45 protein-coding genes and 1 riboswitch (1 of these 46 running past the window's edge) are annotated in these 57,671 nt (G+C 41.3%); of the genes, 21 read left to right on the forward strand and 24 right to left on the reverse strand.

Annotated elements, in window-relative coordinates:
• Window positions 1–97 precede the first annotated feature (97 nt).
• From ACILP5_RS03140 to yidD, 4 genes are all read right to left on the reverse strand, one after another.
• The gene (locus ACILP5_RS03140) at window positions 98–3,397 is read right to left on the reverse strand and encodes a VCBS repeat-containing protein (RefSeq protein ID WP_395617203.1); all 3,300 of its coding nucleotides are present in this window, start codon (window positions 3,395–3,397) and stop codon (window positions 98–100) included.
• A gap of 105 nt (window positions 3,398–3,502) precedes the next feature.
• On the reverse strand, window positions 3,503–4,972 hold the full coding sequence (locus tag ACILP5_RS03145) for a RagB/SusD family nutrient uptake outer membrane protein (RefSeq protein ID WP_395617204.1): 1,470 nt from the start codon (window positions 4,970–4,972) through the stop codon (window positions 3,503–3,505).
• 53 nt (window positions 4,973–5,025) lie between these two features.
• Entirely contained in the window at window positions 5,026–8,022 is a 2,997-nt protein-coding gene (locus ACILP5_RS03150) for a SusC/RagA family TonB-linked outer membrane protein (protein ID WP_395617205.1), read from the reverse strand.
• A gap of 493 nt (window positions 8,023–8,515) precedes the next feature.
• Window positions 8,516–8,740, reverse strand: a complete 225-nt coding sequence (gene yidD, locus ACILP5_RS03155) for a membrane protein insertion efficiency factor YidD (RefSeq protein WP_395617206.1) — start codon at window positions 8,738–8,740, stop codon at window positions 8,516–8,518.
• Between the two features lie 71 nt (window positions 8,741–8,811).
• Between yidD and ACILP5_RS03160 the strand changes: the two genes are divergently transcribed.
• Window positions 8,812–10,038, forward strand: a complete 1,227-nt coding sequence (locus ACILP5_RS03160) for a serine hydrolase domain-containing protein (protein WP_395617207.1) — start codon at window positions 8,812–8,814, stop codon at window positions 10,036–10,038.
• A gap of 11 nt (window positions 10,039–10,049) precedes the next feature.
• Window positions 10,050–10,574, forward strand: coding sequence for a nuclear transport factor 2 family protein (locus ACILP5_RS03165; protein ID WP_395617208.1), 525 nt, complete (start codon window positions 10,050–10,052; stop codon window positions 10,572–10,574).
• Window positions 10,575–10,898: 324 nt separating this feature from the next.
• Here ACILP5_RS03165 and ACILP5_RS03170 read toward each other — a convergent pair whose 3' ends face one another.
• Window positions 10,899–11,726 carry an inositol oxygenase family protein gene (locus tag ACILP5_RS03170; RefSeq protein ID WP_395617209.1) on the reverse strand — a complete coding sequence of 276 codons (828 nt, stop codon included), beginning with the start codon at window positions 11,724–11,726 and terminating at the stop codon, window positions 10,899–10,901.
• 48 nt (window positions 11,727–11,774) lie between these two features.
• Entirely contained in the window at window positions 11,775–12,239 is a 465-nt protein-coding gene (locus ACILP5_RS03175) for a DUF3592 domain-containing protein (RefSeq protein WP_395617210.1), read from the reverse strand.
• A 293-nt stretch (window positions 12,240–12,532) separates the two neighbouring features.
• On the opposite strand from ACILP5_RS03175, the gene ACILP5_RS03180 reads away from it, so the two are divergent.
• Entirely contained in the window at window positions 12,533–13,723 is a 1,191-nt protein-coding gene (locus tag ACILP5_RS03180; RefSeq protein WP_395617211.1) for a nucleoside permease, read from the forward strand.
• On the opposite strand, the gene ACILP5_RS03185 is transcribed toward ACILP5_RS03180, so the two are convergent.
• Both ACILP5_RS03185 and metX read right to left on the reverse strand, forming a co-directional pair.
• Window positions 13,710–14,495, reverse strand: coding sequence for an SDR family oxidoreductase (locus ACILP5_RS03185; RefSeq protein ID WP_395617212.1), 786 nt, complete (start codon window positions 14,493–14,495; stop codon window positions 13,710–13,712). The genes ACILP5_RS03180 and ACILP5_RS03185 overlap by 14 nt on opposite strands.
• The gene (metX, locus tag ACILP5_RS03190) at window positions 14,482–15,579 is read right to left on the reverse strand and encodes a homoserine O-acetyltransferase (protein ID WP_395617213.1); all 1,098 of its coding nucleotides are present in this window, start codon (window positions 15,577–15,579) and stop codon (window positions 14,482–14,484) included. The genes ACILP5_RS03185 and metX overlap by 14 nt, the downstream gene beginning before the upstream one ends.
• A 9-nt stretch (window positions 15,580–15,588) precedes the next feature.
• Window positions 15,589–15,706: riboswitch (SAM riboswitch) on the reverse strand.
• Between the two features lie 108 nt (window positions 15,707–15,814).
• On the opposite strand from metX, the gene ACILP5_RS03195 reads away from it, so the two are divergent.
• The 6 genes from ACILP5_RS03195 to ACILP5_RS03220 all read left to right on the forward strand — a co-directional run bounded on the left by ACILP5_RS03195 (window position 15,815) and on the right by ACILP5_RS03220 (window position 19,135).
• A complete protein-coding gene (locus ACILP5_RS03195) occupies window positions 15,815–16,165 on the forward strand; it encodes a hypothetical protein (protein WP_395617214.1) in 351 nt (116 codons plus the stop codon).
• 51 nt (window positions 16,166–16,216) lie between these two features.
• Entirely contained in the window at window positions 16,217–17,269 is a 1,053-nt protein-coding gene (gene atpB / locus ACILP5_RS03200; protein WP_395617215.1) for a F0F1 ATP synthase subunit A, read from the forward strand.
• A gap of 37 nt (window positions 17,270–17,306) precedes the next feature.
• Window positions 17,307–17,552 (forward strand): ATP synthase F0 subunit C, encoded by a 246-nt coding sequence (gene atpE, locus ACILP5_RS03205; protein WP_395617216.1) that lies wholly within the window; start codon window positions 17,307–17,309, stop codon window positions 17,550–17,552.
• A gap of 126 nt (window positions 17,553–17,678) precedes the next feature.
• Entirely contained in the window at window positions 17,679–18,173 is a 495-nt protein-coding gene (gene atpF / locus ACILP5_RS03210; protein ID WP_395617217.1) for a F0F1 ATP synthase subunit B, read from the forward strand.
• An 11-nt stretch (window positions 18,174–18,184) separates the two neighbouring features.
• Window positions 18,185–18,721 carry an ATP synthase F1 subunit delta gene (gene atpH, locus ACILP5_RS03215; RefSeq protein ID WP_395617218.1) on the forward strand — a complete coding sequence of 179 codons (537 nt, stop codon included), beginning with the start codon at window positions 18,185–18,187 and terminating at the stop codon, window positions 18,719–18,721.
• A gap of 42 nt (window positions 18,722–18,763) precedes the next feature.
• The gene (locus tag ACILP5_RS03220) at window positions 18,764–19,135 is read left to right on the forward strand and encodes a DUF423 domain-containing protein (RefSeq protein ID WP_395617219.1); all 372 of its coding nucleotides are present in this window, start codon (window positions 18,764–18,766) and stop codon (window positions 19,133–19,135) included.
• Here the strand turns inward: ACILP5_RS03220 and ACILP5_RS03225 are convergent, their stop codons facing one another.
• Genes ACILP5_RS03225 through ACILP5_RS03245 form a run of 5 tightly spaced genes read right to left on the reverse strand, consistent with a single transcriptional unit; the run spans window position 19,136 to window position 24,773 of the window.
• A complete protein-coding gene (locus tag ACILP5_RS03225; RefSeq protein WP_395617220.1) occupies window positions 19,136–20,158 on the reverse strand; it encodes a hypothetical protein in 1,023 nt (340 codons plus the stop codon).
• Window positions 20,158–21,390 carry an MFS transporter gene (locus tag ACILP5_RS03230; RefSeq protein WP_395617221.1) on the reverse strand — a complete coding sequence of 411 codons (1,233 nt, stop codon included), beginning with the start codon at window positions 21,388–21,390 and terminating at the stop codon, window positions 20,158–20,160. The genes ACILP5_RS03225 and ACILP5_RS03230 overlap by 1 nt, the downstream gene beginning before the upstream one ends.
• Window position 21,391: 1 nt before the next feature.
• Complete coding sequence (gene rodA / locus ACILP5_RS03235; protein ID WP_395617222.1) at window positions 21,392–22,681, reverse strand: rod shape-determining protein RodA; 1,290 nt, start codon at window positions 22,679–22,681, stop codon at window positions 21,392–21,394.
• Window positions 22,678–24,534 carry a penicillin-binding transpeptidase domain-containing protein gene (locus ACILP5_RS03240; protein WP_395617223.1) on the reverse strand — a complete coding sequence of 619 codons (1,857 nt, stop codon included), beginning with the start codon at window positions 24,532–24,534 and terminating at the stop codon, window positions 22,678–22,680. Before ACILP5_RS03240 ends, rodA begins: the two co-directional genes overlap by 4 nt.
• Before the next feature lie 53 nt (window positions 24,535–24,587).
• Complete coding sequence (locus ACILP5_RS03245) at window positions 24,588–24,773, reverse strand: AtpZ/AtpI family protein (protein WP_395617224.1); 186 nt, start codon at window positions 24,771–24,773, stop codon at window positions 24,588–24,590.
• Window positions 24,774–24,841: 68 nt separating this feature from the next.
• Here ACILP5_RS03245 and ACILP5_RS03250 point away from each other — a divergent pair, with 68 nt between their 5' ends.
• From ACILP5_RS03250 to ACILP5_RS03260, 3 genes are read left to right on the forward strand one after another with little or no spacing between them, the layout of a single operon-like run.
• On the forward strand, window positions 24,842–26,896 hold the full coding sequence (locus ACILP5_RS03250) for a hypothetical protein (protein ID WP_395617225.1): 2,055 nt from the start codon (window positions 24,842–24,844) through the stop codon (window positions 26,894–26,896).
• Window positions 26,893–29,214: a penicillin-binding protein 1A gene (locus tag ACILP5_RS03255; protein WP_395617226.1), complete on the forward strand. Its 2,322-nt coding sequence runs from the start codon at window positions 26,893–26,895 to the stop codon at window positions 29,212–29,214. Before ACILP5_RS03250 ends, ACILP5_RS03255 begins: the two co-directional genes overlap by 4 nt.
• Window positions 29,211–30,683 carry an FG-GAP-like repeat-containing protein gene (locus ACILP5_RS03260; RefSeq protein ID WP_395617227.1) on the forward strand — a complete coding sequence of 491 codons (1,473 nt, stop codon included), beginning with the start codon at window positions 29,211–29,213 and terminating at the stop codon, window positions 30,681–30,683. Before ACILP5_RS03255 ends, ACILP5_RS03260 begins: the two co-directional genes overlap by 4 nt.
• On the opposite strand, the gene ACILP5_RS03265 is transcribed toward ACILP5_RS03260, so the two are convergent.
• From ACILP5_RS03265 to ACILP5_RS03275, 3 genes are all read right to left on the reverse strand, one after another.
• Window positions 30,669–34,154, reverse strand: coding sequence for a VCBS repeat-containing protein (locus ACILP5_RS03265; protein WP_395617228.1), 3,486 nt, complete (start codon window positions 34,152–34,154; stop codon window positions 30,669–30,671). The two genes, ACILP5_RS03260 and ACILP5_RS03265, sit on opposite strands and share 15 nt — an antisense overlap.
• 77 nt (window positions 34,155–34,231) lie before the next feature.
• Entirely contained in the window at window positions 34,232–35,980 is a 1,749-nt protein-coding gene (locus ACILP5_RS03270; protein ID WP_395617229.1) for a RagB/SusD family nutrient uptake outer membrane protein, read from the reverse strand.
• Window positions 35,981–36,012: 32 nt separating this feature from the next.
• Window positions 36,013–39,246 carry a SusC/RagA family TonB-linked outer membrane protein gene (locus ACILP5_RS03275; RefSeq protein WP_395617230.1) on the reverse strand — a complete coding sequence of 1,078 codons (3,234 nt, stop codon included), beginning with the start codon at window positions 39,244–39,246 and terminating at the stop codon, window positions 36,013–36,015.
• A gap of 489 nt (window positions 39,247–39,735) precedes the next feature.
• Here ACILP5_RS03275 and uvrC point away from each other — a divergent pair, with 489 nt between their 5' ends.
• On the forward strand, window positions 39,736–41,538 hold the full coding sequence (gene uvrC, locus ACILP5_RS03280; protein WP_395617231.1) for an excinuclease ABC subunit UvrC: 1,803 nt from the start codon (window positions 39,736–39,738) through the stop codon (window positions 41,536–41,538).
• On the opposite strand, the gene nuoK is transcribed toward uvrC, so the two are convergent.
• The 4 genes from nuoK to ACILP5_RS03300 are packed head-to-tail and all read right to left on the reverse strand — an operon-like array spanning window position 41,535 to window position 45,432.
• Entirely contained in the window at window positions 41,535–41,840 is a 306-nt protein-coding gene (gene nuoK, locus ACILP5_RS03285; RefSeq protein ID WP_395617232.1) for an NADH-quinone oxidoreductase subunit NuoK, read from the reverse strand. The two genes, uvrC and nuoK, sit on opposite strands and share 4 nt — an antisense overlap.
• Complete coding sequence (locus tag ACILP5_RS03290) at window positions 41,833–42,339, reverse strand: NADH-quinone oxidoreductase subunit J (protein ID WP_395617233.1); 507 nt, start codon at window positions 42,337–42,339, stop codon at window positions 41,833–41,835. Before ACILP5_RS03290 ends, nuoK begins: the two co-directional genes overlap by 8 nt.
• Entirely contained in the window at window positions 42,336–43,019 is a 684-nt protein-coding gene (locus ACILP5_RS03295; RefSeq protein ID WP_395617234.1) for a 4Fe-4S binding protein, read from the reverse strand. Before ACILP5_RS03295 ends, ACILP5_RS03290 begins: the two co-directional genes overlap by 4 nt.
• 1 nt (window position 43,020) lies before the next feature.
• Complete coding sequence (locus tag ACILP5_RS03300; RefSeq protein ID WP_395617235.1) at window positions 43,021–45,432, reverse strand: thiamine pyrophosphate-dependent enzyme; 2,412 nt, start codon at window positions 45,430–45,432, stop codon at window positions 43,021–43,023.
• Between the two features lie 133 nt (window positions 45,433–45,565).
• On the opposite strand from ACILP5_RS03300, the gene ACILP5_RS03305 reads away from it, so the two are divergent.
• Window positions 45,566–45,940, forward strand: a complete 375-nt coding sequence (locus ACILP5_RS03305) for a DUF1573 domain-containing protein (RefSeq protein WP_395617236.1) — start codon at window positions 45,566–45,568, stop codon at window positions 45,938–45,940.
• Window positions 45,941–45,997: 57 nt separating this feature from the next.
• Here ACILP5_RS03305 and ACILP5_RS03310 read toward each other — a convergent pair whose 3' ends face one another.
• Together ACILP5_RS03310 and ACILP5_RS03315 are read right to left on the reverse strand one after the other, a co-directional pair.
• Window positions 45,998–47,839, reverse strand: coding sequence for a hypothetical protein (locus ACILP5_RS03310; RefSeq protein ID WP_395617237.1), 1,842 nt, complete (start codon window positions 47,837–47,839; stop codon window positions 45,998–46,000).
• A 2-nt stretch (window positions 47,840–47,841) separates the two neighbouring features.
• Window positions 47,842–49,632 carry a family 16 glycoside hydrolase gene (locus tag ACILP5_RS03315; protein WP_395617238.1) on the reverse strand — a complete coding sequence of 597 codons (1,791 nt, stop codon included), beginning with the start codon at window positions 49,630–49,632 and terminating at the stop codon, window positions 47,842–47,844.
• Window positions 49,633–49,779: 147 nt separating this feature from the next.
• Here ACILP5_RS03315 and ACILP5_RS03320 point away from each other — a divergent pair, with 147 nt between their 5' ends.
• From ACILP5_RS03320 to ACILP5_RS03350, 7 genes are all read left to right on the forward strand, one after another.
• A complete protein-coding gene (locus ACILP5_RS03320; protein ID WP_395617239.1) occupies window positions 49,780–50,844 on the forward strand; it encodes a sensor histidine kinase in 1,065 nt (354 codons plus the stop codon).
• Window position 50,845: 1 nt separating this feature from the next.
• Window positions 50,846–51,598 carry a LytR/AlgR family response regulator transcription factor gene (locus ACILP5_RS03325; protein WP_395617240.1) on the forward strand — a complete coding sequence of 251 codons (753 nt, stop codon included), beginning with the start codon at window positions 50,846–50,848 and terminating at the stop codon, window positions 51,596–51,598.
• Between the two features lie 34 nt (window positions 51,599–51,632).
• Window positions 51,633–53,126 carry a lipopolysaccharide biosynthesis protein gene (locus ACILP5_RS03330; RefSeq protein WP_395617241.1) on the forward strand — a complete coding sequence of 498 codons (1,494 nt, stop codon included), beginning with the start codon at window positions 51,633–51,635 and terminating at the stop codon, window positions 53,124–53,126.
• Window positions 53,123–53,452, forward strand: coding sequence for a hypothetical protein (locus ACILP5_RS03335; RefSeq protein WP_395617242.1), 330 nt, complete (start codon window positions 53,123–53,125; stop codon window positions 53,450–53,452). Before ACILP5_RS03330 ends, ACILP5_RS03335 begins: the two co-directional genes overlap by 4 nt.
• Window positions 53,449–53,739, forward strand: a complete 291-nt coding sequence (locus ACILP5_RS03340; RefSeq protein ID WP_395617243.1) for a cell division protein ZapA — start codon at window positions 53,449–53,451, stop codon at window positions 53,737–53,739. Before ACILP5_RS03335 ends, ACILP5_RS03340 begins: the two co-directional genes overlap by 4 nt.
• Before the next feature lie 57 nt (window positions 53,740–53,796).
• Window positions 53,797–55,380 (forward strand): ribonuclease Y, encoded by a 1,584-nt coding sequence (gene rny / locus ACILP5_RS03345; RefSeq protein WP_395617244.1) that lies wholly within the window; start codon window positions 53,797–53,799, stop codon window positions 55,378–55,380.
• 66 nt (window positions 55,381–55,446) lie between these two features.
• Window positions 55,447–55,887, forward strand: coding sequence for a GNAT family N-acetyltransferase (locus ACILP5_RS03350; protein ID WP_395617245.1), 441 nt, complete (start codon window positions 55,447–55,449; stop codon window positions 55,885–55,887).
• A 24-nt stretch (window positions 55,888–55,911) separates the two neighbouring features.
• On the opposite strand, the gene bioB is transcribed toward ACILP5_RS03350, so the two are convergent.
• Complete coding sequence (bioB, locus tag ACILP5_RS03355) at window positions 55,912–56,931, reverse strand: biotin synthase BioB (protein ID WP_395617246.1); 1,020 nt, start codon at window positions 56,929–56,931, stop codon at window positions 55,912–55,914.
• Between the two features lie 14 nt (window positions 56,932–56,945).
• Window positions 56,946–57,671 carry the end of a signal peptide peptidase SppA gene (gene sppA / locus ACILP5_RS03360; RefSeq protein WP_395617247.1) on the reverse strand. The gene runs 1,044 nt beyond the window's last position, so only the last 726 of its 1,770 coding nucleotides appear in the window; its start codon lies beyond the right edge, outside the window; the stop codon is at window positions 56,946–56,948.

Here is a 57,671-nt window from a genome sequence, read left to right on the forward strand (position 1 = left end):
TAATTTTTCGAAAAGCACAACGTCATCACCTGGGTTGCAGGCAAAAAGAGCTACAGAAATTAAGAGTGTGAATAGATAATTTTGGGTACGCATTGTTTTAAAATTTAAATACTTGGGCTTTTTCATCATTTTTGGCCAAAACCACGTAAGTCGACTTTCCTCCTTTTACGAGTGCCATATTACGTACTTGACCGAGGGTTTTAAATCCAGTTTGCTTTGATAATTTCACGGCGAATTTACCTTTTCCTTGTCCTTCTAATAAAAGGCCATAATTCGCATCGAAACGCCCCCACTCCGGAAGAGAATCGAAGAAATTACCCGTTAATAAAATATCTAGTTTGCCATCCTTATTGAAATCCCCTGTTTGGATCGCGTGAATAGGCGAAAACTGGGCCTGATATGGCAGCGCTTGGAAAGTAAAATTACCTTTCCCATCATTGATCATAAATGAAGAGGACGTGGTTTGAATTTGTCTGATGGTCGCACCTTCTCGCTGCTCATCCGTGAATAATTCCTCTACCGTCTTATTCGCATAATCTTTGTATTTGATAAACTTCTTCTTGATCATCGGAAGCGCACGCTGCATCTCGCCTTTCAACACCATGGGATAGATGTTCCCATCCTCCGTCACACAAGAAATAATTTGCTCTATCGCACCATTCTTATCGAAATCACCCACGTGTAAATACGCTGGAGCCTCTGAAGAGGCTTTAATTTTAGAATTTAGGCCAAAATTCCCCAACACAAAATCCACATCTCCATCGCCATCAATATCTGCAGGCTTCGTACAAGACCAAAGACCTTCCGACCCAGCCACCGGCTCCTGCTTCGTTAATTTTCTTCCTCTCTCGTTTTTAAACACGACTACTGGACCCCAATCTTGTGTCACCACTAAATCCAAGTAGCCATCCCCGTTTACGTCAGACCATTCTGAATCTGTCACCATGCCTAAATCTGTTACCTGAGGCATATAACGTTTCGATTGATTCTTAAATCCTCCGGTTCCGTCGTTAATGAATAAATTACTTTGTGCACTTTGGCCATATTTCGCATTCACCATTCGTGTCCCCACGAATAAATCAATGTCTCCATCTTTATCGTAATCCGCTGCCGAAACACTCGATCCATTTTCATAAATCATGGGGAATCTCACATCGCGTTTCAGATTTCCTTTGCCATCATTCAAGTACAATAAATCATGTAATTCGGCCGCATTCTCTTCAAACTCATTACTACCCGTCACTACGAATAAATCAAGGTCACCATCTTTATCCGCATCGAAGAAAATAGCATCTGTGTTCTCAGTCGTTTGATCTAAACTGAAGTCAGCTTGAGGAGAATCGACGAATTTGCCTCCGGCTTTTTGGATAAACAATTTCTTTATCTGACCCGCTGCACCCCCTAAATAAATATCCTCTAGGCCATCTCCATTCACATCACCCACAGCCAGCGCTGGACCTTGCGTCGAGAACTTTTGCTTTAATAATACATCGCGATCGTAGTCATTAAACTTACTTTCTACGTGTAAATAATCCAAAAGACCCGATGTTACATCTGCAAAAAGAGGTGTCTGCTTTGCCTCAAAGAAGTGGAAGATCTCCTTCGCATTCTCTTGCTTCAAGGTAATTGTCTGATCTGACTTTACTGCTTTGATGGTTTCGATCTTATCATTTGGCCATAAAACCTGTACCGAATCAATCGCGCCATTCGCACCTAGTCCAAACACCATCTGATGATCACTCGAAGACTGGAAACCACGGTTAGGCATCTGCTGCAACACTTTGAATCCGCCCTTCTGGTAAACGGTCACACGAGCTCCGATACCATTTAAGTTACGATCGCTACCTTTTAAATGAACCGTCAAATAATGGTTCTTCAACTTCTCATTCGTCTTGTTTTTAAAAACTGACAAAGGTGAGTTCACGTTATTCACCACTAAATCTAAATCCCCATCATTGTCTAAATCCCCATAAGCTGATCCATTGGAGAAACCAGGACCTTCTAAACCCCAAGATTTCACTTGATTAGAGAACTGCAAATCTCCCTCGTTTTTGAAGGCATAATTCGGAATAGGCACAGAAGAAATCTTATCTGTAAACTCTTTATAATCAAATTTCTTCCCATCTAACATCTGCTGCATCGTGTTGCGATCTCCTAAGAAATCGACAAAATCTTGATCTGTTAGATCTTTAGCAATACCATTCGCCACGAAAATATCCTTCTTCCCATCATTATCCATGTCGAAAATCAAGGCTCCCCAGCTCCAGTCAGTTGCATGAACTCCGGCTAATTGCCCTACTTCTGAAAAAGTCCCATCGCCATTATTCAGCTGCAAATTATTGCGCATGTATTGATGCCAAAATCCGCGCTTCTTTTTCAACTCCACTAAATTATAGCCCTCGAAAACAGAGGTAGTCTTCAAACGACGGTCATCACCCGGTAACATATCCGTCACGAAGATGTCCATATAACCGTCGTCATTTAAATCCGCCATATCAGCTCCCATCGAGCTCAACGAAATATGCGGCATTTCATTCTCTAAATCCTCCTTGAACGTACCATCCTGCTGATTAATATACAAGTAATCACGCTCATAGAAGTCATTTGAAATATAAATATCAGGCCAGTTGTCATTATTGACATCGCCTATCGTAATTCCTAAACCAAAACCAATCAAACTCCCGTAAATACCTGCCGGCTCCGACACATCCGTAAAACGAAGTTCCTTCCCATCTTTACTATCATTTCTAAACAGCTTATCACCACCTAACTTATCACGATCCTCCCGTAAGTTCGTATACCCTAACTTATCAATCGGGGTGAAACTATTATTCAACAAATACATATCTAAATCGCCATCGCGATCATAGTCAAAAAAGGCCGCATGCGTAGAAAACCCACCATCCTCTAGACCTGCCTCTTTCGCCTGCTCCTTGAAAGAAGGAACACCGCCTTTAATTCCTTGATTAATATATAACTGGTTTCCACGTTGATCACGTGAACCCGAATTACACACGTAGATATCCATCAAGCCATCCCCATTCACATCTGCAAAAGTCACCCCCGTCGACCAAAACTTCTTCCCTACAATCCCAGACTTCACCGTAATATCCTCAAACTTCATCTCCCCTTTATTCAAATACAATTTATTGTCTTCGAAATTAGAGGTCACAAATAGATCCGATAAACCATCGTTATTCACGTCACCAATAGCCACACCACCTCCATTATAGAAGTTTCTATAATTGAAGATATTGAACTCTTTTTTCTCTAAACTCCGATTCACAAAATCGATACCGGTTTGTTCAGCAGGCAACTCCTCGAATAGAGTATCCTCTTTTTGAGAACAAGAAAAAAGACTAAGGGAAACAAGTAGAAATAAAGCGAAATTTTTCATGCGTAATGAGTGAATTTTTGCGACACAAAAATACAAAATACAAGGGGTATATAAAACAAAAAGGCAGAACCAAATGGTTCTGCCTTTTTATCAAAAACCTACAGATTAATATCCTGGGTTTTGAGTCAATAATGGGTTAGCATCACGACGTGGTTGTGGAATTGGGAACAATTCACGCGTCTTATCTGTAACCTTCATAAACTTACGAGCTGTAGAGAACTTGTCGAAACGAATCATATCATTACGTCTCCATCCTTCCCAAGCTAACTCACGACCACGCTCAGCTAAGATGGCATCAGCAGTAACCGCAGTTAAAGGTGCAACACCTGAACGAGTACGGATAGTATTGATATCTGTTAACGCTTGAGCCGTATTTCCTAAACGGAAAGCAGCCTCAGCACGCATTAAGATAACGTCAGCTAAACGTAGGAATACGTAGTCATTTGATTGATCTCCGTTCGGGTTATTTCTTTGGATCTCGTATTTCTGAGAACGAATACCAGCAACCTGGAATTCAGGATCTGCATCTGTCATCTGATCTTTTTCAAAAGAAGCAATGAAAGCTAAATCAGCACCTTTTGCATCTTTTAACTTAGCTCCAGAGGCAGCGAATTGCTGTCCTTTGATCCACATCGCACCACGTAAGTCATTAGACTCGAATGAGTTGTAGAAATCAGCTAGCGTACAGAAACCGTTCCATGGAGAGTTTCCTAAACCATACGTTTGCTGGTTAGCATAGTGTAAAGTTCTCATGTGGAAGTTCATACCACCCGCTTTGAATGAATCGTAAGGGATAGCAAAGATGTTCTCGTTTGAACCTTGGTTTTGTACCACAAAGTTAGCTAAAGTAGAAGAAGACAATGCCCAGTTGTTCGAAGATTTGATTACTTGATCAGCTGTATCAAAAGCCTTTTGCCACTCAGGAGAACCTTTGTAAACACCAGCATTTAAATATACTTTCGCTAACAATGCTTTTGCAGCATCTTGAGTCATACGAGAATATGCCTTACCTGCAGGCAAGTTAGGAATAGCAGCCGTTAACTCAGAAACGATGAAGTTGTACACTTCAGCACGAGGCTTAGTCGCAGCAGATGATTTGTTATCTGTTACGATAGGCACATTACCGAATGCATCCACCGCCATGAAGTAATAGATAGCACGTACAGCACGTAACTCATCTACCGCTTTTTGATTCGACTTAACCACTGGGATCAATTGGTTCACCTGAGAGATGTTACCAAAGATGAATCCCCACATACCGTTGATAGGTCCGTGTTGTGGAGTCCATGTGTGACGAGAGTAAGCTAACCAGTCACCACCATCAAACCAGTCACCACCACGCGTAGGAACAATTAACTCATCCGAAGATGCTTCACTAGGATTAAACCAATCCCAAGTGATACCACGAAGACCACCATAAGCAGGTCCTAGTGCCGCTGAAATTTGAGCATCAGTTTTCAAGAATTGATCCGCTGGGATCGAATCGTAAACTGGCTCCGTTAAATCTGTACAAGACGATAGGGCTAACGAAGCGAAAACACCTACTGAAAGTACTTTATAGATATATTTTTTCATTTTTTTAATTATTTATTAATTAAGTTATATAACTAATAGTTGTGGTATTTTGTTTAGAAAGACAAGTTAATTCCCGCAGTAAATGCACGAGTCTTGTAGTATGTCTCACGAACATCGATACCTGGAGCAGCAGAACCAATAGCTAGGTTTTGGCTAACTTCTGGATCTACACCTGAGTAGTTAGTGAACAACAATAAATTGTTACCAGCTACATAAATACGAGCTCTCTTGAATACACCTTTAACTGGTAATGTGTATCCTAAAGAAGCGTTGTTTAAACGAATGTGATCACCTGACTCAACATAGTAATCCATAGGGATTGTACGCTCATCATTGATTTTAGACGTAGCAGCAGTTTTCAATGCGTTAGACTCAGCTAAACGACCATCTTGACGACCTAACAATAAGTTGTTCGTGTTAACGATCTTAGCTCCAGCGTTTCCAGTAAATTGGAATTGCAAATCAAACGCTTTGTAACGTACGTTAGTAGTTAATCCACCTACAAATTTAGGATTAGGATCACCTAAGTAAGTACGGTCTTTCGCGTTCGGATCTACAGTACCATCACCGTTAAGGTCTTGGAATACATAACGTCCATTTTCGATTTTTGCAATTTTAGCACCGTAGAATACACCTACTGGCTGACCAGCTTGTAAAACTGAGAAGTTTACTGCTGATGTACCACGGATGAAGCTACCTAAAGTAGTCGATAAGAATACTTGATCAGCTGCTGCGAACTCATCGTTTTTCAATGAGATCAATTCGTTTTGGTTGAATGAACCAGCGAATGTAGAGCTAATTGACCAATCTTGTGTATCTAACCACTGGTAAGTAGCCGAGATTTCAATACCACGGTTTTGCATCGAACCGATGTTCGCTAAGATAGTTGGATATACATATCCTTTCTCTTGTGGAGCATTAACAGTGTATAATAAATCATTTGTTTGACGAGTATACCAATCTAATGATCCAGTTAATTTACCTTTCAAGATAGAGAAGTCAATACCAGCACCGTAGTTTTCGTTAACCTCCCACTTCAAGTTAGGGTTCGGGTTAGATTGTACCGCGTAAGATGGCAAGAAGTCATCAGCAGCACCATCATAGTATGATCCAGATGGACCGTAGAATGATTTAGATAACAACGGACGAATACCTTCCGAGTTACCAGTTCTACCCCAAGAAACACGAAGCTTCAAGTTGTCGATTGTTGTATTTCCTTTTAAGAAAGCCTCCTCAGATAATGACCAACCCACAGAAACTGATGGGAATATACCCCACTTATTGTTATCTCCGAATTTAGTAGAACCGTCACGACGCACGTTAACAGTTGCGAAATACTTGTTCATTAATGAGTACTGACCACGTGCTAGGAATGAAACCAATTTATATTCATTTTTGTATGAAAACAATAAGTTTGGATTCGCACGAATACCTAAACCAGAACCAAGGTTGTTAGCACCAAAGTTATCTGTTAAGAAGTTATTGTTTGAAGCACCGAAACCGTCATTAACAACGTCTTGGTAAGTATAACCTCCTAATAATGTCAAAGTAGACACATCAGATAGTTTCTTAGTCCAATTCAATGTAGCTTCTAATTGTCTGTCAGTTGTAGCATTTAATGAGCGAGAAGCTTGGTTACCACCTACAGTTGATAACAAGTTACCTGGAGTAGTAGCAGCAAAATAAGAATTGTTCGCGTTTTGAGTACGTAATGTACCTGACACGTTAAATACTAAACCATCTAAGATGGTGTAACCCGCTGAAGCATTGAATAAGAAATCTTGTAAACGTTGTGTATTCGTTTTCTTCTCTAAAGCAGCTAATGGGTTAAAGTTTGCGAATGTACCTGGAATCTGGAAGTAGTTACCATCTTTTGCGTAAACTGGATCCGTAGGACGCATGTTCATTGCAAAACCGATTGCACGGTTATCCGAGAATGTTCCGTTTGTTTGCATAGCAGACATGTTGAATTTCATCAACAATTTACCATCTAATGCTTTTGCATCTAAGTTCAAACGACCCGTTAAACGATCTTTTCCTGAACCGATCAATGTACCAGTTTGGTCTAAATAACCTACTGAAGCACGGTATGATAAGTTCTCAGAACCACCAGAAACACCTACGTTATGGTTTTGAGTAAGCGCAGTACGAGTGATTACATCTAACCAATCTGTATTAGCACCGTTGTCATCAAATGTTTGATTGTATTTCTTAGCAGCAGCACGGAATTCAGCGCCGTTTAATAACTCTGGACGTTGTGAGATAGACTCAGAACCTACATAAGCTGAATAATCAACTGTAGGAGCACCTGCCTTACCACGCTTCGTGTTAATTAAGATAACACCATTCGCACCACGAGAACCGTAGATAGCTGCAGAAGATGCATCACGTAACACATCCATAGATAAGATATCTTCTGGAGCAACGTTTTCGATAGGAGCACCAATCACACCGTCAATTACGTATAATGGTTCAGAACCTGCGTTCAATGAACCTGTACCACGTAAACGTACAGTAGGACGAGCGTTAGGATCACCTGAAGATTGAGTGATTACTAAACCTGCAACCTTACCTTGAGCAGCTGCTAATGGGTTTGTTACAACACCCGCGTTGAAATCACGAGATCCTAAACTTGTAACAGTTCCAGAAATCTCTTTACGCTTTTGCGTACCGTAACCTACTACTACAACCTCCTCTAAAGATTGATTGTCAGCAAGTAAAGAAACGTTAACTACAGAACCTGTAGCCTTAACTTCTTTTTTAGTATAACCTACAAAAGTGAATACTAAAGTGCTTCCACTTCCTGCATTTACTTTGTAAGTACCATTAATGTCAGTTTGAGCACCTTTAGTAGTGCCTTTAACAGTGACAGAAACACCAGGAATAGCTGAGCCGTCTTTTGCATCAGTTACTTTCCCTGAAACCACATCTTGAGCAAAAGCACCCAAGGAAATAAATAGTGCAACAGCAACACTAAAAGCTTGTTTAAAGCCTAGGTTACTAACACTTGATCGCACAAGGCGACCCACTCTTTTGTAAGAATGAATCATAAGTGAAAAATTAAGGGTTAAAAATAATTAATGATTCTTGTAGGCTTTGATCTTATTCCTATACTATATAGAAGACTGGAATCTTTTGGCTTTTGCCTTTCGAAATGACCATGTAATCGTTTACATTCTATGAGTAATTTCAAAACCGACACAAAAAAAGTAAGAATAAATTGAATAAAAAAATGAAATAAGATAATGAATCGATGACCTGAGGCTATTAAATTGTACAAAAGTTAGATTTTCTTTACAACTAGCACAGTGTAGTATAGAATATAGAAATAATATAATTGTTAGCCTATTTTGAATAGAGACCCTATTTCAAGAGCAAATCGGATGCAAAACCGCCAATACAGCTTCAAATCGATTGCATTTTTTCAATAGAAAATTTTTTCAAAAAAAAATCAGTTTTTTTTCGGCATTCTATTGCCAAAAATACAGAGGGTAAAATTAGAATAATACAATTAAGACAGTGCTACACTGTTTGGCAATTAAGTTAAGGCACCGGATCATGCCCGCTTCCACCCCAAGGATGGCAACTAGAAATTCGCTTGACGGTGAGTCGTAACCCCTCCAATAAGCCGTGCTTTTGGAGAGCCTCTTTTGCATAGGTTGAGCAGGTAGGTGTATAGCGACAAGAATTAGGCAGAAAAGGGGAAATCATCCCCTGGTAAATTCGGATAAGGACAAGAAAAAAGAAAACAACTATCCGCTGCAGCATGGGGTTTGAATTTAGGCCTTTTCTGATTAAATTGCTTTTAAATTTAATAAATACATTTCGCAATTTCACATATGAATCGTAGGTCATTGGCTCTTGGTATTTTGGCATCCTTATTCTGTATGGCCTCCTGCAATAATATCCCTGGTCATTTTTTTGCCAAAAACAGCGCGGTAGAAAAGAGAAATGATAGCATTGCCCGTTTATTTGACCCTAAAATCGCCCAACAAAAAGCAATTAAGTTAGACACCTTCTTCAAAGCACTTCAAAAGAATACCGGATTTAACGGAACGGTTTTAGTCGCTCAATACGGTAAAATCATTTACAAAAGAGCTTTTGGCATTGCTAATAACTTCACAAAAGCACAACTAAATACACGTACACCCTTTCAATTAGCCTCCGTTTCAAAGCAATTCACCGCCGTCTCTATTCTGCAATTAATGGAACAAGGAAAACTGAAGCTGGATGATCGCGTGGAACAACACATCCCAGGCTTCCCATACGATTCCAGCATCACCATCCGCAGCTTATTGACTCACAAATCTGGACTTGCTAATTATGCGTATTGTTTAGATAAATATTATGACAAGAAAGCTCCTTTAACAAATGCTAAAGTCGTTGAACTATTTATCAAGATCAAACCTGGCATCGATTACCACCCGAATCGCCAATTTCACTATAACAATACCAATTATATCTTACTTGCCTACATCGTAGAGCGTGTAAGTGGCAAAGGTTTCAGAGAATACGTGAAAGAAAATATCTTTACACCAGCGGGCATGAACGAGTCTTTTGTCTATGATCCACAGCATCCTGAATTATTAAAAAATTCCGCTACCGGTTATCAACCTAAGCGTTCTGGGCTTGCGGTGGTCGGATTCGATCATTTAGATGGCGTAACGGGTGATAAAGGAATCTATTCTACAGTGGAGGACATGTTTCTTTGGGATCAGGCTCTGAATTCAGAAACCGTGGTCAAATTAAGCTCTTTGGCTGAGGCATTCACCCCGCAACACACAAAGCCGAAAGTTTTAACGACAAACTACGGATTAGGTTGGCGTCTGAAGCAATTAGAAAATGGCGAATGGCTAACCTACCATACTGGTTGGTGGCATGGATTTAAAAACTATTATTTGCATAATCAAAAAGACAATTCAGCCATTATTATTCTGGGTAATATGGCGAATCATTCTTTGGCCAAAGTCAATATCGTACAATCCATTTTGTATCCTGAAAAGGCAAAGTACTTCTTAAAAGGAGAAAATCTCCCAGCTGAGACCGAAGCTACAGGAGGAAACTAAATAAACACACCATGAAAAACGTATTTGTTGCACTTTTTTGCCTTGTGGGTTTAACCACATTCGCTCAATCAGAAGATGAAGGAATCAAATCTGCCATCAATTCTTACACAGAAGGTTTCACTAAAGGAGATACAGCTAGCTTAGGACGTGCTTTTGCAAGCAATGCCTTACTTAGAAACCTGAATACCTCTACAGGAAAAATTGCTGACACCCCATTAAAAAGATTTATTGCAGGTATGCCTGCAGGTGGAGCAAAAGCAACCGGATCCCTTGTAAACTATTCTTACGCAGGAACTTCAGCAGTCGCAACGGTGGAATTCAAGTTCGATGATTTTAAATACATTGACTTGTTAAGTTTAATGAAGATCAACGAAGACTGGAAAATCGTTTGTCGCGTCTATAGCCGCGTAGGTTTAGACGTTTCGGTCGCAAGTAGCCAAAGTACAAAAAGTGGAGCCACCAAAGCTGCTCCTGCACCAGCGGCTAAGAAGCCAAATGCGGCGGCGGTGAAGCCGAAGAAGGATGATGGATGGTGATCATTTGTAGTATCGTAGCCTAAAATGTTATTGCATAAATATTTTTGGCTACGATACTACAAATAATCTCAGAGGTGGGGTGGGTTTTTTGACTACGACTCTGTAAATCATCTCTGTAATAAAAGAGTAAAATAAAATGCCCCGAAGAAAATATGTGCTCGCGCCATTTTCAAGGGGCATTTTGTTTTATATGCCATTTTCTAGGAGCACTATTGTTTTATACTGTAAACAGAATCGAGGCCAAGAGTTCTATTATTCATGGTAAATAAAAGGCCCGAAGCCGAGTCTTTTCGCTAGGAACAACGAGACTTCGGGTCTTTACATTTACCAGAATATAGGACCACTGCCGAGATATTTCTCCGCAATCGGCTTATAATATTCCTTCAATTCCTCATAAACCGGTACAACCGGTGATTTGGTATACAAATCATATTGATTGAAATCGCGAATCCACTCGAGGTATTGAGCGTCTTTCTCATTCAATAAAGCTTTGTAGCTGCCCCCTGAGTGCCATGGATAGAAAGAGTGGTAGCGAATCATGGCCATTCCAGCTTCTGGGATGGTATTTTGTTTGTGATTAGATAATACTTGGAATAAATATTCATCATGTCCCCAAGCAAGGTGAACATTATCTAAACCGCAGCCCGCTTCGTAAATACCTAATTCGGTATTGTAACGAGGGTCTTGCATGTCCGGATTTAATGCGTTGAACTCAGGGTAGACACAAGAATCGGGTAGTTTACAACCTACAACAAATACATCGCCCACTAGGCCCCATTGTTCCGCTTGCGAGGTGCCGTCTTCGTCAGATCCGAAAAGGTACATGGCTTTTCCAAGGTCGTGAATTAGACCGACTAATTGCATCCAGTCTGGGCGATTGTCAGCACGCATGCCTTCGGCAGATTGCAAGAGGTGAATGATGTTAGGGAGATTTAAATCTGGATCGGAAACATCGATTAGGACGTTTAAGCGCTCCATCATTTCCCAAAGGTCCATGGGACGCTCGAAAGTGAGGTATTTAGCCTTCATACGTTGAACGTATTCGTATGTTTGGCGAGAGCGCATTTTGCGGTAGTGTTCTTTTACGGCAGCGGTGATATCACCTTGATCGTAATTTCTGAATTGCTCTTTTTCTTTAACAGGGGTTTCCATAGTCCTAGATTTTGGAACTAATTTACTTAAAGCGATGGAAAAATAAAATTATGCCTTCAGGATTAACAGAATGACAGCACTTGCTAGCATTAGAAGACCCATCACAAAGAAGATGGATGGATTTAATCCGGGTACGGTATTTTCAGCTAAAGAGGCCTCGTAAGGATTCTCAGACAAGTAACGAACGGGGATTTCTTGTCCGATTTCGCAGGTTTTGGCCAAACCTTTATCCGCTTCACGTCTAAATTCTAATCCATTGACGTAGTAAGAGACAATCGGGAAATAAATAGGGAAGCGACCGCTGTGGTCATCGCGAGAGTAGCGCTTCGAGATTTCAACGATTTTACCGTAGGTCATCTTCGAATTGTGTATCCACTGCTTGCGCTTTTTGAAAAGGATAAATCCAAAACCAATTAATACCACAGAAATCAACGTGAACGCACCCAAGAACAAGGGCATCGATCCGTGAAATTCGCCGGTAGGCCGAGCTGATATTAATAAGATTCCGAACATATATTTATTCGCTGAATGTAATTCAACAGCCAAAAAAACAATAAATAATACTGATTATCAAATAATTAACTCGTCTCTCAGGAATGAATACAAGTTGTGTTTTAGGGGGATAAAATGAGATTTTTGCAATATTTTCGAAAACCCGATTCAAAAACACACCTAAGTCTGAAAAAAAATGCAGAATTGCGGAAAATGAGTATATTAAAACAGAGACAATGCCCGAAAAATATATTTTCGGAAAATTTTAAATATCAGACAAATTTGTATTTTTGGACCATCTAAACCTACGAAAAATGAAAAATAGCGTAAAGTTCCAACTCATGTCCATGATGTTTCTGATGTTCTTCGGATGGGGCGCCTGGTATGGTCAAATGAGTAAATACTTACTCGACAATTTACACGCTACGGGCGATCAAGTGGGCAATGCCTACACTACTTTTGCCATCGCCTCGATCTTTGCACCCTTCTTTGTCGGCTTAATTTCAGATCGCTTTTTCGCAGCCCAAAAAGTGATGGGCTTTTTAAATATCCTGGGCGGTGTTATCCTCTACTTTTTGAGTTTAGAAAGAAACCCGGAGACCTTCTTTTGGTACATTTTGGCTTATACACTTTGTTTTGCGCCTAATTTAGCCCTGTCGAATTCGATTGCGATGAACCAAATGTCCAATCCAGAAAAAGAATTTCCGAGCATTCGGGTAACGGGAACCATCGCCTGGATCGTAGTGACGAATATCATCGGCTTTTATGCGCTGGGAGACAAAGTAGCCATTTTTGAAATTGCGATGTACACTTCGTTCCTATTAGGAATCTATTCTTTTACACTTCCTGATACTCCTCCGAAAGGCGATAAAAATGCATCGGTTGCCCAAATTTTAGGCCTAGATGCCTTGAAATTATTCAAAGATCGTTCGTTCTTGATCTTCTTCATATCTTCCATCTTGATCTGCATTCCTCTCTCCTTCTATTATGCGATGGCAAATCCCTCATTAACGGATTCGCACATGAGCAATGTGGAGAACAAAATGTCATTGGGTCAGGCGTCAGAAGTAATTTTCATGCTCTTAATTCCGGTTGCATTTGTACGCTTGGGAGTGAAAAAGATGCTCGTAGTGGGTCTAGTGTCCTGGATTGTCCGTTTCTTGTGTTTCGGCTATGGAGATGGGATCTCGAGCGAGTGGATCTTGTACATCGGGATTATCCTCCACGGGGTTTGTTACGATTTCTTTTTTGTGACAGGACAGATTTATACAGACCAAAAAGCGGGCGAGAAAATCAAAAACTCAGCTCAAGGCCTAATCACCTTTGCGACCTATGGAATCGGAATGGGCATCGGCTCGAAGCTTTCGGGCATCGTTCTTGATTATTACACGGTGAATGACGTCAAGAATTGGCAAGCGGTTTGGATGGTTCCGGCTGCCATTGCAGGTGTGGTATTACTTCTTTTCGTCTTCTTTTTTAGTGAGAAAAAGACTACGTATTCTTAATCTTTCGTAGCATAAAAGGTACGATCGAAGGAAAGAAGCGTTTCATAAATAGGCCAAAACCTTCGAGGAATCCACCTACGAAGAATTCGTTTTTGCCTGCTAAAACAGCTTGAAGGATTTTCTGTGCGGTGAAGTTAGGATCTAAGCCTTTGGCCTGATTCGGATCCATCTTTCCGTAAGCCTCCCCTTTCTCGTTCATCGCGTGAAGGGAAATATTCGTCTTGATGTAACCCGGCAAAATCGTGGTCACGCGGATCCCATCATTGAAAACTTCCGCCCGAACAGAATCAAAGAATCCTATCAACGCGTGTTTTGTCGCACCATAAGCGGCTCTGCGCGGAGTAGAAATCCGTCCAGCCACGGACGCAATCGGAACGAAAACACCCGATTGTTGAGCGGTAAAGACAGGCAAAACAGCCTGCGTTAACGAAACAATCGAGAAGAAATTTACCTCAAAAAGACGGCGATATACATCGAATGTAGTGTCTTTCACAAAAGAGCGCTGAGAAACACCAGCATTTAATACCAAGTAATCGATGCGGCCATAGGTGTTAATCACGTCTTGCACCCGATCCGCGTGTTCTGATACCGAAAGCATATCAAAAGGAAGTACATACGCATTCCCACACGCTTTCGCCACTCGCTGCAATTCTTCCTCTCGACGAGCAGACAAGACTAATTGCGCCCCTTCTGCCGCAAAAGCGTAGGCTAGTGCCTCTCCAATTCCAGAAGATGCGCCCGTAATCCAAACTACTTTGTTATGAAATTTCATGGGATGTGAGTTTTGCTTCTAAGACTCTGAAGAAATCGGCCATCGGATTTACCTCAAGGCGCTGTAATTTCTGCCATAAACGTACGGCTTTGGTCATTAATCCACTTTCAATTAAGAATCCATCGTGTCCGTACAAGGAATCGATGACCTGGAAAGAGGCACCAGGAATGTATTTGGCTAAAAACTCTTGCTCTACAATGGGGAACAAGGCATCGGATTTAATGCCGATAACGAGCGTCTTAGATTGAATCAGTTTCAATGCAGCGATAGCACCACCGCGATTTCGGCCCACATCTTGCGTATCCATCATTTTCGATAATTGGAAATACGAAAAGGCATTAAAACGTTGGGCTAATTTTTCGCCTTGGTAGCGCTGGTAGGAAACTGCGCGCAAAGATGAACCATAGGAATTCTCCTTTCTGGCTTGGGTAATTAGGTAGGTTTCGTAATTGCGATAAGAAATTAAGGCGGTCGCACGAGCAGCCTTCATGCCCTCTAAACCGGCTTTAGGTTGCGATTCTTTCCACGAAGGATCGACTTCGATGGCCATTCTTTGGGACTCATTAAAGGCAATACCCCAAGGCGAATGAATCGCATTCGTAGCGACTAAAATCAAGTTTTCGATCAAACCTGGATTCATAATTGCCCATTCCACGGCTTGTTGACCACCTAGAGAACCACCGATGCAGGTTTTGATCTTCGTAATCTTTAATTCCTTACGCAAAATCTCAAAACTCGAGACCACGTCACGTATCGTCACATCCGGGAAGGAATGAAAATAAGGCTTCCCCGTTCTTGGATCCACCGTTAAGGGACCAGATGACCCATAATGTGAGCCTAAAATATTAACACAGACGATTAAATTGTTCTCTGGATTGAACAATTTCCCAGGGCCCACTAGGCCTTGCCACCATTCTGCCACATCATGACTTCCGGTGAAGGCGTGGCAAATCCACACGACATTGTCTTTTTTTGCGTTGATTTTGCCCCAGGTTTGGTAAACTAAATCCAACGCAGGTAATTCTCCCCCTAATTCAAGGGCAAAGGGGGACGCGGAATGAAAATGATGAAACTCAGCTTGCATGCACAAAATGGTTTATATTTCCCTAAACAGGCACCGCCTGGGGTAGGAATTAGCACCGGGGTCTGCTTTCGCGGACGGGTTGCCAGAAGTTCATTGAGCCTAGTCTCTCCCTTCTTCTTTATAAATCAACAAGCGAGGCTTTTTGATTTGAACTTGCAAGTAACAGCCGAAATCGCTTTTTTCCAAAAACTTTGCCCATTAATTCCTTTCTGACGATATTTGCCTAATGTTAAAAATGGCGATTTTTTATGGAGTTTTAGGAGGCATATTATATGCTTTGATGCAAACAGACTTCCAAACTTACCTTCACCCTGAGCTGAAATTCATCTATGTCTTTCTTCTTTTCCAAACCTATTTGACTTTTAATCTCGCCAATCTAGGTTCGAAAAACAACGGAGAGAAATTCATTCCATTTCAAATGCTTACCCTCTCGATTCGATTTATTTTAAGCGTCGTTTTCATTGGATATTTCGCCTATATCCACACCCCAAACATGGTCTTGTTCGCCAGCAACTTTTTTGTACTCTATTTATGTTGCACAAATTTTGAAATTTTTGGTTTGCTTCGTAACTTGCGACGTTTTTAGAAAATAGCAAGATTAATATTTCAGATGCAGGTTAAGACTTCAATACAAAAAATGTACTTTTCGAATATCCTACTAGGGCTATTGTTCAGTTTTATTAGCTTGTCAGCGTTCGCAAATGAACCTGCTGCTGCTCCTACTTCTGAGGTGAAAGAAACAGCTGCACCAGCTGAGGCTAAATCAGAGAAATTCGATCCAGGTAAATTAATTCTTCACCACATCGCAGATGAACACGAATGGCACTTCTTCACAGTAGGTCATTTCCATGCTACCTTACCTTTACCTTGTATTGTTTATACGCAATCAGCAGGTTTACAAGTTTTTTCTTCGTCTAATTTCAAAAATGAGCACCACGAAGAAGTTCCTTACAATGGTTTCGTTTTAGAGCACGGAAAAATTCACGCAGAGAATGGCGAGAAGGTTTACGACATTTCGATCACGAAAAACGTAGCTTCTTTATTGATTTCAGCTGTTTTATTGTTGACTATCTTCATTGGTATTGGAAAAAAATACCAAGATAATCCGCACAAAGCTCCGTCAGGATTACAATCGATGTTCGAACCCATCATCATTTTTGTACGTGATGAGATTGCAAAAAATAACATTGGCGAAAAGCATTACCGCCGTTTTATGCCTTATTTGCTGACGATCTTCTTCTTTATTTGGTTTAACAATATGTTAGGCTTGATTCCAGGAGGGGCAAACGTGACTGGAAATATCGCTGTTACGCTGGTTTTAGCCATCATCGCATTCATTGTTACTAACGTAAATGGCCGCTCTACCTATTGGACTCACATCTTTGCGATGCCAGGTGTTCCTAAGTGGATGTTAATTATCTTAACTCCAGTAGAAATCGTGGGTGTATTTATGAAACCATTCTCATTAATGGTTCGTTTGTTCGCGAACATTACGGCAGGTCACATCATTTTATTAAGTTTAGTATCCTTGATTTTCATTTTTGAAAATGCGGCTTTAGGTCTCGCTGTAGTTCCTTTCTCACTTTTCATGAACGTAATCGAGCTAATTGTTGCCTTCATTCAAGCTTTCATCTTTACGATGTTAGTATCGAACTATATCGGTTCGGCGGTAGAGGAGCATCACCATTAATTTGTAAATTTTTTTTTATTATATAAACCCAAATCGTATGTCTATTTTATCGATTTTATTAGAAGTTTCTGTAGGTCTTGGTCTTGCAGGTATTGGTGCTGGTTTAGCTGCTTTAGGAGCTGGAGTTGGTATCGGCCGTATCGGTGGTTCTGCAATGGAAGCTATCGCTCGCCAACCAGAAGCATCTGGAAAAATTCAGGGTGCGATGTTGATCGTTGCTGCCTTCGTTGAGGCGGTTGCGTTATTCGCAGCAGTAATTTGTTTATTGGTTACTTTGAAATAAGAGACCAATCAGAATCTCCAAAGGGTTAGCCTTTGCATTTGATTCTACCCCATTTAAGACGCAATTTGGTTTACATTAGGTGCCAAATTGCGTTTTTAACACGATTTACAATAAATTAAAAATATTATGGAGTTAATCACCCCAGACTTTGGACTTATTTTTTGGCAATTACTTGTCTTTGGAGTTTTATTCTTCCTTTTAGCCAAATTTGCTTGGAAACCCATCATTCAATCATTAGCTGAGCGCGAGCAATCGATCGACGAGGCCATCAAATTATCTGAAACGACGCGTGCTGAAATGGCCGAATTGAAAGCAGGTAATGAGCAATTAATCGCTTCAGCGCGTGCTGAACGTGATGCTTTAATCAAACAAGCGAAAGAAGCATCAGATGCGATGATTTCTCAAGCGAAGTTAGACGCGCAAACTGCCGCTAATCAAGAAATCGAAAAAGCTCGCGTGGCATTCGAACAAGAGAAAGCAAGTGCTGTAGCAGCGATCCGCAAGGAAGCAGCGACTCTTTCGTTAGATTTAGCAGAGAAAGTGTTAAAAAGCCAGTTAAAAGACAAATCAGCTCAAGAAAAATTAGTTTCTGAGTGGATGGCTGACGTTAAATTATCTTAATCGAATAGACCATGTCAGAATTAATTGTAGCTCACCGTTACGCTAAATCCCTGCTAGACTTCGCGATCGAGAAGAACGCGGTAGAGGCTGTAGCTAAGGATATGATTGACTTCGCAGATACTTGCGAAGGAAGTTATGAATTAGTGCTAGCGCTAAAGAGCCCAATCATAAAGCATTACACCAAATTAGCCATCCTTGCGAAGTTATTCAAGGATAAATTCAACCCCGTTACTTATGGTATATTCGTGATTATCACGAACAAGAACCGCGAAAAAATTCTTCCTGCTGTCGCAAAAGAGTTTATTTCGATGTACACGGACTATAAAGGAATACAAAAAGCGACTGTTACTACTGCTTCAAGCTTGACAGCTGATCAAAAAGCAACCGTATCGAAAATAGTAAAAGACTACACTGGAAAAGAAGTGGAATTGATCGAACAAATTGATGAAAGCCTAATCGGTGGTTTCATTTTGAAAGTAGGTGACCAACAGATCGATGATTCGATCAAGCGTAAGCTGAACGACTTAAAAGTTTCTTTAGCATCTTAATCAAAAGGCCTTGGTATCAAGGCCTTTTTTTATAGCCTTAGCATGAAAAAATTTGCTCTCTTTACTGGATCGCTGATAGCGGGATTGTCGGTGGCGATTGGGGCCTTTGGGGCACACGCCTGGAAAGACTATTTACGCGAAATTAATAGACTAGAGACCTTTGAAACGGCAGCGCGCTACCAAATGTATGGGGGATTGGCCCTTTTGATTCTGGGGGTTTGGCAGATGAATTTCAGCAATAAACACTTAAAGTCTGCCGCCTATTTTCAATTCGCAGGAAGCATTATCTTCCCGGGATCTCTTTATTTAATCTGTATAACAAACCTGTCCATTTTCGGAGCAATTGCTCCCATCGGTGGTTTGTGTTATATGATGGGTTATGGACTGATGATGTGGTCCATTTTTAAGAAATAATTAGTGACGCATCACTAATTCAAGACTTAACCAAACCATTTCTCCCATCGTTTGACAATTCAAAAAACGATTATCCTCGTAGTGTTTTGCCAGTTCTGTCTTTAATTGTTCTACATTCTCTGGTGGCGCAATCTCATCCTTTGCCATCACATTCATCAAATCATATACCCGTTGGCTCTCTGATTTTAAACGAGAAGAAATCATCGAGCGCTCTTCGATTTGGTATTGCCAAACCGATTCCGGCGTCATATACTTCATTCCTAGCTCAATCAAGGCATTATTTTGCTTGAAATACTGCGGCAAATACACGCTTTTCTTGCCCTCATAACATTGCTGATCAAAGTCAATCGGACGAATCCGGTAATAGATCTCCTCAAAATCCGGCGTGGTTATAATGACAAAGTTCGCACTGTGCATGTCCCCCAATAATTGAACGAGACAACGCTCGTTAAACTTCACAAATTCTTTCGCGAGACGAATAGGCGACTCTAAATTGAGTTCTAAATCCTGCTTCAGGAAAGTATCTCCAGGCACGCCAGCAATATGTTCCTCGACGAGTGTATTGTCGTGAGTGATGTAATTGATGCGATTTGGCGATAAAATATGCTCTAATTCTAGCCCATACACACGCGAAGCATCCGCAATTTTAATGTAGAAATAATCAAAGTTATCATTTACCCGGTTCACAATCCGAATCCGAAAAGGATGCGTATTCCCATAGGTGCAATAATCCACGCGATCGATCACTAGGTGCTTAATCACCTCTTCATTCCCGTCCGTCTTTAAATCCGCATAGATCTGCTTTAAGGCCTCATAGACATCCTCCTGATCGCCTGGAGAATAAAATACCGTCTCCCAAAGCGTATCCACCTCATTTTTATCATACAGCACAATCGCGTTATCGTAACGCAATAGATCCGCATAACTAATATTCATCACGTGCTCGCGGTTGTATTTGTGCAGATACCGGCGCAGCTGCTGATTAATCCGATAGAGATTTTTCTTCTTCGAGATGAGCGCCATTATTCCGTGTAGTCTAGTGATTTACCAAACGTTTCTTTCAAATGAATGACAGAATAGATGGCCAAAGAAAAACATAACACGCCCACATACGCTGCCGAATGAATCAGGCCGACGGATGGAATTAAAAACTTAAACAATAGGGAGATGGGTATCAAGGCACCCCGCACAAAATTAGGCACCGTCGTAGTCACCGTCATCCGCACATTCGTCCCGAATTGCTCGGAAGAGAATGTCAAGAACACAGCCCAATAGCCCCCAAAGAAACCCAAAAGTGTAATCATCACATACGCATGCGTCGTGGTGATGTCAGACATCCCAAATAAATAATAGATACAAATGCCCATCGCGATGAAAAGATAGGTCAAAACAGCTTTTCCTCTACTTTTAAACCACTGACTTAAAGCTCCAGCGGCAAAGTCCCCCGTAGCCAGACCTATGTAGCAAAACATAATCGCATCGCCTCCGCTTATTTTGCCATCGATGCCGATGATTTTAGCTATTTCAGGTGCCGAAAAAACGAGAATTCCGATGATATACCAGATAGGCAAACCCATTAGAATACAATACATATATTTCTTAAAAGTGACGGCATTCGAAAAAAGCTGAAAGAAATTACCCCGTTCTACTTTTTCATCCATCTCGGTATACATGGAAGATTCAAAGGTGCCTAAACGCAAGAGCAATAAGGCTAATCCCATTCCACCTCCAATAAAATAGCAAGATCTCCACCATTCAGGATCTGAACTTAAACCTGCTATGATGGGCGCAAAAACAGCTCCTGCAGCTCCTACTCCTGCTATAATTAGTGTACCAATTCCGCGTTTGGATGGAGGCAAAGTTTCATTCACTAAGGTAATCCCCGCACCCAGTTCACCAGCTAGGCCTATGCCTGCGATAAAGCGTAAGATGGCATAGGTGTTCATATCTGTCACTAGACCATTCAAGGCATTGGCCGCTGAATACAGTAGAATAGAGCCAAACAAAACGGATTTACGCCCTTTCTTATCCCCATAGACTCCCCACAAGATTCCACCTAGCAGCATTCCACCCATTTGGATGTTCATCAAGTTCAGCCCTTGATTCAATAACTCATCTCCCTTCAGACCTAGACTCATGAGACTGGGATTTCTAACCACAGAAAATAAGATCAGATCATACACATCTACAAAGTAGCCAAGAGCGGCGACGGCGATGAGCATTTTGGCTTTGCCAGAAATTTTATCATTTTCCATATTAGCGAGAAAGCATATCTGACCGGTGAGAGTCTAATTTTAAAAAGATAAATAATAAAATAGTGAATGACCAAAGAGACGATCCACCATACGAAAAGAAGGGTAATGGAATTCCCATAATGGGCATCAAGCCGATTGTCATTCCTATATTAACTAAAAAGTGAAAAAACAGAATTCCTACTAATCCGAAACCATAAGCCCGGGCAAACCGCGAGCGCTGTAAGTCCGCTAAATACATCAACCGCCACAGAAATCCTAAGAAGCAAATAATCATCAACATCACTCCCACAAATCCATGCTCCTCTCCAATCGTGCAGAAAACCATATCGGTACTTTGCTCCGGCACAAAATCAAATTTTGTCTGCGTTCCTCCTAAGAAGCCCTTCCCCCAAAAGCCTCCAGATCCAATCGCAATCTTAGATTGTGTCACTTGGTACCCTAATCCCCGGGGGTCAAAACCAGGGTCAATTAAGACACGAATTCTATTTCTTTGGTGCTCTTTCAAAACGTTATTCACCACCCAATCCACTAACAAAGCCAGGGTCATAATTAAGCCTATCGCACCCGATAGCCGCAAATAAGTCTTCGGATCGCGCTGCATGTAAATAGGCATAAATAAGACCAAAAGTCCCCCTAAAATCACCAATACGAGTAAAATTATCCACGCTGGTACAAGTAAGGAAGAGACAAACAAGACGATCCCGCCTATAAACAGAGCTGGATAAACACCTGGTAAACCTTCCCGGTACAATAGAATCAAAAAGGAGGCGAAAACTAAGGCGGAACCCGTTTCGTTGGAGCCAATGATTAATACCATTGGAATGCCAATGATCAGCGCCGCTTTCCACTGGAAGGGAAATTTACTCAAATTAACGAGTGGATCATTCAGGTATTTAGCGAGCAAAAGAGCCGTGGCTGTTTTCGCAAACTCCGCCGGCTGAATCGTTACACTCCCAAATTTAAACCAGGAATGAGAGCCATTAATCGTTACCCCTAAAAAAGGCACAGCAATCAACAGAAGCAATAAACCCAGGTAAATAAAGAGTGCGAATGATTCGAAAAAACGAAAATCAATCACTAAAATACAGATGATCAACACGAAACTCGTCCCTATCCAAACGAGTTGTTTGCCCACATTGGAATCATAAAATGCTGGATCTGAAAAGGACAAGGGCGCATCAGGACTATAGACAGCTGAATAGATATTCAACCAGCCCATACCTACAAAGAAGATATAGAATCCCACGGTGATCCAGTCAATCCGGCCTTGTATGTGATTCGAATCTGTCATTTTTTGGTAGAATCTGGGGCTGCCTTTTTCCGCGTTACGCTATACACATTAGGCAGGTAATTCATATTCATAAACTTTGTCTCGACTGCTTTGCGATCCACCTTGCGCTTCAAGTATTTTTCTACGACAAGCGAGGCAATCGGTGCCGCGGCTGATCCCCCAAAACCCGCATTCTCCACAAACACCGCAATCGCAATTTTCGGATTATCACGTGGAGCAAAAGCGATGAAGATCGAGTGGTCTTTCCCTTTTTGGTTTTGAGAAGTACCCGTTTTTCCCACCATCTTAATGTCCGGAATTCGACCATCTGCTTCTACCGTTCCATGCGTCACCGCATCCTCCATTCCGTCGATAACCACATTAAAATATTTAGCCTCCACCCCTACTTTTACCGGCGTCTTGTAGAAGGGGTCAATCGACCTCTGCAGACCCACCCCTTTCACAACATGAGGCGGAATATACCAACCCCGATTCGCAATAATCGCGGCTAAATTCGCCATTTTTAGTGGGCTTACAACGATCTCTCCTTCGCCTATACTGATCGAATAAATATTCGAGAACTTCCACATTTTCTCCCCTTTGTAAACGGAATTATAATATTCCACATTCGGCAATATGCCTTTCTTCTCATTTCCTAAATCCACACCTAGTTTACGGCCAAAACCAAAGTTAGCCACTAGATCTGCCCAACGTTGCAGGCCTTTAGCGGAACGTTCATAGGTATCACCCGTCGTATTGTCGTAAACCATCTTTCGGAAGGCATGGTAGAAATACGGATTACAGGAAACGCGAATCGCTCCCCGCAAATCCACCGGTCCATGGCCATGGCATTTCACTGGAGCACCTGCGTGTGAAAACACCGTCCCAGGGCCAATAAATCCTAATTGTTGACCCACTAGCGCTTGGACTAATTTAAAGGTGGAACCTGGTCGGTAATAGGCAGAAGGTGGACGATTCAGCAATGGCTTCATCGGATCCAAGGCTAGCTGCTGGTAGTATTTGGAAAAATTATTTCCCGTTAATTGACTCGCATCGTAGGACGGTGCAGAAACCATCGCTAGAATCTCCCCTGTCGAAGGTTCAATCGCCACTAAACTTCCCACCTTATGCTGCATTAAACTATCCGCATATTCCTGAATCGTTAGGTCGATAGATGTATATAAGTTATTTCCTGAGACCGGATTGATATTTAAAGACCCATTTTTATAATCCCCTTTCTCCACCCCATTGCTATTCACCATCCGGTATTTTACCCCTCTTTGGCCACGTAAAGTCTCTTCATAAAAGGATTCAATTCCGGAGATTCCGACATAATCCCCTTGGCGGTAATAATCGTCCTTCTGATCTAAAAGTGCCGAGGGACTGATTTCTGCCACATAACCTAAGGCATTCGAAAAGGAACGGGATTGGTAGGTGCGGAAGGCATTGGTTTCAAAAAAGAATCCCGGGAAATCGACCATCGCATCTTGTACACTGGCAAAGTCTTCTTTAGACAAATGCTTCAAAAATAGACTTGGTTTCACACGTGAATAGGCACGAGCGCGCTGGGTAGTTTTAATGAAATATTCTCTCGTAACCCGAAAAACTCGGCAAAAATGATTCGTATCCTTCACTACGGCTTTCCGCGGAATCATATACAAATCGTAGACCGGGGTATTGTACACAATTAATTTACCAAAACGATCATACACCTCACCTCTAAAGGGAATTTGAATAATCTTACGAATCGCATTATTGTCGGCGGCCTTTTCATACGTGTCATCGATCACCTGGAGAAAAAATAGTTTCCCAATGAATATGGCACCCACGATACCGAAGAACAAGAAGATGAGATTTCGCCGCTGAGTAAACAATTGAATTAGAATTTAATGACAAAAATACAGAATTATCTGGGCTTCTGCGAGTCCTATTTGGGAAGACTTTTAATGAGAGCTAAAAGGGCAAAAGCAATCGATCCTAGCGAAAATATAATCGTAAACCACGGTTTTTCTGTCAAAAAATAGACGTCTAAATAGCGCCCTAAAAACACCCCCGCCACAATGGTGACAAGCATCTGAAAAGCGGCACCCAAGAATTTTTGATAAGAATTCATATTCGACTAAAATTATCCAATTTTCGGGAAGATAAATCGTAAATTTGAAAATTGTTTCTTTGAATCGTATGCAAAGGCTTCTCGTCTTGTTATTTCTAGCCCTTAGCACTTGGTCTTGTTCTCAATACAGCAACAAGCCTATGGCTGTTGCCTTTCACAATGTGAATGCGAAGTACAATGCTATTTGGCAAGCCTCTCGATTAGATAAGGAATTGCAGCGAAAACAATTCTCCCAACGAAAAGAGAGTTATAACTCCACGCTACCCATTATTATTCCTTTGGATTCTAGCTTTAAACAAAGCAACGAGAAAGATATTAAAGAATTAATTCGGAAGGCGTCTCTGGTTATTGATCGCCATCAAAATTCCCATTTTATTGTAGATGCTTACCTGTTAATAGGGAAAGGTCGTTTGTATCAATACGACCTAAAAAATGCGATTGAAACCTATAAATATATTAATTCGCTTGAAATCAGACCTGAGGCTTTACTCGCCTTGTATGAAATCTATTTGCAGCAAAGAGAATTTAGTGCTGCAGAAAAAATAGAAGAATTCATCAACGAGAACCCTTTGAATGCAAATGAAAGAAAGCAATTTTTATTATTAAAGGCTTATTCGTTTCAACTTTTAAATGAGCCCATCAAAGCCGTAGCCATTCTTCAAGAAGCTTCAAAATACCTTAAAAAGGGAGATGAAAAAGCACGTATTTCGTTTATTATGGGTCAATTGTTTTCAGACAATAATCAACCCAATTTAGCTTTGGAAAGCTATAAAACTACCCTAAATAACAAACCTGGCTACGATTTACAACTGCAGGCCAGCCTAGCTATTTATCAATTGGAAGGCAATATAACGGCCTTGGAGAACATGATAAAAGATCCCAAGCACGAGGATAATCTATCATTCATCTATGTGAAAATTGGGCAATATTATTATGCCAAAAAAGATTTCAAAAAGGCAAAAGAGAACTGGGAAAAAGGAGGAGAAAACAATCCGAATAAAGGGGAGCTCTATTTTCAATTAGGGGGTCTTTTTGCTAAACAAATGAAAGACTACGATCTGGCGGCTCATTACTACGATAGTGCTGCTACCTACCTTGCCAGCAGCCATCCCGATTATGCAAAAGCGCAAAAATTAAAAAAATCCTGGGGCACGTATTCCTCATTATCTAATCAAATCACCTTGCAGGACTCCTTACTTCGAATTTCAAAACTGAGTCCAGCTGCCTTGCATTCCCTTTTTTTAAATCAACAAAAAAAAGACACGACCACAAAGGTGACGAACGCGCCAGTCAAGATAACCCCTGTTTTCACCCGACGCCCTTTTAGCACAGATCAACAAAATTTTTACTTTAATAATGTGCAAGCTCGCATTCAGGGAAGTATCGAATTTAATAATCGCTGGGGAAATCGAACTTTAGAAGATTTTTGGAATCGCAGAAACAAGAACGTTAGCCTAAGCGTGTCGACTGAAGCAGATCGTTCAACTGAAAAATCGGTTACAAAGAATACTATTTCGAAAGATAAAGCGGAGGAAAATTGGTTAAAAGCTATTCCAACAAGTGCTGCAGACAAGGCTAAAGTAGCCAAAATAAAGGAAGAGTCTCTTTATAAATTAGGCAAACTTGCTCGACTAGAATTAGTTGAAAATGAATTAGCAAATACTGCTTTGAAGCGATTATTAGCAGAATACCCTAGCACGGGCTATGAAGCAGAGGCGCTTTACATTTTGTATTTAAGTAATGAGGGAGCCATAAAAACCAGCTATCGATCTACCTTGTTTGAACGATACCCAAGTTCTTATTTTAAAACCATGATCCTCAAGTTAGAAAATGGGGCCTTGTCAGAAAATAAAGAAATACAAGCTCAGAAAAAATACGAGGAGGCTTATGAACGTTTTAAAGAAAAAGAGTTTAGTACCTGCTTTGATAGCTGTCTATTGATTCAGCAAAACTATCCAGGTAGTAAATTGGAAGATAAAATCGTATTTTTAATGGCGTTATCAAAAGCGGGAATGCACGAAATAACAGAATGTAAGCGTCTATTGGAAGAGTTTATGATTTCCTTCCCTACGAGTCCCCTATTGAAGGAGGCAACAGAAATGCTAAAGGTGATTAACAAATGATGGAATTAAAGCAAGAAAATAAGGTGAATAGAATTGGTTTAGCCTACAAAATTTTTGGCGGCACCTTCCTATTTACCATCCTTTTTATTACTGCTGTAAATTATAATTTTCTCTGGTTGTTCGGAGGTATGCCTAGCCTTCAAGAATTAGAAAATCCTAAAAGCCAAGAAGCCTCTCTTTTAATCTCAGAAGATGGAGAAGAGATAGGGAAGTACTTCCGCGAAAATAGGAATCCTGTTGAATTTGAAGAGCTCTCCCCCATACTTATCAATACCCTAATGGCAACAGAGGACGCTCGATTCATCAGTCACTCTGGCATAGATGTGCGTTCCATGGCGCGTGTATTTTTTTCTTTCGGTACCTCCGGAGGAGGCAGTACCATTTCCCAGCAATTAGCTAAGAATTTATTCCATACTCGATCCTTAGAATATGGAGAAGATGACCCCATTTATATGGGATTATTAATGAAGGTGAGTGGGTTAAAAACGGCCATTGCAAAAATCAAGGAATGGATTTTAGCCATCAAATTAGAACGTAGATACACAAAGCAGGAAATCCTGGCGATGTATCTGAATGAGGTAAGTTTTGGGAATAATGCCTATGGAATTCAGGTAGCCTGCCGTACCTATTTCCAAAAAAATGTTCAAACAGTTACCTACCCTGAAGCTGCCACCTTAATCGGTTTACTACAAAATCCCTCCCTGTATGATCCACGCATCAGACCGGAAAGGACTCTTGCGCGTCGGAATACCGTTTTGGGCCAACTAGCTAAATACGAGTACCTAACAGAGGAGGATGCCGAAAAGATGAAGGCAGACCCTTTGAATCTGCGCTACAAAGTAGAGAACCAAAATACGGGAGCAGCACCCTATTTACGCGAATCGATTCGCAAAGAGATTCTAGGTATCCTTGCTGAAATCAATAAAGACCGGCCAGAGGATCAACAATTAAACCTATATACAAGCGGCTTACGTATTCACACAACGATTGACTCGAGGATGCAAAAATATGCTCAAGATGCGGTACAAGAGCATATGAAAGCACAGCAAATCGCTTTTAATCAACATTGGGCTGGCAGAAACCCTTGGGTAAATGAGAAAATGCAAGAACTAAAAGGCTTTATCTCAACAGCGATGAAACGTACGCAGCGTTACCGCGATTTGATGGAGGCCTATAATAATGATGAGATGCGGGTTTGGGAGGAATTAAAGCGCCCAATTAAAATGACTGTATTCTCGTATCACGGAGACATTGATACCACGTTAAGCCCCTTAGATTCCATGCGTTATTACAAGCGAATCCTGAATATTGGTATGATGTCGATGGACCCGACAAATGGCCACGTTAAAGCCTGGATCGGGGGTATTAACTACAAGTATTTTAAATATGATCATATCGCCCAAAGCAAGCGCCAACCGGGATCTACCTTTAAGCCTTTCGTTTATGGCGCTGCCATCGAAAATGAGATAGCAACGCCTTGTGATAAGTATGTCGATGAACCTGTGACATTTGGGACAGAAGATGGTCTAACGAATGACACCTGGACTCCACAAAATTCAGACGGCAAATACAGTTATGAGAATTTAACGCTAAGACGCGCGATGGGACGCTCCATTAATACGATTTCAGCGAAATTGATGAAATCCTTAGGAGCCAGTAAAATTGCTGATTTTGCACACAAAGCGGGCATTACGAGTTCACTTTACGAAGGTCCTTCACTCTGCTTAGGTACCTCAGAGGTGTCTGTTTTCGAACAGGTCTCTGCTTACAGCACTTTCGCGAATGGCGGGGAGAAAATAGACCCGATCATCATTCTAAAAATCACCGATAAAAACGGGGTCGTTTTACGCGAATTTTCTCCAACTGCAAAAGCAGTCATGAAGCCAGAGACTGCCTATTTGATGACCTTCATGCTGCAAGGTGCGGTACGTGAACCCGGAGGAACAGCAGAAGGCCTTAATCGGAGTTCAATAGCAGCTGGAAACGAAATAGGAGCTAAAACAGGTACCACATCTAACTTCTCTGATGGTTGGTTTATGGGGGTTACGCAAAAGTTAGTGACGGGAGTATGGGTAGGTGGAGATGACAGGAGCATCCACTTCCGAAATATTCAATTAGGTCAAGGGGCTAAAATGGCCATGCCCGCCTTCACGAAGTTTATGGAAAAAGTCTATGAAGACAAATCACTTGCACTAGACGGATACCAAAAAATGCCTTTTTTAAAACCTGAAAACATCGCCTTTGACTTTAGTTGCGTAGGTGGAATTGGAGGAGACTCTACGCTAATTAACTCAACCGCAACCGCCATACCAGAATGAAAAATATAGCTTTTATTTTTATTGCTTTATTGACTTTTGCCTGTAATTCTAAGAAATCAGGAGAAGAGTTAGCTAAAGAAAATTGTAGCTCCTGCCACAAATTCCCAGATCCAAATCTACTAGACAAAAAGACTTGGAATGATCACGTTTTAGTGGAAATGTCTTATCGACTAGGCATGCGCAATAAATTCGAGTTATTAACCACCATGCCGGAGGAGCAATTCCAATCTGCTGTAGCCTTAAATATCTACCCTGATACGCCCCAGATGAGCGTGGAGGAGTGGCAAGCAATCGTGGATTATTATGTGACAAATGCCCCCGCAAAAGCTAATCCACAAAAAAGCAAAAGTAGCATTAGCTCGGATGCATATCATTTTTCGCAAGAAACCTTTATACAGAAATCCTCCTTTAGTGGGGGTGTAACTTCCGTTAAAGTTCACCCAGATAAAGCTGAGATTTGGGTAGGGTTTAATTCAAACAAGACGCTCGTCCTCAATGCTAATTTAGAAGTCACTTCTAACATTCGCACCACAAGCCCTAACGTTAAAACATTCTTTGTAGAGGGTAAATCTTATTTAGTGAATATTGGTAAAATGTATCCTAACGATCAAAAATTAGGGAGCATCTCACAAGTTAAATCAGACAATAAGAGTGAAAAATTAATTGACTCCTTAAAGCGACCAGTTGACATGCAATTAGCAGACTTTAATGGCGACGGAGAAAATGATTTTCTACTTTGTGAATACGGTTACGAAGCGGGTCAGTTAGTTTGGGTTGATGGACGATCAAAGAAACGTCATTTATTAAAAAATCAAGCAGGTGCCAGGAATGTGATAATCAAAGATTATACCGGCGATGGAAAACCTGACCTACTTGTCCTGATGGCGCAAGCTAGAGAAGGTGTTTCCTTATTCATTAATAAAGGGATGGGAGCTTTTGTAGAGAAACCTATCCTTCAATTTGATGCGGTTTGGGGAAGTAGTTATATGGAGGTGGCAGATATGAACAAGGATGGTGCGGATGATATCATCATTTCAAATGGGGACAATGCAGACTATTCCAATACGAAGAAAGCGTATCATGGCGTCCACATTTATTTAAATGATCAAAAAAATAATTTCAAAGAAGCCTACTTTTATCCACTCTATGGGGCTACTAAAACAGTAGCACAAGATTTCGATAAAGATGGGGATTTAGACTTGGCATCGATTGCCTTCTTTACAGAAAATGAAAAAGGAAAAAATGAGTCATTTGTCTACTTCCAAAACCAAGGAAATTTACAATTTAAAACGAGTAACCTTAATAATCCATCGGACGCACAATACATGACTCTCGATACCGGAGATTATGATAAAGATGGAGATCTAGATATCGTGGTAGGTAATTACCAATTTGGAAAAACAAAGCCAGGCATTAAGTTAACACCTGGCTTACAAGTTCGAATCTTCAAAAACTCAATTAATCGTTGAGCCTTTAGGTACAAAAGATTGTGAAATTGCACTTTGGCTTAAATAAGACGACCCGTATTTCCATTCGATCATTTGCTTATGCCCCTTTAAGGTATAAGTAAATGATTTACCCTCCTCTACCTTAGCCTTATTGAAAGCAATACTTGGCCTAAACGCACGCATAGGCCCACGATTCTGAAGAGCAACAAAAACTAAGTCCGATCCCACTTGTATCCCGACTAAGGATTTCGCATCAAAAGGAACCAACATACCGGAATTCTTGGCATATGTAAAGCCATTTGCGCTTCCCAGCAAAACCCCACCATTCGACGCATCATAACGACCCATCGCTACCTCATTCGCAAAATTATTACCCACATACACTATATCCAGATAACCGTCTGCATTAATATCTAAAACCTGCATTCCATTCAACGAAGATAATTGTGCCATATCAGGCAATTGTTTTGCTTTAAATTTCCCACCTCCCTTATTTTCGATATACACCGAAGCGTTCTCAGTAATGGACAATTTTGCAGCCTTAGGTTTCTCTTTTTCCGTAAAAAAATCTTCTTGATTTACCTTGCCATAATCTTTGTAATAAACCCATCGCTGACGTGTGGAATTCAACTGCTTATGAACATCATCTTTCCCAAACAAAGGAGCAGAAACAGGTGTCCCTGCAGCACTTTGGAAATACACGAAAGGAAACACATCATATACCCCATTTCCATCAATATCGCCATGTAATAAGTCAACAGGTTGATTCACGTTAGCCTTTAACAAGGTATTCTTGCCCATGTTTCCAGCTACGATATCAATATCTCCATCTTGATCAAAATCCGCACTAACAACGGATCCCCAAAGACCACTCATTTCTTCTAATCCCGTGTTTTCTAATTTGACCAAGCGACCTTTCTGATTTTGATAAATTTGAATCGGCATAAATTCCGCTGCCACTACTAAATCTGACCAGCCATCGTTATTAATATCTGTCCAAACAGCATCACAAGCTAAGCTCGGTTTTAATAAATCTGGCGCCCATTGTGCAGTGGCATCCGTAAACTTGATCAGCCCTGCTTTTGAATCATTTCGTAATAACCGAGAAGCCGTTCCTTTGGGATAGGAGAAGGGTACATTTCGTCCACTAACATAAAGATCTAAATCACCGTCTTTATCAAAATCAACTGCCCTTACAGCAGAATTACTCTCCGTAAAGACGGGTAACGCGGCTGGTGCTAAACGGAAGTTTCCCTTACCATCATTTACATAGACAACATCTTGAAAACTTGCATCCCCTAGTTGACTCTCAGTCCCACCCCTAGCAATATATAAATCAAGATCACCATCACGGTCCATATCGATTAATAAGGACCCTAAGTCCTCCCCTAATTTATATTTTATATCTGCTGTACCTTCTAAGAATTTAGGCCTGAATTTTCCATTAGCCTGCTGTAGATAGAAAATGCCTGAGTAAAACTTAGCTCCACCTAAAAAGAAATCCTCTAAACCATCTCCATTCACATCCCCAACTGAAGCTCCAGGACCTAATTGAGACATTTTAAAAGGAGTCAAACTTTGGTAATTAAAGTCAATGAAATCATATTCCTTGTGCACATCCGTTAATTGTAATTGATCCGAAACATCAACAAGTAAAGGAGCTTGAGTCTTGTACAAAGAAACATAAGGTTGCTTTGCCTCTGAAATATTGACCTTTACAACTTTATCTACACCCGGATTAGTAATTACCTGCATCGAATCATTTGGCCAAATAATGCGTAATTCCTTGATCTTTTGTTTGGTCCCCATACCTATATGAGCCACCGCTTCGACACTAGATAAATAACCTCGGTAAGGCGAATTTTCATAATAAAAATACGTACCATCAGCATATAAGCCCTCAATACGAGTCCCAATCCCTTGTGAATTCTGGCCTCGTCCTTCCATTTTAACCCGTAAATAATGACCCTTTTCCGCATTCGTCTCTACCGTATTATTCTTATAAACAAATGCTTCATCATTAATATTGTTCACTACATAATCTAAGTCACCGTCATTATCCAAATCTCCATAAGACGCCCCATTCGAAAAAGAAGGTCGTTGAATACCCCAAACAGCGCTCACATCTTCAAAATGTAAACCTCCCTTATTCTTGAATGCATAGTTATTCACCTTAACAACAGGAATTTGTTCAATTAAAGTGGACTCTGATGCTAGTCGAGAGGAATTAGCTCTATATAACATGAAATCACGGTCCGTTACATCGCGCGGAAAACCATTCGTAATCAATAAATCACGGAAACCATCATTGTCAAAATCAGCTAAAGAAGGACACCAGCTCCATTCGGTTTCAGACACACCCGCCATCAAACTAATTTCTTGAAAAGGAATAGGAGACCCGTCGGCCTTTTTACCGGCATTTAGCTGCAAGGTATTCCGCATATACTGGTAAGTATATCCATACAAATCACTATTCTGATAGGATTGATAGCTATTAGGAGGCGCTAATTGCTTCTTACGCTCATTGTCTTTAGGCAACATATCTAAAGCTACGATATCCGCCAAACCATCATTATTTATATCCGCTACATCATTACCCATCGCCGTAAGACTCGTGTGCTTAAAATAGGCTTTAGCCTGATCGGTAAAGGTCCCATCGTGGTTATTGATGTACAATATATCATCCGATACATAGTCATTCGTCACATAAATATCAGGCCAATTATCTTGATTTATATCACAGATATTAATCCCTAGACCATAGCCTTCAATGGTAATTCCTGCCTCTTTCGAAACATTCGTATAAACGGGGTGATTCTTTTCTTTCGACCAGTCATTACGGTATAATCGATCTGTATTAGGATAAGATCCATCGGTAACTTTGGCACGATAAAGAGAAGGGAATTCATCAATTACATCAGTCAAAACATATAAATCCAAATCCCCATCCCGATCATAATCAAAAAAAGCTGCATGCTCACTGTAACCAGAATCATTAATTCCATACTCCGTAGCTACTTCTTTAAAACGCGGTTTCCCATCCGTAATTCCTTGATTCACAAATAACATATTTTGACGATCCCGTTCTGCATTTTTCAATGTCGCAGAAACATAAACGTCTAATAAGCCATCCCCATTTATATCTACAATACTCACACCAGCACACCATCGATTCTTTGTATCTAAACCCGCCGATTTACCTAATTCTTCAAACTTCATATCTCCTTTATTTAAATACAAAGAAGCATTCGCTTGAGAGCCCGTAAAAAATATATCCAGCAAACCATCATTATTAAAATCACCCATACCCACACCGCTTCCATTGTATAGGTATTCATACTTCAAAATAGTCAGAGAGTCATTCTCCGTGATCTTATTTGAAAAATGAATACCGGTATCATCACCAGATAAAAGTTCGAAAGTAGTGGCGTTTTTACAAGAGACTGCAAAGAGTGAACTGACAATCAAAAAATAGGCGTAAATAGACTTCATGACGTAATTTTAAACTTAAGCGAAAATAAAAAAGGTGGGATTAATATCCCACCTTTTTTAACAGAATTTAGCATTGATTAATACCCTGGATTTTGCTTCAATACAGAAGTTCCTTGAATATCAATTTGTTGCTGAGGTATTGGTAAATACTTATCAGTAGCCTGGTAAGTAGCACCACCGAACTTAGTCACTAAAATCTTAGCCTCATGAGTAAGGTAAGCATTAAGTGTAGGAACGTCGATTCCCCAACGTACTAAGTCGAAGAAACGGTGACCTTCAGTAGCTAATTCCAATAAACGCTCCATACGAACCGCTCTAGTAGCTGCAGTCTTATCAGCAAAAGAAGTGTATAAAGCGATATCATAGTTAGCTTCTGCTACGCCACCTTTCGTTACAAAGCCAGCTTTGTTAGCTGCACGAGCACGAACTAAGTTCACGTACTCTAATGCTTTTGCTAAGCTACCTGCCTCTACTTCAGCCTCAGCCGCCATTAACAATACATCAGCAAAACGCATAATGTTATAGTTCATAGTAGCATAACCACGTGTCCAAGAAGAACCGTCAGTTAATGAATTTTCTTGAGACTTGTAGTATACATATTTCTTAGGTGAATATGGACCAGCATAATCCTGCTTACGAATCCAGTTAGCACCAGGGTGCTCGATCCAGTCTAAGTATTGGATACCACGACGACCGATTGTGTGGTCAATACGTGGATCTAATGGACCTGCATCTTCAGTGAATGCCGCTGATGAATTGATACCATAATCATGCTTAACAGCGTTAGCAGCTAAGTTATAATCTGGAGCACCAGCCGTTTCAGTTAAGATAGGTAAACCACCCACTGTACGGTATGCGTTTGCCATTGAGAAAGAAGGCTGGAAGAATCCGCAGCAGTTACCTGGACCATCAGCACCCGTATTGTATGGGTAGTTCAAGTCATCGAAACCATTTGCGTTATTCGTAGATCCTGTATTCATTGCTGATTGAATCGCAAATACAGCTTCCTCATTGTTATCATTTACTGCATTGAAAATATCAGCAAATTTAGGTACTAGACCATATTTCTTACCGTTTGTAGTAACACCATTCGTGATTACATCAGTGAATTTCGATCTTGCATCCGCAAACTTACCTTGGTATAATAAGGCTTTACCTAAGAAAGCTTGAGCAGCCCACTTGTTTGCACGTCCTGCAGATGAAGACGTAGCTGGCAAGTTTGTGTAAGCAAAACCAAAGTCAGCTTCAATCTTATCCCAGAATGCCTCAGTATTGGCAACTTTTTCAATTCCCTTGCCATATCCTACTGTTTCATCCACATAAGGAACAGAGTTAAATAACTTCTTTAACTCAAAGTAGTAAATACCACGTAAGAAACGCGCTTCTGCAATAATACGAGTTTTATCTGTAGCAGATAAAGCCTTAGAGCCATTTGCTAAGTTAATAACAGCATTAGCACGTGCAACACCCTCAAATTTTGCTTGCCATGTACCATTCAAGTCTCCATCATTTGCTGGAATCTCATAACGTTGCATCAAGTTAATATTTGAGTAATCACCTGGGTCAGTTCCTTTATTGCTCTCTCCACCACGGATAGAACCCCAAACCCAGTTATTAGCTGCTGCAAGACGCGTATAGCCCTTACCTGCTAATTGAGCATAAGCACCGATCAAGGCACCTTCCACTCCGGCTTTAGAAGATAATTGTGCCTCTGCTAATGAACCAGTAGGCGCAACTTCTAAAAACTGATCCTTACATGCGAAGGTCAACGTTAAAGCTGACACACTCACTAAAGCGATTCGCTTTAAAATTTGATTATTTTTCATTTTTCTTGTTTATTAAATAAGGCTTTCGCTAATTAAAAAGTCAAGTTAAGAGATGCGTTGAATGAACGAGTCACCGGGTAGTTACCCACATCAATACCAAAACCTGTATCTGCTGCTCCACCTACACCTGGATCTAAACCTTTGTATTTAGTAAGGGTCAAAATGTTGTTAGCAGATAAAGTGAATTTAGCACGCTTGACACCTATTTTCGAAGTATAAGACTTCGGAATGTTGTATCCTAATGAGATGTTTTGAATACGAATGTAATCACCATTCTCTACATACCATGAGTTCTCAGCAGCTGAAGTTGAAATATTTGATGCTGATTCCCAAATAGGCGCCTCAGCGTTATTTCCTAAAGCAGGAGTCCATGATTTCTTAGCGCGCTCACCTTTTCCTGAACCTTCAAACGTTCCGTGGAAATCTGTAAACCACTTAGATTGGTTCCAAATTTTGTTACCTGCAGATGCATATAAATACGTCGCAAATTCAAAATCTTTGTATGTTAAACCAACATTGATACCACCAGTGTAAGTAGGTACTGGAGATCCTAAGTAAGTACGGTCAGCAGGTGTAATTTTACCATCACCGTTGATATCAGCATAACGGAAACGACCTACACCAGCACCTGATTGTGCAGGAGCAGAAGCAACCTCAGCAGCTGAGTTGAAAAAACCCATTACTTGGTAGCCGTAGAAAGATGATAACGAACGACCCACTTCCATACGTACTGGAACAATACCACGGAAAGATCCGCCAATTAAATTCGTAATACCTGGAGCGAATGAAACGATTTCATTCTCTAAGAATGAATTATTGAACGTTAATTCATATTTCAAATCTGATGTAAGGTTACCACGGTTAATGATTTGTAAATCAATACCTTGGTTACGCATCTTCGCTACGTTAACAGCAGGAGCTGCAGCAGAGTTACCCACAACCGCAGGAAGAGGTACACCGAATAATAAATCACGTGTATCTTTTCTCCAAACGTCTAATGCGATTTCCCACTTACCATTTAAGAGAGTCGCATCCATACCAATGTTAGCTGTTTCAGAAGTCTCCCATTTAGCAGCTGAGTTACCAATACGAGAACGGAAATAACCTTCGTTTGCACCTGATGATTGACCATCAATTGGGTAGAATGAGCCACCTCTGTTAGCAGCGTATAAAGAGAATTGGTTAGCTGGGTCAACGTTATTTGAGTTACCCATTAAACCCCATCCAAGACGTAATTTTAAATCACTGATAGCAGGAAGATCCTTCATGAATTCCTCTGAAGTAATTCTCCAAGCTGCAGATACAGCAGGGAAGATACCATAACGATTCTGAGAACCGAAACGAGATGAACCATCACGACGAACAACCCCAGTTAAATAGTACTTCTCGTCAAAGTTATAATCTAACTTAGAGAATAAAGAGTAGAAATTAACTCCTGAGAATAAGTTAGAGTTAACTACTGGTGACTGAACTGCATTTAAAGTTACAAAGTCTAAGTCCATTGAGAATGGATTGATACCTGAACCAGAAATACTACGTCCTGCACCTGTATTCAATGCCTCCATACCAGCTAATACATTCACACCATGCTTTCTCCACTTGTATTTATAAGCTACTGTGTTAGTAAACACATAAGAGAATACATAGCTAGATCCTTCACTGAATGAATCAGATGCTTCCGGCTCTGAATCACCTAAGTATCTGTAGTTGTAATTTTTAAATGCTGAGTTGTTGAACTGGCCACCTAGAGATGATCTAACGATTAAATCCTTCATTGGCTCATACTCAACATAAATGTTACCAAATGCATTCGCATTGTAGTTATTGTCATTTAAGTTGTTACGCATGATCTGACGAACAGGGTTACGCGGGTTGTTAAAACCACCTGCCTTTGTAGAAGCATAGCTACCGAAATCATCAAATACTGGAATAGCTGTAGGCATACGGTAAGCAGATAAGATTACTGACTCATCAGCTGCGATACCTAAACCACCATTACCACCTGCTTGTCCACGAACTGAACGATACGTAAATTGTAAGTTTTCACCAATACGTACTTTCTTACCTAAATCCCACTCCGAGTTGAAACGACCTGAATAACGCTTGAAATCGTTCTCTAACAAGATACCTTGTTGCTCTTGGCCAGATAAACCTAAATAGAAACGACCTCTGTCTGTTCCACCTTGGATACCTAATGAGTGACGCATTGTGCTACCGAAACGAGTAATTTCATCATACCAGTTCGTACCAGCTTTGTTTGTTCTGATTACGAAAGTAGTCAATGGATTAGCTGCAAAAGCTAATTGAGCTGCTGCTAAATCACCGCTGTTTACACCATTCGCGCCATTGAAGTGCAAATAGGTAGGTAAAACTGCTTGAGCAGAAGTACCATATTGAGGGTGAGTATAAGCTGCTGCTGTTCCGTTAGCTGCCGCATTGTTACGGTATGCAACGTGAGTCCAGTCAGCTTGCTCTTGTGGAGTCAACATTTTAGGAGCACCACCTACGTTAGGGTCTGTACCACCGTACAATCCATCATAAGTTACAGTAAGTCCTTTATTGCGAGAACCACTCTTCGTAGTGTAAACGATTACACCATTCGCTGCACGAGCACCATAAATAGAAGCTGCTGCCGCATCCTTCAATACGGTAGATGACTCGATATCGTCTGGAGATAAGAAATCAGTAGATCCTACTGGAACCCCATCCACAACGTACAATGGCTCATTACCACCAAATGCACCGAAACCACGTACACGGATGATACTGTTCGTACCTGGTTGTCCGTTTGTGATTAAAGTAACACCGGCTACACGACCTTGTAATTGCTGCTCAACGTTACCTGAAGGTGCAATTTGCAAATCCTTCGCTTTAACGATAGAAGCAGCGGCTGTAGACGCTTTCTTGTTAGTAACTGAGTAACCTGTAACGATTACCTCGTCTAACTGACTGTTATCTTCTGCTAATGTAACATTAATAGAAGATTGTGATCCTACTGTAACTGATTGTGACTTATAGCCAACAGCTGAAATATTTAAAACGGCTGCATCAGACTTAACAGTTACTGAGAATGAACCGTTAACATCTGTTGTTGCTCCTGTATTGGTACCTTTAACTAAGATACTAACACCTGGAATTCCCTGAGAATCTGTCCCAGAGACTTTACCTGAAACCTTGCGGTCTTGGGCAAATGACGAAAAGCTTCCTAGCATCACTATAGCTAGCAAAAGAAAGCTTCGAAGACTTTGGTAAAAATTGTTTTTCATGATAAAGATTAAGTTAGTTTAAATTAAATTTTTGGTTTCGAGTTTTACTTGTTCAATTGACCTCCTTTCTGATATTGGTGAATAAATTTTAAATTTTTAAATAAGTTTAGTTGGTAAACAAATCTTAAAATAGTACAACAGACGCCTAAAAGTGATTCGGTAAAACGATACCACTCTCAACTATGCTACACTATTACATAGGAACAAATATGTCCAATACTTACAATCCAAGCAATCATTTTGCAGATATTTTTTCATTTTTTTTATTTTAAATTGAAGTATTCTCTTAATAGACGAATTAGAGGGCTATTTCATCTTTTTTATACAATAGAGAATTAGACTTTAGTCGGCAGAAAAGGGTGTTTTGTCGTGAAATAGCTGTTAGTTAACAAAGGCATAACATGACTATAATCATGGCTTCATATAGAAAGTGACACCTTAGATAATTACAAAAAATACAAAGAAGAGATTTTTGCTTAATTTTGGTTTATGTCCACTTTCGATCCTAAATCTATCCTGCCTACCTTACCCGAAGAACCGGGTGTGTATCGCTATTTCGATGAAAGCGGTGTTATCATCTATATAGGCAAGGCGAAGAATTTAAAAAATAGGGTTAGCTCTTATTTCACGAATACGAAAGGTAAGGATAATAAAACGCGGCGACTCGTTTCACAAATCCGCAACCTGGAGTTTACGATTGTACATTCTGAATTCGATGCACTATTGCTGGAAAACACGCTGATAAAGCAGTTTCAACCTAAGTATAATATCTTATTAAGGGATGATAAGACTTATCCCTTTATTTGTTTAACCCGCGAGCGTTTCCCACGACTGATCACCGAGCGGAGGATTAATCATGCGATTGGGACGTTTTTTGGGCCCTATGCAAACCCGAAGCTGATGAATGCCTTACTGGAAATATTACATCAACTGTATCCTTTAAGGACTTGTGCATTGAATCTGAAGGAGACTAACATAGAAGCGGGGAAATACAAAGTTTGCTTAGAATACCATATTGGTAATTGCAAGGGGCCATGTGAAGGCTTAGAGGAGGAGGTTCGGTATATGGAATATATTGATCAAGTATCTCAGATTCTAAAGGGTAATTACCAAAAGGCTAAAAGCTTTTTCATTACTCAAATGCAGGAAGCCTCCAGCCTTCTGTCCTTTGAAAAAGCGCAGGAGTGGAAAGAAAAATGGCAGCTTTTAGAAAATTTTCAAGCGAAGTCTACCGTCGTTAATCCATCAATCCACGATGTGGATGTGTTTTCGATGGTGTCTGATGAGTCTTTGGCCTATATTAACTTCATGAAGGTCATCAACGGAACGATTTTGCAGTCGCAGACCTGGGAAGTCAAAAAGAAATTAGAGGAAGATGAGGCAGAATTGTTGACGATGTTGATTTGGGAGAAACGCGATCAGTTTCAGAGTAAGGCCAAAGAGATTATCACTAACATACCCATGTCCATCGAATTCGAAGGCGCAAAAAATACGCTGCCGAGTCAAGGCGATAAACGGAAGCTCCTTGATATGTCACTAAAGAACGTCTTGTATTTTAGGAAAGAGAAGGCGGATCGCAAAGCGGCCGAAGAAAGTGGTGGCGATCGCAAGATGCGTGTGATGATCAAATTGAAAAATGATTTGCGCCTAAATGACTTGCCTAAACATATCGAATGTTTCGATAACTCGAATTTACAAGGGACAAATCCCGTCTCCGCGATGGTGTGTTTTAAAAATTCACTCCCATCTAAAAAGGATTACCGCACGTTTACTCCTAAAACGGTGGAGGGTCCTGATGATTTTGCCACGATGTACGAGGTGATCACGCGTCGGTATACACGTTTACTGGAAGAAGAGGCTGAATTACCTGATTTGATCATCGTCGACGGGGGAAAAGGCCAGTTGAGTTCCGCTTGTGATGCACTGAAGGCCATCGGATTATATGGCAAAATCCCCATCATTGGTATCGCGAAGCGTTTAGAGGAGATTTATTTCCCAGAGGATAGTTTGCCTTTGTATATCGATAAGAAATCGGAATCGTTAAAGCTGATTCAGCAGTTGCGGGATGAAGCGCACCGGTTCGGAATTACGGCGCATAGAAACAAAAGGAGCAAGAACTTCATTGTATCGCAGTTGGAGACGATGGATGGGATTGGGAAGTTGACGGCGGCGAAGTTATTAAAAGCTTTTGGGACGGTGGCACAGCTGAAGGAGGCGTCAGAAGAGGATTTGGCCAAAGTCCTAGGCAAAATGAAAGCCCTCAAATTCAAAAAGCAATTAGAAAATCTCTAGTATTCAGATTTGAACTGATCCACTTCTATCGCGCGGTAATTTCGATATACTTGCAATACAATCGCTAATGCAATCGCCATCTCGCAAACACCCACGACTAAGACGAATATACTCAGATATAATCCTTGTAGCGACGGATCATTCTTAGAAAAGGCAACCAAATTCAAGTTTGCCGCATTCAAAATCAATTCGATTCCCATCAAAATGAAAATCGTATTCTTCTTTAACAACAAAATCGCTAAACCCGTCGCTAAAAGAAAAGCAGACACCCACAAAAAATAGATAACCGGAATATCAGTCATGGCTCTTCGCGACAAAAGTGGCGCCGATCAAGGCAATCAATAAAAATACTCCTGCTAATTCGAACGGAAAGGCATATTCGGTCAGTAAGCCCAAACCCACTTCTCTCAATTTAGATTCCCCCGTTACCGGTAAGTTGTTTATCCAAGGGCCTTTGGTAAATAACCAGAAAAGACCTAGAAAAAAGGATAGACCGATAGACAAGGGGAATAATCGACTTGATTCCCGTGTCATTAAATGATTCTTTCCTGTGGCTGGGTCTGTCTGATTCGTTAGCATGATACCGAACAGAATCAAGATTAACACCCCTCCCACATATACTAATAAGTGTGCAACTGCTAAGACATCCGCATAGGCTAACACGTACAATCCGGCTAAACCGAGCATCGTAAGAAACATCGCCAAAGCCGCGTGCAATAAATTCTTCGTCCACAACATCGACAGCGCGCTTCCACAGGTCAATAAGGCCAACACCAAAAAGGCAATTACAAGCGGGCTCATTCTGGGTCTGGTTTAGGCTTGGGTTTGAAGCTAGGTTTGAAAGCCGGCTTGAAGGCTGGTTTAGGCGCAGGCTTTTCCTCTGAGGTCTCTGTCGCTGGTTCTGCTGTTTTCGCTGCTTCTTTTAACGCCTCCTTTTCTTTTACGAATTGCTCGTACAATGCGCGCTTTTCAGCAGCTTGTTCTGGCGTCAAATTCGCGAATTCAAAATTATGTTCCTTTACGTCAAAGACCGAGAAATCATATTCCGATGTCATCGTCAAACATTCCGTAGGACAAACCGTCGTACAAAGGCCGCAGAAGCAGCATTTGGACATATCGATATCAAACTTAGCCGCATACAAACGAATAGGTGAGCCATCGGAGGCCGTTCCTACTAGACCAGTTGCTTTGATCGGATCGATCTCTATACAATCCACCGGGCAAACTTTAACACACTTATCACAGACGATACAATCGTCCATCTCGTTGTGTAATTGATAGCGTCCGTTAACGGGTGTGGGAATTTGCTGCTGCGGATATTGCAAGGTGACAATACCAGCTTTTTGATTAAAATAATCAGGATCTTGGACATTGTGAATGCTGCGCTGGTTGCGTGCAGCCCAGGCATGCTTCCACGTCAGAGCCATCCCCTTTCGAGTGCTCTGAATTCCGTCCCAAATAGCCTGAAAATAGGGTTTCATTTTAAAAATAAATAGCTGGATAAGTCGATGGATCAGATTCACGCATAATTTCATACACCGTATCCACGACATTCTCAGTATTCGGCTTGGAGAAGTAATCCCCATCTGAGCTGTAAGCAGGTCGGTGAGCCGTCGCAGCGATACAAACCGCTGGACTTTCTAACCAAGTAAATGCCCCCTGTTTGTCTAAAACCTCCTGCATCATATAGGCTGATGCTCCACCCGGCATATCCTCATCTGCAAAGATGACGCGGTGTGTCTTTTGAATAGAGGCTAAGATACTGTGGTAGCGATCAAAAGGCAATAAAGTTTGGGCATCAATGACTTCCACCGAAATGCCTAATCCCGCCAATGTTTCTGCCGCCTCCATCACAATTCGACACATAGAACCATAGGTCACCACCGTAATATCTGTTCCTTCACGTAAGATTTCAGGAATACCTAAAGGCACCTCAATCTCGTCTAAATTAGACGGCATCGGCTCTTTCAAGCGATATCCGTTCAAACATTCAATCACAATACCCGGATCATCGCCTTTTATCAACGTCCGATATATCCCTGCCGCCTGAGTCATATTCCTTGGAACACAGAAATGTACTCCGCGCAATCCATTAATTAAAACAGCCATAGGGCTTCCAGAATGCCAAATCCCCTCCAAACGATGACCCCTAGTTCGAAGAATCATCGGGGCTTTTTGGCCTCCTGCTGTTCGGTAATGTAAACAGGCCCAATCATCGGAAAGAATCGGGAATGGGTAAAAAATATAATCCAAATATTGAATCTCTACAATAGGTTTCAAACCACGCATGGCTGCCCCAATTCCTTGACCCACAATACTCACCTCTCGAATACCGGTATCAGTCACTTTTAGCGGCCCATAAATATCCTGTAATCCAGCTAAGGTTTGATTAACATCCCCTATTTTCCCTACATCTTCGCCTAAAATAAATACCCGCGGATCGGTTAAAAACTGTGAAAACGCCTTATTCAATATCTCTCTCCCATCGACTAAAGAGGGTTCCTTTTCGTAGGTAGGTTGTATTCCTTGAATTAACAAAGGGGACTCGTCTGACTCGCTGGTTTGATGCGAGCTAAAGCGTCTGCGATTCAATTTTTCTAAGTCATCTAACCATTTGCGCAGCAACTTAACCGCTGGCCCTTGGTAGAATCGGAAGGCGCGTAAAGTCTTACGACCCGCTCGAACTAAATCACTAAAAATAGGATAAGGCAGTGCGTTCAACTCATCAAGGATGGGCTGCAATAAACTAGGCTCATTCGTGGACTCTAAAAGGTTCTTGGCGATGCGTAAGAAACCTTTTTTATCTACCTCAACAGAGGCCATATAGGCCGAAAAAGCTTCTCTCTGGTATTTGCGAGCTAAAACGACAGCCTCCACATCGAAAGCCTTCAATTGCTCTTCTGAGGCTATTTTTTGCTCGAGTATCCATTGACGGAATAACACATTGCAATCCACATCCTGCTCCCAAGCCAAACGTTCGGCCGACTTATAACGTTCATGAGAGCCAGAAGCTGAGTGACCTTGCGGCTGCGTGCATTCGATGACATGAACAAGGCAGGGCACAAATTCGGTACGAGCTAATTCCGCTGCCTTTTGATAAGCAGCTGTTAATCCCGGGTAATCCCAAGCTTTCACTTGGATTATTTCTAATCCTTTCTCCTGCTCATTGCGTTGATAACCCGCTAAAGCTTTTGAAATGGACGATTTAGTCGTTTGAAATTCAATGGGAACCGAGATACCATACCCATCATCCCAGACTGAAAAGACGATCGGAATCTGTAAAACCCCAGCAGCATTGATACACTCCAAAAACATCCCTTCAGAGGTAGAGGCATCGCCGATGGTTGTGAAACAAACCTCTTGACCATTTTTCGAAAAAAGTGCTCCATGATCTTTTAAATCAGCTCTTTCACGATACATTTTAGAAGCATAGGCAATGCCTAAAGCACGAGGTATTTGACCAGCTGTAGACGAAATTCCCGCCACCGAATTGTAACGAGAAGTTTGATCTAACCATTTTCCGTCTTCATCTAACCAGCGTGTCGCGTGGTGATTATTCATCTGGCGACCACCGGAATGCGGATCAAATTGTATATCTGGATGTCCGTATAATTGGGCAAAATATTGTGGCCAAGTTAAATCTCCAATGGCAGCGCCAATCGTCTGATCTCTATAATAACCCGAAATATAATCCCCGGGGCGCATCGAACGCGCTAAGGCAATTTGGCAAAGCTCCTTTCCATCTCCGTAAATACCAAATTTTGCTCGACCTGAAAACACCTCTTTGCGCACTAAAAGACTACATGCACGGCTGATAACCGCTAAACGATAGTCATCGAGTACCTGGGCAGGATCGAACGAAAGGTTAGGGTTTGTGAAGGTGACTGGATTCAAATGCTTGGTGTTATTAAACACGTAAAAATACAACAAAATCCTCTGCGTCCAAAGAGAATACAGACAAGAAACTTGCAGAAATCTTTTATTGTTTATAGATTTGAGACGTAATAAAACAATAAAAAAATAAGTTATGAAAAAAATAATCGCCCTATTTGCGCTTGTTTTAGGCTTTGCCTTCGCATCGAATGCGCAAGGAGCTTTAAAATTCAAACAAGAGAAGCACGATTTTGGAACGATCAAAGAAGGAACTGTAGCCACTTATAGCTTTGAATTTACGAATACAGGAAAAACTCCAGTCGTTATTTCAAACGTTCAACCATCTTGCGGATGTACTACACCAGAATGGACAAGAGAGCCAGTTATGCCAGGTAAAACAGGTAAAGTAACCGCTTCTTACAACTCAGCTGGACGCCCAGGAAACTTCAATAAAACGGTAACCGTAATGAATAACGGCCAGGTTTCTCAAATCATTTTAGCGATTCAGGGTAACGTTACATCCAAGTAATAAACTTTATTCAGTACAATAAAAAAGCTCTCTGTTAATCGCAGAGAGCTTTTTTATTTAGTCGCGGTTCTTCAGACCTTCTGTTTCCCGCAGGCCATTAATCCAACCTGCAATCTTCAGCACATCCGCCTTAGGCACATGACTCATAGGAGCCATTTCTGTAGCGTAATCAGGCCAGTTTTGCGGATTTGGTTTGTATACTAATTCTAAGATCTTCTGGTTCGAATAATTGCGTTTGGCAATCTCAGTGAAGGCAGGTCCAATTAATTTGCTGTCTTTCGCGTGGCAAGCAGAGCAAGTGTGTTTCTTTAATAATCCTGCGATGCCTAATTCATAGCCCATCGAATTTTTAACAACCTTAACTTCTGTCACCTTCGTGAAGATTTGATCCTGAGGCGCCGCCGCCACTAAAGCAGGACCCGCTGGAATTTCATTCAACGTATAGTAAGCAGTTTCATGCAATAAAGGCTCCCCTTTCTCATTCAATACCCCTTTCAAGGTAAATTCATGGATGAAAAACTGGCGAATCCCATCGATGGAAATGCGAACTTTCTTGCGATCTGCTGAAACTTCTACCCCCTTAATTTTCAAGTCTTTTAACTCGATAATCGGAGAGCCGTATTGGTGTTGGTATTTGTAGATATACGATCGAATCGCATAAGAAGCCGCTTTCTTAACTGAATTCGCGTCCACTGGCTGTGTGAAGCTAAATTCGAATCCATCTGATTTAGCTTTAATCATATCGATTTCGAAAGGCATAATTCCATTCCAAAATAAACGTTGTAAACCAAAATCGTCCTTACCCGTACTTCCCCATCCGCGAGATGTCATGCCTACAAACATACTGCCATCTAAACCAAAGCGCTCACGTAATATACCCGACTGGAAACCTTCACGGTAATTAATCGCAAAACCTTGATAAACACCGTTCACTTTCTCCAGACCCATCCGCATCACTTTCGATTGGCCTTGATCAGCTACGAAATACTGTCCTGGGAACGGGCTAAATTTGCCCTTTGTGGTGTCTTGCAAGATGTCTGAGGTGGAAATTCCCATGATAGCGTGAGGGAACCATACAGCTGGCAATTTGATCTTTGGATTTTTCTTTGCCGCCTCGAACATAGGTGAACCATTATCTTGAATCTCTTCTAAACTTAATTTTAAGGGACTATTCGGCTCTTTCGCCCATTTTAGACCACCTGGATTCCCTGCGAATTCACCTTTAGCTAAATGCGTCACACGACCTGAGCCTACCCAGTCGCCTTGGTTTTCACCATAAAAAAGGTCTCCTTCCTCGTTAAAACTATAGCCAGCTGGAGAACGTAAACCTCCGGCAAAAGGCTCCATTTTACCGTCTGGGGAGATTTTAACGAACCATCCACGCCATTTGGCAAACTTACCTTCACCAAAACCTACCCACGCTAAATTCAAACTCACCCACATATCTCCATTTTTATCGATCACGGGACCGTAGGTATACTCGTGGTAATTGCCCGATAGATCAAACTGATAAATAGGCTCATATAAATCAGCCACACCATCGCGATCGGTGTCAGTAATCTTCGTCAACTCACCACGTTGTGAGCAATAAAAAGCGCCATCCTTGTAGGCAAGTCCTAAAACCTCGTGCAAACCACTTGCAAAACGACGGTAATAGGTTTGATGGCTCGTTTTTTGATACGGATTTTCTACGATCCAAATCTCACCCCGACGCGTACTCACCGCTAAACGGCCATCCGGCATTGTAGCCAAGCCACCCACTTCTAAATAGATCTCTTTCGGGATCGGTAGAGTCTTAATCTCATAATAATCTTGCTCTTTCTTAGAAACAGGTTTTGTTTGTGCAAATGCGCCTAGCGCGACTACAAACAAGAGTACGAAAGCTGTATATTTTTTCATCATTACCAAATCAAATCATAGGTGAATTGTGCCCCCGTAAATAGCACGCGAATTTGTTGAGCTCCTGAGGCTGATTTTAATAATTCTGCCGTGGCACCCTTCCATTCAATAAAGTTACCCGGTTGAGATGCCAGGCCATTTTGTAAAATTGATAAGTGGTGTCCATTGGCTAAAACTACTTCCACATCACTTTTTTGAGGACTCGCACCCAAGAGTGTTAATGTTCTACGAAGTCCGTTTCCTGCTGGCTGAATGCGATCTTCCAAACGTAATTTAGCCCCCGGCCATTCGTACATAAATATTGGACGACCTGCTTCTAATCGATAGCCTTTGTACACTAATTCGGTTGAATCAGGCTGTGATTGGTGCGATAATACGAGTGGGAATTTACCATCTTGAACTACATTTAAACCTAATGGCTCGGATGTTTGAGGCTCGCCACGGTTATCCCACATTTGGGTAGCATCAAGGAATTTACCCCTCCACACTTGTAGAATAGCCCCCTGCTTCAAGTCATAACTATAATGTACTCCTGCAGGATCACCCACCTGAATCACATGGGTCTTTTTCTTCCCTAAATGAAAGGCGAATGAACGTTGTAAAACTGGCTCTGCATTTGCTTTCACCTCGATTAAACCCACTGCATCTGGATCTAACAAAGAAGTCCTTTCATGCAAAGAAACTAAGCGAGCACCTATCCGCTTTACCTGTAATCCTAAGGCCTTAGGACCCCAAGGAAAATCTTTAATATGAACAATTTCTAACTGGTGTTTCCCAGCCTTTAGAAAAGTAGATGCTGGTACCATTTCATTGTACCAATGGGCACCCTGGTTCAATACCTTGCCATCAATTTTCAATTCACCAGATCCTGTCCAATAGGTTATGAATTCATAGTTATCGTCTTCTGGAATGGTTAATTCTGCCTTGTAATGAATTAAATAATCGTTATTTACAGGAATAACGCGGTACGTTAAGGCGGGTATTTTACCTGATTTTACCGGGCTTGACTTAGGTACGATAGGATCGATAAATTTACCGGTATAGTAGTCATAAGAAACCTCGCCTAAACTGGCTGTTGGTTTTTCATACGTCTCATAACGTAAATTTCTAAAGGCCACTGGTCCGTGATCCCCTTGAATCAGGAGAGGGCCAAAAGGGGCTTCTTTATCAAATATCGCTCCGCGAGTCATTCCAGAAACTTCGATATTTTCTTGAACAACAAGTCCATTTAAAATCACTTTCTTGAAAATGGCATTCGCTATTTTTCGACCATTCGCATCAAAACGAGGTGCTTGAAAATCAATTTCCAAAGTTTGCCATAAACCAGGAGCTTTGCTCGCATTTTGGCGAGGAGCATACCCCTCATAACCCTCTTTCCCTTTACCACGTGCATCATCCCAACGCTCATAAATTCCCCCACAATCACCGAATTTCACCGTCTTCTTGCCCCATGAATCATATAATTGCACTTCATAGCGACCTTGCAAGTAGATGCCGGAATTCATTCCTTTAGGCAACATAAAATCCACTAACAATCGAATATCACCATGCTCCATTTTGGACTTCAAATCATCCGTCCGGTGGTATTTACCACTTCTTAGCGTATTTACTAAAATCCCTTTACCTGGGCTTACCTGAAATAGCGTATCTGAATACGTGGCAAAAACCGATTGCTCAATGGTCCAGTTCTTACTGGGTTGATCAAAAGCGGTTAAATCAGTGAGGGGAATCGATTGCTGAGCCCAGGCACAAATAGGTGCGGCGAGCAGCAAAAAAAAGAGGATTTTTTTCATGGTTAAAACAAGGTTTAAGCAAATCTACCTAAAATCATTCTGCCTTTTCATCGGCACAATCAGGATAGTGGTAGAAAATATTCAGGAAATATAAGGAAGATTCTCTTAATTTGAATTCGCTGAATACAAAAAGCAAAATAAAACCCAATGATAAATAAGACGTTTAAATTCAGGAACCTGTTATTGCACCTCTTTTTTTGGGCATTCCTGATTGCTCTTCCCATTTTGTTAGGGCCAAATACTAATTCGAACAATCCAGAAGAGATTCGACGCTCCTATTTTTGGATCTTCTACATGACTAGTTTCACTGTCATTAACATCCCCTTCTTTTACTTAAACACGGAGATTTTACTTCCTAAGTTACTGCGAGCAAAAGGCGTTATAATTTACTTGGTGACATTAACTGGAGCTATCGTTTTCATGCTTTGGGTCCATGAAGAGTTATTCCACTGGGTTTATTCTAATTTCATCCACCCGGAAGGTCAAGGTAGCGGATCTGGAGGTCCAAGAAGAGGCGGATTAATGCGAATGATTTTCCAATTATTATTTTATGCGGCCATTGGTACATCCTATCGATTGATTTCAGATCGAATGAAGGAAGATGAGGAAATCAAGGAACAAGAAAACGAGCGTTTGAAATCGGAGCTCTCCTTTTTGCGTTCGCAAATCAGTCCACATTTTATGTTCAATGTGTTGAATAGTGTGGTTTCATTATCGCGTAGAAAACCTGAAATGGTAGAGCCGGTAGTCGTGAAATTATCAGAATTAATGCGCTACATGATCTATGAAACGAATGATTCCATTGTTCCCATTAGTAAGGAATTAGCCTATTTGGAAAGCTATATTGACTTACAAAGGATACGTTTTGGGGATGATATACAAATCAATTTCACACATGAACTAGGGCCTACATCGAGCAGCATTGAACCGATGTTATTGATTCCATTTGTGGAGAATGCATTCAAACACGGTGTGGGATTCATTGAAAATCCGACCATTGAAATTGAGTTAAAAGATTCGGCTAAAGAGCTAATTTTTCATGTGGCAAACAAGAAAGGTGCCACCTTAAATGAGAAAAAAGACGAGAGCTCAGGTATCGGATTAGCGAATGTAAATCGTCGTCTTGAGTTGTTATACCCCTCTAACCATGAGTTAGTGATTAAAGAAACGGATTCGGAATTCGAAATTACCCTCACCATTAAACACGTCTAATATGTCAGAGGAAAACCTAATTGAAATTCCTGGTACCGTTTTAAAGTGTTTAGCGGTGGACGATGAGAGTTTAGCCTTGGATTTAGTGGAGGATAATATTTCCAAAGTTCCATTTCTTCAGCTGGTTAAGCGTTGCAGAAATGCGATGGAGGCGGTAGAATACTTAGAGAACAATCCGGTGGATTTGCTGTTTCTAGACATCCAAATGCCAGGCATGACTGGGCTTCAATTTCTAGAAAGTTTGACGACAAGACCCATGGTCATTTTCGTGACTGCTTACCAACAATACGCGCTGGATGGATTTAACTTAGACGTGATAGACTACGTTCTTAAACCGATCAATTTCGAGCGTTTCCTAAAGGCGAGTCATAAAGCTTTAGACTATTACAAGAGCAAGCAATTAGCATTTAAACCGACAGAAGCACCTAAATTAGAGTTCATATTCATTCATGCAGATTATTCCTTGATGAAGATTATGCTTGAGGATATCCTCTACATAGAAGGCTTAAAAGACTACATTAAAATCCACCTAAGAACCCAAAAATTCCCAGTAGTTTGTCGTATGACAATGAAATCTATCGAGGAAAAATTGCCGTCCACTGATTTCATTCGGGTGCACAAATCGTTCATTGTTTCGCTTAGCAAGATGGAGTCTATTCGCAGCCAAAAAATCAAAATAGGCGAGAACCACATTCCGATCAGCGAAAGTTATTCTGAGCATTTTTACCAAATCATCGGCTATCAAAAGCAATAAATTGTAACTTTGAGAATTGACCGAACATTCACGCATGTCCATTCTTAAAAAATTAGCTGGCGAAACACTTTCCTACGGATTCAGTACCATCCTGGGACGCTCCCTAAATTTTTTATTGGTTTTCATTCACACCGCCGCCTTTATGCCGGCTGCCTTGGGCGTTAATGTGAAATTGTATGGTTATGTAGCCATCGCCAATATCATCTACACTTACGGGATGGAAACGGCCTATTTCCGCTACGCAAAGGAAGCTCCCGAACGCTATTATAATATCATCCTAACGGCTATCATTCTTACCTCCGGACTATTCACGCTGGGTTTATTTGTCTTTGCAGACCCTTTAATGGCGCAATTAGGCTATGAAGGAAAAGGTCAGTTTATGCGTTGGTTAGCCTTGATTTTAGCCATCGATGCGGTGACGGCGATTCCCTTTGCCCGCCTACGATTAGAACAAAAAATTCAATTGTTTGTCAAGGCCAAAATCGTTTCTATCCTAATCAACGTCGGATTGAACCTATTCTTTTTAGCCTTATTAAAACCGATGCACGAAGGACATTGGGGGCCCGTATTTATTCAGAATCTCTATTTTCCAAGCATCGGTGCTGGCTATATTTTCTTAGCTAATTTACTGGCTAACGCAAGTCTGTTTTATTGGTTGCGTTCTTCTTTTGCTGATTTCAAATGGACTTGGGATGGCACTGAATTGAAGAAATTATGGGTCTATTCCTACCCCATTATGTTCATGAGTTTAGCGGCGATGTTCAACTTGATGTTTGACCGATTGTTGCTAGAAGAATTTTTACCCGATGGATTTTATGCGGGAAGGACATCCGAAGATGCGTTGGGTATTTATGGTAATTGCTACAAACTTTCAGTGTTTATGAGTCTAGCGATCCAAGCTTTCAAATATGCCGCGGAACCTTTCTTTTTAGGTTCTAAATCCGCGGAAAATAGTCAAGCTAATTTAGCCTTAGTCAGCCACTGGTTTGTCATCGTTTGCCTGATTTTATGGGTAGGTGTGAGTTCTAATTTGTTCTGGATTCAAGGGTTGTTTTTACGCCAGCCTATTTATTGGGAAGGCATAGGTGTAGTCCCTGTTTTGCTTCTTGCCAACTTGTTTTTAGGGGTGTATTACACGCAATCCGTTTGGTTTAAAAAGACGAATAGAACCTACATGGGAACGGTCATTACGGTTTTAGGGCTCGTAGTTACTTTAGTAGGCAACGTGCTGTTTATCCCCGTTTATGGCTATATGGCCTGCGCTTATTCATTCCTAGCTTCTTCAATCGTGATGACTTTATTGTGTTACGTAGGGGGCCAAAAATTCGACCCCGCACCCTACCGCTGGATGGCTGCAATCGGGTACATTGCTTTAGGGGTTTTGGCGATTCTATCAGGGTCCATTTTTGCGAGCTTACAAATTCCACTACTCATCAGCCAAAACATCGGATTTATTTGTATTTTGGCCTACATTATTGTCAAAGAATTCTCCTGGAAAAACGGAAAACCTAGCTTAGCTCTGAAATGAAAAGTGAACTAAAAATGCAATACCTAAATCTCAAGCTGAAGATCAGCGGGATGGTGGCGCGTTTACACGAATTTCAAGGTACTCTCGTACAAAAAGAAGCTGAACTGGAAGATCTCCAACAAAAACTCGCTGTTAAATCAGAGGAGCTAGCTAAATCCCAAAGACGCCTAAAAGAATTGGAGAAAAACTTTAAAAAATCAGATAATTTCGCTAAAATTGTAGCTAGTACAGATAACACAGCAGTTCCCACCGCTGAGTTGAAACAAAAGTTAGAAGAATATATTACAAAAATAGATCATTGCATTGACCAATTACGCAATCCATGAATCCTAAAATCCCTTGTAATCTGATCGTAGGCATACAAAGTATCGCCTTAAAGGTTAGTCCGGGCGAGGAGGCTTACGTACGAAATGCAGCATCATTAGTGAACAAAATGGTTCGTTATTACGAACAACAAACAAATAGCTCAGATCCCGCAGCCGTGATGGCGATGGTGGCACTTGATTTAGCCATGTGTGGTTTGAAATTTGACGCAGAACATAATTCGCTCCAGGCCGACGTGCTGGATGAAAACAACGAATTGTTAACCCTAGCGGCCGAGTTCACGGTATAATTTTCCTTTTTTTTCGATTTTTCAGGGAACTAATGTATAAACACACATTCGTTCTATATGTCGACTATATTAACTTTTATTCTACCCCTCATCGCCGCGGCGGGAGGACTATTTGCCGGAAAAGTGTTCTACTCCAAGGTAAATAAAAACATCGAAACAGATGCCCAACGCAAAGCGGAGGATATCGTTAAAAATGCAGAAATCACTGCAGAGAACATCAAGAGAGACCGTATGCTAGAGGCGAAGGAAAACTTCCTACGCCTTCGCTCCGAATTCGAAGAAGAGTCCCAAAACAAAAAAGGAATTCTCGTAGAAAACGAACAAAAATTGCGGGAAAAAGAACGCGTATTAGCACAACAAGCGGAACAACAACGCGTAGCTGAACAAGAATTACAATCAGCAAAACAAAGCGTACAATCGAAAGAAGAAAATTACCGCAAGAAGCTAGAAGATGTAGATAAGAAACGCGAAGAAGCAGAAGTGATGCTAGCGAATCAAATCAGCCAACTAGAGAAGATTGCAGGGCTATCAGCAGATGAAGCACGCCAGCAGATCATGGATGCCCTAAAGGCAGAGGCAGAATCGAAAGCGAGTTCCTTAGTGAAGCAAGCTATCGAAGAAGCAAAATTAACCGCAACAAAAGAGGCGAAAAAAATTGTTATCGAAACGATTCAAAGAACTGCCGCAGAGAATGCGATTGAAAACTGCGTCTCTGTTTTCAACATCGAATCAGATGATATCAAGGGTAAAATCATCGGACGTGAAGGACGTAACATCCGTGCGCTGGAAGCAGCTACTGGAGTGGAGTTCATCGTGGATGATACGCCAGAAGCAATTATCATCTCTGGATTTGATCCTGTCCGTCGCGAGATCGCTCGTTTGTCACTTCACCGTTTAGTTCAGGATGGTCGTATTCACCCAGCTCGTATTGAAGAGGTGGTGAACAAGACCCGAAAGAACATCGACGATGAGATTATCGAAATCGGTGAGAAGACCGTAATCGACTTAGATATTCACGGTTTACATCCGGAATTAATCAAGATGATCGGTCGCATGCGTTTCCGTTCTTCTTATGGCCAAAACCTATTGCAACACTCCCGCGAAGTCGCGAAACTTTGTGCAACGATGGCAGCGGAATTAGGATTGAATGCGAAACTAGCGAAGCGTGCAGGTCTATTGCATGATATTGGTAAGGTTTGGCATGAAGAACCAGAACTTCCTCACGCTTTACTTGGAATGGAACTGGCTCAGAAATACAAAGAGCATCCAGAGGTTTGTAATGCTATCGGAGCTCACCACGACGAGTGCGAGATGACTTCAATGATCTCACCTATTATTCAGGTATGTGATGCAATCTCTGGATCTCGTCCAGGTGCTCGCCGCGAGATGATGGAGTCCTATATGAAGCGTTTACGCGATTTAGAGGCTTTAGCTACTTCCTTCGATGGCGTACAGAAATGTTATGCGATCCAAGCGGGTCGTGAGCTACGTATCATGGTTGATTCCGAGAACGTAAGCGACGAAAAGGCTTCGAACTTATCGTTTGACATTTCTCAAAAAATCGAGAAAGAGATGCAATATCCAGGTCAAATTAAAGTAACGGTGATTCGCGAAATGCGCGCCGTAAACTTTGCAAAATAGGATCGAAATCGAGTATATTTATGGCGCAGCCCTGCGGGCTGCGCCATTTTTTTATCCCTCTAGTACATGGAAATCAAAGCTCCTCAAACCGACTCTGAATGGAAAGCCTATTACGCCTTGCGCTTTAACGTGCTGCGTGAGCCTTGGAATCAGCCCCTCGGATCCGAGGTTTTAGCCGATGAAGACCAGGCCATACATGCCATTGCGGTAAAGAATGGGGAGGTGCAAGGTGTAGCACGCATGCACGAATCTTCTCCGAACCAAGGTCAAGTTCGTTGTGTAGCCATTGCTACAGCAGCGCAAGGAAAGGGGATCGGTAAAGCCATCATGGCCTACTTGGAAGATCAAGCTAAGACGAAAGGTTGGACAGAAATCGTCCTAGAGGCTAGAGAAAATGCGGTACCCTTCTATCAGGCTATTGGATATTGTATTATAGCTGAATCTTATCTGTTGTTTGGGGAAATCCAACATTACCGCATGAAAAAAGCGCTAAAACTTCCGGAATAGCGCCTCTTCATTTAATATTTTCTATTAATGCGTATGCTCTAAACCTTGAGCGCTCGGAATCTGGTTGAATTCAATTCCAGGCTTACGCGCATCTTTGAAGGCTGCCTTTGGTTTGATGCTCAAGATTTGGAATAATTCTTCATCCGATTTCGTGTCCGGATTAGGAGTAGTTAATAACACATCGCCAGAGAAGATCGAATTCGCCCCTGCCATGAAGCAGAAAGCCTGGCCTTCGTAATTTAATTCTAAACGGCCGGCAGATAAACGAACCGCAGACTTTGGCATCATGATTCTAGCAGTAGCAATCACGCGAACTAAATCCCAAACTGACGCCGTCTTTTGATTCTCAAAAGGCGTTCCCTCTACGGGCACTAAATTGTTCACCGGAACTGATTCAGGATGCTCAGGTAAGTTAGCCAGCGTTAAAAGCATTCCGATGCGATCTCCCGCACTTTCGCCCATTCCGATGATTCCACCAGAACAAACGGATAAATTCGCCTTACGCACGTTTCCTAAGGTCTCTAAACGATCGTCGTAGGTACGTGTTGAAATCACGTCTTCATAATATTCCTCACTGGTATCGATGTTGTGATTGTAAGCGTACAATCCTGCATCTTTTAATTTCTGTGCTTGCTCCTCGGATAACATGCCTAAGGTACAGCAGACTTCCATGCCTAAGGAGTTTACTCCTTTGACCATATCAAGTACCCGGTCAAAGTCCTTGTTATCACGCACCTCGCGCCAAGCCGCTCCCATACAGAAACGAGAACTTCCATTGTCTTTTGCACGATTTGCCGCTTGGATTACTTCCTCATACGGAAGTAATTTTTGCACCTTGACATTTGTATGGTAACGCGCCGCTTGTGAGCAATAAGAACAATCTTCCGGGCAGCCACCCGTCTTAATCGAAAGAAGGGTTGAGATCTGCACCTCATTCGGGTCAAAATTCTCGCGGTGCACCGTCGCAGCCTGATAGACCAAGTCCAAAAAGGGTTGGTTGTAAATTTTTTCTACCTCTTCGCGAGTCCAATTATTACGTACCATATCAACTTTAATTTCTATTCAAACTCCATTAAATAAGGCATCATTGCTAAGAAGCCTTCTCTTTTTTTCCAACGGTTCACCTCTAAAACGGAGGAGGCCCAAGGGATGTTTTTGGACAACAAACGCTCTGACAACGACGTCTCCGAAGTTGCAGAACTAAGTAATTCATCTACAAACGATTTAGCCTTCGGATAAACCGCGACTTTATAAGCACCTGGCTTTAATTTCGCTTTCGATGCTGCGATTTCAATGGCCTTGTCTAATCCTCCTAACTCATCCACTAAACCAATTTGCTTCGCTTGTGCACCTGTCCAAACACGACCGCCTGCTAATGACTGCAAACGTTGTAGGGTCATCTTACGACCTGCCGCTGCTTTCGTTGTAAACGATAAATAGCCTTTGTTCACGGAGTTTTGAACGACTGATTTTTGGAAATCAGTTAGTGCGCCAGCCGAATTCATAAAATTAGAATTAGCATGCGTATCTACGTGATCTTGCGTAATACCAAGCGTGTTTTTCAAGAAATTATCTACATTAAACCAAGCCGCAAAAATACCTATCGAACCGGTAATAGTCGTCGGCTGAGCTACAATCACATCTGTACCCATTGCCATATAATAACCACCTGAGGCAGCATAATTAGACATGGATGAGATAATTGGCTTTACTTTCTTTGTTAACTCAATCTCGCGCCACATGATATCTGAAGCCAGAGAGGAACCTCCTGGAGAATCAATACG

Origin of the sequence: Aquirufa sp., assembly GCF_044239315.1 — a bacterium.
In the GTDB taxonomy this organism is placed as follows: Bacteria; Bacteroidota; Bacteroidia; order Cytophagales; family Spirosomataceae; genus Aquirufa.

Excerpts from the sequence above, each read along its gene's own strand:
- ACILP5_RS03140 (WP_395617203.1), bottom strand. The coding sequence starts at position 3,397 with ATGAAAAATTTCGCTTTATTTCTACTTGTTTCCCTTAGTCTTTTTTCT.
- ACILP5_RS03145 (WP_395617204.1), bottom strand. The coding sequence starts at position 4,972 with ATGAAAAAATATATCTATAAAGTACTTTCAGTAGGTGTTTTCGCTTCG.
- ACILP5_RS03150 (WP_395617205.1), bottom strand. The coding sequence starts at position 8,022 with ATGATTCATTCTTACAAAAGAGTGGGTCGCCTTGTGCGATCAAGTGTT.
- yidD (WP_395617206.1), bottom strand. The coding sequence starts at position 8,740 with ATGCTGCAGCGGATAGTTGTTTTCTTTTTTCTTGTCCTTATCCGAATT.
- ACILP5_RS03160 (WP_395617207.1), top strand. The coding sequence starts at position 8,812 with ATGAATCGTAGGTCATTGGCTCTTGGTATTTTGGCATCCTTATTCTGT.
- ACILP5_RS03165 (WP_395617208.1), top strand. The coding sequence starts at position 10,050 with ATGAAAAACGTATTTGTTGCACTTTTTTGCCTTGTGGGTTTAACCACA.
- ACILP5_RS03170 (WP_395617209.1), bottom strand. The coding sequence starts at position 11,726 with ATGGAAACCCCTGTTAAAGAAAAAGAGCAATTCAGAAATTACGATCAA.
- ACILP5_RS03175 (WP_395617210.1), bottom strand. The coding sequence starts at position 12,239 with ATGTTCGGAATCTTATTAATATCAGCTCGGCCTACCGGCGAATTTCAC.
- ACILP5_RS03180 (WP_395617211.1), top strand. The coding sequence starts at position 12,533 with ATGAAAAATAGCGTAAAGTTCCAACTCATGTCCATGATGTTTCTGATG.
- ACILP5_RS03185 (WP_395617212.1), bottom strand. The coding sequence starts at position 14,495 with ATGAAATTTCATAACAAAGTAGTTTGGATTACGGGCGCATCTTCTGGA.
- metX (WP_395617213.1), bottom strand. The coding sequence starts at position 15,579 with ATGCAAGCTGAGTTTCATCATTTTCATTCCGCGTCCCCCTTTGCCCTT.
- ACILP5_RS03195 (WP_395617214.1), top strand. The coding sequence starts at position 15,815 with ATGGCGATTTTTTATGGAGTTTTAGGAGGCATATTATATGCTTTGATG.
- atpB (WP_395617215.1), top strand. The coding sequence starts at position 16,217 with ATGTACTTTTCGAATATCCTACTAGGGCTATTGTTCAGTTTTATTAGC.
- atpE (WP_395617216.1), top strand. The coding sequence starts at position 17,307 with ATGTCTATTTTATCGATTTTATTAGAAGTTTCTGTAGGTCTTGGTCTT.
- atpF (WP_395617217.1), top strand. The coding sequence starts at position 17,679 with ATGGAGTTAATCACCCCAGACTTTGGACTTATTTTTTGGCAATTACTT.
- atpH (WP_395617218.1), top strand. The coding sequence starts at position 18,185 with ATGTCAGAATTAATTGTAGCTCACCGTTACGCTAAATCCCTGCTAGAC.
- ACILP5_RS03220 (WP_395617219.1), top strand. The coding sequence starts at position 18,764 with ATGAAAAAATTTGCTCTCTTTACTGGATCGCTGATAGCGGGATTGTCG.
- ACILP5_RS03225 (WP_395617220.1), bottom strand. The coding sequence starts at position 20,158 with ATGGCGCTCATCTCGAAGAAGAAAAATCTCTATCGGATTAATCAGCAG.
- ACILP5_RS03230 (WP_395617221.1), bottom strand. The coding sequence starts at position 21,390 with ATGGAAAATGATAAAATTTCTGGCAAAGCCAAAATGCTCATCGCCGTC.
- rodA (WP_395617222.1), bottom strand. The coding sequence starts at position 22,681 with ATGACAGATTCGAATCACATACAAGGCCGGATTGACTGGATCACCGTG.
- ACILP5_RS03245 (WP_395617224.1), bottom strand. The coding sequence starts at position 24,773 with ATGAATTCTTATCAAAAATTCTTGGGTGCCGCTTTTCAGATGCTTGTC.
- ACILP5_RS03250 (WP_395617225.1), top strand. The coding sequence starts at position 24,842 with ATGCAAAGGCTTCTCGTCTTGTTATTTCTAGCCCTTAGCACTTGGTCT.
- ACILP5_RS03255 (WP_395617226.1), top strand. The coding sequence starts at position 26,893 with ATGATGGAATTAAAGCAAGAAAATAAGGTGAATAGAATTGGTTTAGCC.
- ACILP5_RS03260 (WP_395617227.1), top strand. The coding sequence starts at position 29,211 with ATGAAAAATATAGCTTTTATTTTTATTGCTTTATTGACTTTTGCCTGT.
- ACILP5_RS03265 (WP_395617228.1), bottom strand. The coding sequence starts at position 34,154 with ATGAAGTCTATTTACGCCTATTTTTTGATTGTCAGTTCACTCTTTGCA.
- ACILP5_RS03270 (WP_395617229.1), bottom strand. The coding sequence starts at position 35,980 with ATGAAAAATAATCAAATTTTAAAGCGAATCGCTTTAGTGAGTGTGTCA.
- ACILP5_RS03275 (WP_395617230.1), bottom strand. The coding sequence starts at position 39,246 with ATGAAAAACAATTTTTACCAAAGTCTTCGAAGCTTTCTTTTGCTAGCT.
- uvrC (WP_395617231.1), top strand. The coding sequence starts at position 39,736 with ATGTCCACTTTCGATCCTAAATCTATCCTGCCTACCTTACCCGAAGAA.
- nuoK (WP_395617232.1), bottom strand. The coding sequence starts at position 41,840 with ATGACTGATATTCCGGTTATCTATTTTTTGTGGGTGTCTGCTTTTCTT.
- ACILP5_RS03290 (WP_395617233.1), bottom strand. The coding sequence starts at position 42,339 with ATGAGCCCGCTTGTAATTGCCTTTTTGGTGTTGGCCTTATTGACCTGT.
- ACILP5_RS03295 (WP_395617234.1), bottom strand. The coding sequence starts at position 43,019 with ATGAAACCCTATTTTCAGGCTATTTGGGACGGAATTCAGAGCACTCGA.
- ACILP5_RS03305 (WP_395617236.1), top strand. The coding sequence starts at position 45,566 with ATGAAAAAAATAATCGCCCTATTTGCGCTTGTTTTAGGCTTTGCCTTC.
- ACILP5_RS03310 (WP_395617237.1), bottom strand. The coding sequence starts at position 47,839 with ATGAAAAAATATACAGCTTTCGTACTCTTGTTTGTAGTCGCGCTAGGC.
- ACILP5_RS03315 (WP_395617238.1), bottom strand. The coding sequence starts at position 49,632 with ATGAAAAAAATCCTCTTTTTTTTGCTGCTCGCCGCACCTATTTGTGCC.
- ACILP5_RS03320 (WP_395617239.1), top strand. The coding sequence starts at position 49,780 with ATGATAAATAAGACGTTTAAATTCAGGAACCTGTTATTGCACCTCTTT.
- ACILP5_RS03325 (WP_395617240.1), top strand. The coding sequence starts at position 50,846 with ATGTCAGAGGAAAACCTAATTGAAATTCCTGGTACCGTTTTAAAGTGT.
- ACILP5_RS03330 (WP_395617241.1), top strand. The coding sequence starts at position 51,633 with ATGTCCATTCTTAAAAAATTAGCTGGCGAAACACTTTCCTACGGATTC.
- ACILP5_RS03335 (WP_395617242.1), top strand. The coding sequence starts at position 53,123 with ATGAAAAGTGAACTAAAAATGCAATACCTAAATCTCAAGCTGAAGATC.
- ACILP5_RS03340 (WP_395617243.1), top strand. The coding sequence starts at position 53,449 with ATGAATCCTAAAATCCCTTGTAATCTGATCGTAGGCATACAAAGTATC.
- rny (WP_395617244.1), top strand. The coding sequence starts at position 53,797 with ATGTCGACTATATTAACTTTTATTCTACCCCTCATCGCCGCGGCGGGA.
- ACILP5_RS03350 (WP_395617245.1), top strand. The coding sequence starts at position 55,447 with ATGGAAATCAAAGCTCCTCAAACCGACTCTGAATGGAAAGCCTATTAC.
- bioB (WP_395617246.1), bottom strand. The coding sequence starts at position 56,931 with ATGGTACGTAATAATTGGACTCGCGAAGAGGTAGAAAAAATTTACAAC.